This window comes from Archangium lansingense (assembly GCF_026626635.1).
GTDB lineage: Bacteria > Myxococcota > Myxococcia > Myxococcales > Myxococcaceae > Archangium > Archangium lansingense.
This window is the reverse complement of record NZ_JAPNKA010000001.1, coordinates 9,878,174-9,935,269: the sequence shown is the minus strand read 5'-3', so window position 1 is coordinate 9,935,269 and position 57,096 is coordinate 9,878,174. Positions and strand designations below refer to the sequence as shown.

Annotated in this window: 46 protein-coding genes (2 of these 46 only partly in view); 20 read left to right on the top strand and 26 right to left on the bottom strand. The window is 68.7% G+C overall.

The features are described 5' to 3' along the window. Window positions 1–1,561, top strand: the 3' end of a protein-coding gene (locus OV287_RS39460) for a serine/threonine-protein kinase (protein WP_267539202.1). It extends 2,165 nt beyond the left edge of the window; 1,561 of the gene's 3,726 nt are visible here — the last part of the coding sequence; its start codon lies off the left edge, out of view; it ends in the stop codon at window positions 1,559–1,561. Here OV287_RS39460 and OV287_RS39455 read toward each other — a convergent pair. From OV287_RS39455 to OV287_RS39435, 5 genes are all read right to left on the bottom strand, one after another. Beyond that, window positions 1,532–2,281, bottom strand: coding sequence for a 16S rRNA (uracil(1498)-N(3))-methyltransferase (locus OV287_RS39455; RefSeq protein ID WP_267539201.1), 750 nt, complete (start codon window positions 2,279–2,281; stop codon window positions 1,532–1,534). The genes OV287_RS39460 and OV287_RS39455 overlap by 30 nt on opposite strands. Window positions 2,282–2,290: 9 nt before the next feature. Continuing rightward, window positions 2,291–3,598: a hypothetical protein gene (locus tag OV287_RS39450; protein WP_267539200.1), complete on the bottom strand. Its 1,308-nt coding sequence runs from the start codon at window positions 3,596–3,598 to the stop codon at window positions 2,291–2,293. 117 nt (window positions 3,599–3,715) lie between these two features. Beyond that, a complete protein-coding gene (locus tag OV287_RS39445) occupies window positions 3,716–4,876 on the bottom strand; it encodes an alpha/beta fold hydrolase (RefSeq protein WP_267539199.1) in 1,161 nt (386 codons plus the stop codon). 75 nt (window positions 4,877–4,951) lie between these two features. Next, window positions 4,952–6,691, bottom strand: coding sequence for a GMC oxidoreductase (locus tag OV287_RS39440; RefSeq protein WP_267539198.1), 1,740 nt, complete (start codon window positions 6,689–6,691; stop codon window positions 4,952–4,954). Beyond that, window positions 6,688–7,260, bottom strand: a complete 573-nt coding sequence (locus tag OV287_RS39435) for a hypothetical protein (protein ID WP_267539197.1) — start codon at window positions 7,258–7,260, stop codon at window positions 6,688–6,690. The genes OV287_RS39440 and OV287_RS39435 overlap by 4 nt, the downstream gene beginning before the upstream one ends. 218 nt (window positions 7,261–7,478) lie before the next feature. Here OV287_RS39435 and OV287_RS39430 point away from each other — a divergent pair, with 218 nt between their 5' ends. Beyond that, window positions 7,479–8,465 carry an SDR family NAD(P)-dependent oxidoreductase gene (locus tag OV287_RS39430; RefSeq protein WP_267539196.1) on the top strand — a complete coding sequence of 329 codons (987 nt, stop codon included), beginning with the start codon at window positions 7,479–7,481 and terminating at the stop codon, window positions 8,463–8,465. Here the strand turns inward: OV287_RS39430 and OV287_RS39425 are convergent, their stop codons facing one another. From OV287_RS39425 to OV287_RS39415, 3 genes are all read right to left on the bottom strand, one after another. Next, complete coding sequence (locus tag OV287_RS39425) at window positions 8,466–9,401, bottom strand: DUF2381 family protein (RefSeq protein ID WP_267539195.1); 936 nt, start codon at window positions 9,399–9,401, stop codon at window positions 8,466–8,468. 104 nt (window positions 9,402–9,505) lie between these two features. Further along, entirely contained in the window at window positions 9,506–11,230 is a 1,725-nt protein-coding gene (locus tag OV287_RS39420; RefSeq protein ID WP_267539194.1) for a serine/threonine protein kinase, read from the bottom strand. A gap of 477 nt (window positions 11,231–11,707) precedes the next feature. Beyond that, window positions 11,708–13,168 (bottom strand): hypothetical protein, encoded by a 1,461-nt coding sequence (locus OV287_RS39415; RefSeq protein ID WP_267539193.1) that lies wholly within the window; start codon window positions 13,166–13,168, stop codon window positions 11,708–11,710. Between the two features lie 24 nt (window positions 13,169–13,192). Between OV287_RS39415 and OV287_RS39410 the strand changes: the two genes are divergently transcribed. From OV287_RS39410 to OV287_RS39400, 3 genes are all read left to right on the top strand, one after another. Beyond that, a complete protein-coding gene (locus OV287_RS39410) occupies window positions 13,193–14,008 on the top strand; it encodes a hypothetical protein (RefSeq protein WP_267539192.1) in 816 nt (271 codons plus the stop codon). A 74-nt stretch (window positions 14,009–14,082) separates the two neighbouring features. Then, a complete protein-coding gene (locus tag OV287_RS39405) occupies window positions 14,083–14,985 on the top strand; it encodes a type VI immunity family protein (RefSeq protein WP_308809770.1) in 903 nt (300 codons plus the stop codon). 115 nt (window positions 14,986–15,100) lie between these two features. Then, window positions 15,101–16,276 carry a tRNA-uridine aminocarboxypropyltransferase gene (locus tag OV287_RS39400; protein ID WP_267539190.1) on the top strand — a complete coding sequence of 392 codons (1,176 nt, stop codon included), beginning with the start codon at window positions 15,101–15,103 and terminating at the stop codon, window positions 16,274–16,276. Between the two features lie 66 nt (window positions 16,277–16,342). Here OV287_RS39400 and OV287_RS39395 read toward each other — a convergent pair whose 3' ends face one another. The 3 genes from OV287_RS39395 to OV287_RS39385 all read right to left on the bottom strand — a co-directional run bounded on the left by OV287_RS39395 (window position 16,343) and on the right by OV287_RS39385 (window position 19,157). After that, the gene (locus tag OV287_RS39395; RefSeq protein WP_267539189.1) at window positions 16,343–17,425 is read right to left on the bottom strand and encodes a cytochrome-c peroxidase; all 1,083 of its coding nucleotides are present in this window, start codon (window positions 17,423–17,425) and stop codon (window positions 16,343–16,345) included. Window positions 17,426–17,628: 203 nt separating this feature from the next. Beyond that, a complete protein-coding gene (locus OV287_RS39390) occupies window positions 17,629–18,009 on the bottom strand; it encodes a TRL-like family protein (protein WP_267539188.1) in 381 nt (126 codons plus the stop codon). Between the two features lie 32 nt (window positions 18,010–18,041). After that, entirely contained in the window at window positions 18,042–19,157 is a 1,116-nt protein-coding gene (locus tag OV287_RS39385) for an acyltransferase family protein (protein ID WP_267539187.1), read from the bottom strand. Window positions 19,158–19,249: 92 nt separating this feature from the next. On the opposite strand from OV287_RS39385, the gene OV287_RS39380 reads away from it, so the two are divergent. The 3 genes from OV287_RS39380 to OV287_RS39370 are packed head-to-tail and all read left to right on the top strand — an operon-like array spanning window position 19,250 to window position 21,371. Next, window positions 19,250–19,801: a YfiM family protein gene (locus OV287_RS39380; protein ID WP_267539186.1), complete on the top strand. Its 552-nt coding sequence runs from the start codon at window positions 19,250–19,252 to the stop codon at window positions 19,799–19,801. A 2-nt stretch (window positions 19,802–19,803) separates the two neighbouring features. After that, complete coding sequence (locus OV287_RS39375) at window positions 19,804–20,928, top strand: cytochrome-c peroxidase (protein WP_308809769.1); 1,125 nt, start codon at window positions 19,804–19,806, stop codon at window positions 20,926–20,928. A 41-nt stretch (window positions 20,929–20,969) separates the two neighbouring features. Then, a complete protein-coding gene (locus tag OV287_RS39370; protein ID WP_267539185.1) occupies window positions 20,970–21,371 on the top strand; it encodes a hypothetical protein in 402 nt (133 codons plus the stop codon). A gap of 3 nt (window positions 21,372–21,374) precedes the next feature. Here the strand turns inward: OV287_RS39370 and OV287_RS39365 are convergent, their stop codons facing one another. Together OV287_RS39365 and OV287_RS39360 are read right to left on the bottom strand one after the other, a co-directional pair. Continuing rightward, on the bottom strand, window positions 21,375–22,475 hold the full coding sequence (locus OV287_RS39365) for a sterol desaturase family protein (protein ID WP_267539184.1): 1,101 nt from the start codon (window positions 22,473–22,475) through the stop codon (window positions 21,375–21,377). Between the two features lie 58 nt (window positions 22,476–22,533). Continuing rightward, window positions 22,534–23,151 carry a TIGR02265 family protein gene (locus OV287_RS39360; protein ID WP_267539183.1) on the bottom strand — a complete coding sequence of 206 codons (618 nt, stop codon included), beginning with the start codon at window positions 23,149–23,151 and terminating at the stop codon, window positions 22,534–22,536. A gap of 378 nt (window positions 23,152–23,529) precedes the next feature. Between OV287_RS39360 and OV287_RS39355 the strand changes: the two genes are divergently transcribed. Then, window positions 23,530–26,751 (top strand): protein kinase domain-containing protein, encoded by a 3,222-nt coding sequence (locus OV287_RS39355; RefSeq protein ID WP_267539182.1) that lies wholly within the window; start codon window positions 23,530–23,532, stop codon window positions 26,749–26,751. Window positions 26,752–26,871: 120 nt separating this feature from the next. Here OV287_RS39355 and OV287_RS39350 read toward each other — a convergent pair whose 3' ends face one another. The 3 genes from OV287_RS39350 to OV287_RS39340 all read right to left on the bottom strand — a co-directional run bounded on the left by OV287_RS39350 (window position 26,872) and on the right by OV287_RS39340 (window position 29,764). After that, complete coding sequence (locus tag OV287_RS39350) at window positions 26,872–28,110, bottom strand: DUF4272 domain-containing protein (protein ID WP_267539181.1); 1,239 nt, start codon at window positions 28,108–28,110, stop codon at window positions 26,872–26,874. Beyond that, window positions 28,100–28,300, bottom strand: coding sequence for a hypothetical protein (locus OV287_RS39345; RefSeq protein WP_267539180.1), 201 nt, complete (start codon window positions 28,298–28,300; stop codon window positions 28,100–28,102). Before OV287_RS39345 ends, OV287_RS39350 begins: the two co-directional genes overlap by 11 nt. A gap of 294 nt (window positions 28,301–28,594) precedes the next feature. Next, window positions 28,595–29,764, bottom strand: coding sequence for a serine/threonine protein kinase (locus tag OV287_RS39340; RefSeq protein ID WP_267539179.1), 1,170 nt, complete (start codon window positions 29,762–29,764; stop codon window positions 28,595–28,597). 226 nt (window positions 29,765–29,990) lie between these two features. Here OV287_RS39340 and OV287_RS39335 point away from each other — a divergent pair, with 226 nt between their 5' ends. The 4 genes from OV287_RS39335 (at window position 29,991) to OV287_RS39320 (ending at window position 36,047) form a co-directional block, all read left to right on the top strand. Then, window positions 29,991–31,112: a winged helix DNA-binding domain-containing protein gene (locus OV287_RS39335; protein ID WP_267539178.1), complete on the top strand. Its 1,122-nt coding sequence runs from the start codon at window positions 29,991–29,993 to the stop codon at window positions 31,110–31,112. A 108-nt stretch (window positions 31,113–31,220) separates the two neighbouring features. After that, window positions 31,221–32,591: an oxygen-independent coproporphyrinogen III oxidase gene (gene hemN / locus OV287_RS39330; protein WP_267539177.1), complete on the top strand. Its 1,371-nt coding sequence runs from the start codon at window positions 31,221–31,223 to the stop codon at window positions 32,589–32,591. A 14-nt stretch (window positions 32,592–32,605) separates the two neighbouring features. Further along, a complete protein-coding gene (locus tag OV287_RS39325; protein ID WP_267539176.1) occupies window positions 32,606–32,968 on the top strand; it encodes a response regulator in 363 nt (120 codons plus the stop codon). Window positions 32,969–33,098: 130 nt separating this feature from the next. Beyond that, window positions 33,099–36,047 carry a DEAD/DEAH box helicase gene (locus OV287_RS39320; RefSeq protein WP_267539175.1) on the top strand — a complete coding sequence of 983 codons (2,949 nt, stop codon included), beginning with the start codon at window positions 33,099–33,101 and terminating at the stop codon, window positions 36,045–36,047. 74 nt (window positions 36,048–36,121) lie between these two features. Here OV287_RS39320 and OV287_RS39315 read toward each other — a convergent pair whose 3' ends face one another. Further along, window positions 36,122–38,407 (bottom strand): RCC1 domain-containing protein, encoded by a 2,286-nt coding sequence (locus tag OV287_RS39315; RefSeq protein WP_267539174.1) that lies wholly within the window; start codon window positions 38,405–38,407, stop codon window positions 36,122–36,124. A 360-nt stretch (window positions 38,408–38,767) separates the two neighbouring features. Between OV287_RS39315 and OV287_RS39310 the strand changes: the two genes are divergently transcribed. Continuing rightward, a complete protein-coding gene (locus tag OV287_RS39310; protein ID WP_267539173.1) occupies window positions 38,768–39,220 on the top strand; it encodes a class I SAM-dependent methyltransferase in 453 nt (150 codons plus the stop codon). Here the strand turns inward: OV287_RS39310 and OV287_RS39305 are convergent, their stop codons facing one another. Then, window positions 39,221–39,646 (bottom strand): DoxX family protein, encoded by a 426-nt coding sequence (locus OV287_RS39305; protein WP_267539172.1) that lies wholly within the window; start codon window positions 39,644–39,646, stop codon window positions 39,221–39,223. Window positions 39,647–39,777: 131 nt separating this feature from the next. On the opposite strand from OV287_RS39305, the gene OV287_RS39300 reads away from it, so the two are divergent. Beyond that, entirely contained in the window at window positions 39,778–40,461 is a 684-nt protein-coding gene (locus OV287_RS39300) for an RNA polymerase sigma factor (RefSeq protein ID WP_267539171.1), read from the top strand. 12 nt (window positions 40,462–40,473) lie between these two features. Here the strand turns inward: OV287_RS39300 and OV287_RS39295 are convergent, their stop codons facing one another. After that, window positions 40,474–45,501 (bottom strand): hypothetical protein, encoded by a 5,028-nt coding sequence (locus OV287_RS39295; RefSeq protein ID WP_267539170.1) that lies wholly within the window; start codon window positions 45,499–45,501, stop codon window positions 40,474–40,476. Window positions 45,502–45,619: 118 nt separating this feature from the next. Between OV287_RS39295 and OV287_RS39290 the strand changes: the two genes are divergently transcribed. After that, a complete protein-coding gene (locus OV287_RS39290) occupies window positions 45,620–47,455 on the top strand; it encodes a vWA domain-containing protein (RefSeq protein ID WP_267539169.1) in 1,836 nt (611 codons plus the stop codon). Window positions 47,456–47,523: 68 nt separating this feature from the next. Here the strand turns inward: OV287_RS39290 and OV287_RS39285 are convergent, their stop codons facing one another. From OV287_RS39285 to OV287_RS39270, 4 genes are all read right to left on the bottom strand, one after another. Then, entirely contained in the window at window positions 47,524–48,486 is a 963-nt protein-coding gene (locus tag OV287_RS39285) for a hypothetical protein (RefSeq protein ID WP_267539168.1), read from the bottom strand. 322 nt (window positions 48,487–48,808) lie between these two features. Then, entirely contained in the window at window positions 48,809–49,483 is a 675-nt protein-coding gene (locus OV287_RS39280) for a hypothetical protein (RefSeq protein ID WP_267539167.1), read from the bottom strand. Then, the gene (rdgC, locus tag OV287_RS39275; RefSeq protein WP_267542498.1) at window positions 49,470–50,129 is read right to left on the bottom strand and encodes a recombination-associated protein RdgC; all 660 of its coding nucleotides are present in this window, start codon (window positions 50,127–50,129) and stop codon (window positions 49,470–49,472) included. The genes OV287_RS39280 and rdgC overlap by 14 nt, the downstream gene beginning before the upstream one ends. Before the next feature lie 35 nt (window positions 50,130–50,164). After that, on the bottom strand, window positions 50,165–51,340 hold the full coding sequence (locus tag OV287_RS39270; RefSeq protein ID WP_267539166.1) for a hypothetical protein: 1,176 nt from the start codon (window positions 51,338–51,340) through the stop codon (window positions 50,165–50,167). 114 nt (window positions 51,341–51,454) lie between these two features. Here OV287_RS39270 and OV287_RS39265 point away from each other — a divergent pair, with 114 nt between their 5' ends. The 3 genes from OV287_RS39265 to OV287_RS39255 are packed head-to-tail and all read left to right on the top strand — an operon-like array spanning window position 51,455 to window position 53,818. Further along, window positions 51,455–51,922: an MAPEG family protein gene (locus tag OV287_RS39265; protein ID WP_267539165.1), complete on the top strand. Its 468-nt coding sequence runs from the start codon at window positions 51,455–51,457 to the stop codon at window positions 51,920–51,922. 31 nt (window positions 51,923–51,953) lie between these two features. Further along, complete coding sequence (locus OV287_RS39260; RefSeq protein WP_267539164.1) at window positions 51,954–53,045, top strand: hypothetical protein; 1,092 nt, start codon at window positions 51,954–51,956, stop codon at window positions 53,043–53,045. Between the two features lie 41 nt (window positions 53,046–53,086). After that, complete coding sequence (locus OV287_RS39255) at window positions 53,087–53,818, top strand: hypothetical protein (RefSeq protein WP_267539163.1); 732 nt, start codon at window positions 53,087–53,089, stop codon at window positions 53,816–53,818. 15 nt (window positions 53,819–53,833) lie between these two features. Here the strand turns inward: OV287_RS39255 and OV287_RS39250 are convergent, their stop codons facing one another. Further along, window positions 53,834–54,718: an ATP adenylyltransferase family protein gene (locus tag OV287_RS39250; protein WP_267539162.1), complete on the bottom strand. Its 885-nt coding sequence runs from the start codon at window positions 54,716–54,718 to the stop codon at window positions 53,834–53,836. Between the two features lie 56 nt (window positions 54,719–54,774). Here OV287_RS39250 and OV287_RS39245 point away from each other — a divergent pair, with 56 nt between their 5' ends. Then, window positions 54,775–55,980, top strand: a complete 1,206-nt coding sequence (locus OV287_RS39245) for a transglutaminase-like domain-containing protein (protein ID WP_267539161.1) — start codon at window positions 54,775–54,777, stop codon at window positions 55,978–55,980. Window positions 55,981–56,025: 45 nt separating this feature from the next. Here OV287_RS39245 and OV287_RS39240 read toward each other — a convergent pair whose 3' ends face one another. Both OV287_RS39240 and OV287_RS39235 read right to left on the bottom strand, forming a co-directional pair. Continuing rightward, on the bottom strand, window positions 56,026–56,283 hold the full coding sequence (locus tag OV287_RS39240; RefSeq protein ID WP_267539160.1) for an acyl-CoA-binding protein: 258 nt from the start codon (window positions 56,281–56,283) through the stop codon (window positions 56,026–56,028). A 13-nt stretch (window positions 56,284–56,296) separates the two neighbouring features. Further along, window positions 56,297–57,096: the 3' portion of a hypothetical protein gene (locus OV287_RS39235; protein WP_267542620.1), read on the bottom strand. It continues 184 nt past the right edge of the window; the window shows 800 of its 984 coding nt (coding positions 185–984); the start codon falls outside the window, past its right edge — the gene reads right to left on this strand; it ends in the stop codon at window positions 56,297–56,299.

Here is a 57,096-nt window from a genome sequence, read left to right as displayed (position 1 = left end):
GAACGAGCCGCAGCGCGCCGTCGTTCCGCTGCTGCGCGCTGGGCATGCTTCCATCGAGGCCAAGGCCCTGCTGGATGCCACGCTGGTGCTGAAGGAGGCCGCCGCGCTGCTGGAGGCCGGGCCCCGTACTCCCGAGCGGGTGGAGCAGCTCATCCGCACCTGGGTGACGCTCATCGAGATTGGCTACGTGAGCGATCCTCCCACCTCATTGCTCTATGCGGAGAAGCTCTTCGCGCATTGGGCGGCCACGGTGGACCTTGCCGCGGGCCGGCGGAAGGCGGTGGGGCTGTTGGCGGCGGCGATCGCAGCGCCGGAGACCGAGCGCTCCGAGGTGTTGCGGCGAGTCATCCGGGAGATTCCGCTCGAGGCGCGGATGGCGCCCGCGGAGGTCTTCTGGAAGCAGGCGGAGCTGCAGATCTTGCAGAGCATCGCGCAGGCCATCATGGGCCGCACGACGGAGTTCCACGCGCTGCTGGAGCGCGTGCAGGCCGAGCACCCGGTGGAGTCTCCCTACCGCTCTGGCGCCCTCATCGCGCGGGGAGCGCTCAGCGCGCATACCGGCCGTTTCGCGGGCGTGGTGGAGGCTCAGCGCACGGAGGTGGATCGGCTGCGAGCCTTCCGGGATGCGGTGGCGCAACCGCCCCGGCGCCTGGCCTGGGCGCTCGGCATGGGCTGCTACTTCCTGAACATGAACCTGGCGCTGCGCGGCGAGCCGCTCGACGCGATGGCGATGCAGGACGGGTTCGATGTGGCGGACACCTACGGCTTCACCGACATCCGCATCTACCACCTGCAGTCGCAGATCGTCCGCGCCTCCTTTATTGGCGATGCCTCGGCCTTCGTCCCCCCCTTCAGCGAGAAGCAGGAGCTCATCCGGCGCTTGGGACACCCGCGCCTGCCGGAGCGCAACCTCGCCATCTACACGCCGCCCTACTACCTGGAGCGCGGCGAGCACGAGCTGGTAGCCGCGGTGGTGGCCAGGGGCGAGCAGCTCGCCCAGGTGTTGCCTGGGGACCGCTGGTTGAAGTTGTACGTGCTGGTGTACTCGGCGTGCCGGGATGTCCTCTTCGAGGACGTGGCTGCCGCGCGCGAGTCGCTGCCGAAGGCGCTGGAGGCCTCTCGCGCGGGAGACTTCCGCATGGAGACGCTGGTGCGCGTCTACCAGTCCCGTTTCGAGCGAGCCCAGGGCCGTCTGGACGTCGCGAGGGAAGCCGCGGAGGCGGCGTTGAGGCGCGCGCTGGACCCGGTGCTCACCAATCCCTTCGATGAGATCCTCGCCCGCCGCGCGTTGGCGCCGCTGGTGCCGGTGGAGGAGGGGGATGCACACCTGACCCACGCGCTCGCGTTGGCGGAGGCCACGGGCAATGTGCTGCAGGCGGGCCTGGTGCACCTGGCGTTCGCGGAACGGTGGATGCAGCAGACGCCCGAGCGGGCCGGTGAAGCCCTCGACGCGGCGGAGAATGCCCTCTTCGCGGTGAGGGCCGGCGCGTTGCTGCCGCGAGTGGAGGGACTCCGCGCCACGCAGCGGTCCCTACGCCGTGTGTGCGGTGGCCTCCCGTAGCAGCGCGAGCTGCCCGAGGAGGACAGGAACGGCCGTCTCCACCCGGAGGATGCGCGGGCCGAGGGAGAAGGGGCGGAAGCCGTGCGCTTCTAGCAGCTCCGCCTCGAAGGGCACCCAACCTCCGTCCGGCCCTACAGCCATCACCACGCGCGGTGCCGCCTGGACGCCGACCCGGTGCAGGGGCTGTTGCGCGGGAGGGTGGGGGAGGAGCCGAAGGGCCTCGGTGCCGAAGACGGCGTCCAGCTCGTCCTCGACGAAGGGGCGGAAGCGCTCGCGGATGAGCACCTCCGGGAGGCGGGTGTCGCGAGCCTGCTCGAGTCCCTGGAGGAGAAGCTCCTCGACGAACTCGGGGGCCAGCACCTTGGAGTCGAAGTAGCTCTTCTCCACGCGCGCGGCGTTGACGAGCACCACGCGATCCACGCCGAGCTGGGCCGCCGCGGGCAGCACGCGCTTCAGTGCCTTGGGTCGAGGGATGGCGAGCAGCAGGTCCACACCGGCCCTGGGCGGCGGCGAGTCGGTGAGGGAGACGCGCAGGCGCAGCAGGCCCGGGGTGTTCTCCAGCACCTCGCCAGTGCCCACGAGCCCACCGAGCTTGCCCACGCGCAGAGTCTCTCCGGGCTCGGCGCGGAGCACCTCGCGGGCGTGCTGGGCCCTGCGGCCCGTCATCTGGACGGTGCCGTCGGGGAGGAAGTCAGAGTCCTGGAGGAGGAGGAGGTTCAAGGCAACGGCTCAGTGCTGGGTGTCCACCGGCTTCCCGTCCATCACCTTCTCGCGGGTGCTCTGGGACTCCTCGGCCTTCTTCACGACCTCGCGAGCCCGCTCGAGGAGCTCCGCGGGAGTGGGAATCTTGGCTTTCTCCAGGGGGCCCGTGGGACTGGGGTTCTTGTCGGCACTGGGCGGAGACGATGGGCCGGACGAGGACGGCGTTCCTCCAGGGCGGGGTGAAGACTCCGAGAGCTGGGACTCCGCCAACTGCTCCCGGAGGCGTTGGACCTCCTCGACCTTTTTCACCGTGTCGCGAGCCTTGTTGAGGAGCTCCGCGGGAGAGGCGATCTGGGGGTTCTCCAGCGGCTCCTTGGAGCTTGGGCCCTTGGCGGTATCGAGCGAGGGCTCGGGCTCAGGAGGCGGCTGTGCTCCGAGATTCAAGGACCCGCTCACCGTGAGGACCTGGGCCTCCACCGGCCTGGCCCGGGAGCGATACCGCTCGGGGACGTCGCTGAGCGAGCCCACGAAGTGGACCGTCTTCTTCTCGTCCTCGTACTGGTACATGTCCGCGGCTGCGGTGAAGGCCTGCTTCTCCTCAGGCGCAACCGGGAAGCCCTCACCGTCGAAACCCAGGCGGGGAGTGTGCCCGTCCACCGTCTCGAACTCGACGGCCTTCCCGTCGGAGGTGTAGCGCGGTGGTGCTCCCGGGAAGCCCCCATGGCCCGTCACCCAGATGATGCGAAGGGCGGGTTCCCGCACTTCGATGGGCGAATCGAGGAGCGCCCCGGCCTTCGCCCCCTTCACGCGCACGCCATGCTCATAGAGCGTGGCGACCTCCGCGTCTCGCCAGTCTCCCTTCGTCCGGAGGGACGCGGGGCTGGGGTCAATCACGAGCACCCGCTTTCCATCCGGGGAGACGAACTTGAGCTGCTCCCGCGTCGCGATGCAGGTGTCCCACTTCCACATCACCTTTCGCTCGTCCCTGGGCGACGACCACGTCGAGGTGCTCGTGCACCGGGTGCTCTTGCCGTTGCGGAGCGCGGTCTGCTGAACCTCAGCGTTCCCGTCGGCGGAGCGCGCCGTCCAGGTTTGTTCAGGAATCTCGTCCGCGGGAGAAGCCTGCGCTTCGGAAGGTTGAGCGTCGAAGGGCTGGGTCTCGGAAGGCTGAGCGTCGGAAGGCTGGGCCTCACCGGGAGCATTTGGAGAGGCAGGCTGCGCACCGAGCGCCTGCTCGGTGCTGGGCGGCCGTTCGGGCACGTTCGCTGGCTCGGGCGGGGTGGGCTGCTGACAGCCACTCACGAGCAACACCACCGCCAGACTCCTCAATCGCATGCAGCCCTCGGTGCTTTGTGTCGGGAGGGCGGAGCGTACACGACTCCCAGCAGCGCCCGGAAACCCCTTCTCCTCGTGGGTTCTCAGGGCCTGGGAGTTTGTCGCTGGGCTCCCGTCTTACGGGGCCGCGGGCGCGGTTGCCTCCTCGGCGTGCGGGTGCACCCAGCGAGGCCTTCGCTCGCCCCGGTGTGCGTTCAGGTAACGCACGAAGCGAGGGAAGACGTCGCGTGCGCAGTCCTTGCCCATGAAGACGTCCTGGTGCCCGTACCCGGGGATGACCTCGAGCGAGTGCCGCCCCGGCGCGAGCGACTCGAGCCGCTGGTAGCAGACAATGTTCGAGTCGGTGAAGACGTGGTTGTTCTCGCCGGTGACGAGCAGAACGGGCGTTTCAATCTCCTCGGCGAACTCGAAGTAGTCGTCGGGCAGGTAGTCGAGCCTCGGGTCGGAGGGGTCGTACTTCACGGCGCCACCGGCCCCCACCATCTTCCGCACGTGCCGGTAGTAGTGAACGCTGGTGGGGCCGTAGAGATCTCCGCCACGCGCGTGGGTGACGTCGTGCAGGTTCTCGTGGTGGTAGAGCGCGGGCCAGCCGGTGCCCCACATCATGCTGAGCATGTGGCAGGCCGGCACGTCGCACTCGTGGTGGAGCAGATCCACCGCCCGTCCGACGAGGCCGCTCCGAGAGAGGATGGGCTCGTGGCTGGCGTTCGGGTCGAGGTACGGCAGGTCCAGCACGCGCTCGACAAAGAAGGGCGCCACGGAGAGCTTCAGGCGAGACCACGAGGGGATGCGCGGAGTGAGCGCCACGCTGTTGGCGATGACGCTGGTGATGTCCTCCACCGCACCGCCGAACAGGCTCATCATGAAGGAGACCGAGCCCAGGCAGTGGCAGATGACATGCAACCTCTTGTCTCCCACTTCCTGGCGGATGCGGGCCACGGCCGCCGGCATGTCGAACGCGGCGACGTCATCCATCGTGTAGCGATGCCGCATGAGGTTGTACGGGTGCCGGTTGCTCATCCGGAAGTCGAGGGTCCATACATCGGTGAAGCCATGGTCCAGCAGGTACCGGACCAGGTTCTCGTGCTCCGGCATGATGAACATGTCGCTCGACGTGGTGAGGCCGTGAATGATGAGCACCACGTCATCGCACGGTGCACGCTGGAACCGCAGCATGCTCAGCCCGAGCTTGTCCTCGGTGGTGAAGTGATGGGTGTCGACATCGGTGTCCGGGACACCCTCCAGGGTGAACCGAGCCACGACGCGCTCGTGCTCCATGGAGCGCCTATCCTTTGTCCTTGGCGAAGAGTGCATACGTACCTTCCTCTGTGGGGGTGGTGAGCCAGGAGGGGCTCAGGCCGCCTCGGCCCCTGACTGCTCCTCGGCGCATAGGCGAGTGGGGCGTCTGGCGAGGATCCGCTCGGCGAAACGATTCGACAGAGCGGCAATGGTGAGCGCGGGGTTGGGACCGACGGGGCCGGGCATCACCGAGCCATCCGCCACATAGAGGCCGGGATAGCCGAAGACCTCGCCGTGGGCGTCGACGACTCCCTCGTGCTTGTTGCGTCCCATGGCGCAGCCGCCGAGCGGATGAACGGTGACAACCTGGCCCAGGTACCCGAGTGGGTTGTGCACCAGCTCTCCCTCGAGGGCCGCGGCGATCTCCTCCATGGCACCGCGAAGCCGCCGGAAGTATCTGGCCGAGCCACCTCGTGGGCTCCAGTCCAGGTCCAGCGTTCCGTGGCGCGTCAGCCGCAGCCTGCCATCGGGAATGTCCCGGCCCATGCCGAGCAGCGCCATGGACGTTGCCGAGTCCATGCAGGGCCCGAGTGCCTCGGCGAGCTCCGCGCCGATGTCGCTCCTGCGCTCCGTCCGCGCCCACTCCTTGGCCAGTCGCCCGACGAGCTTGAGCGAGCGCAGCATCATCGTCAGGGGGTTGCGCGACTCATACAGCCAGTTGAGGAACTCCGGCTGCCCGGCGTCCTGGATGTAGAAGCCGCGCCCGTCGCCGCCCTCGAGCGAGTCCCGGACGCGGATGGTGCTGGTGATGACGGGGCCGTTGCCGCCGTCGAGCACCCGTGGCTGGGCCGTGCCGGAGCCGCTGTCCTTGCTGCCCGTGAGGAAGGCCAGCAGGTCGCCGTTGCCCGAGAAGCGCATCCCGAGCTGCTTGCTGATACGGGGGAACGAGTGCCGGTTGCGCAGCAGGAGCTGGTTCGTTCCGAAGGTGCCCGCCGCGAGGATGAGCCGGTCCGCGGTGATGAGGTGTCGGCGAGGCTCACGGGGGAGAGGCAGTCCCTCGGTGACGCCGCTGTAGTCCACGTATTCGACGGCGTAGCCGCCCCCCACGTCCGGACGGAAGGCCTTCACCTCGCACCGGGCGCGGATCTCCGCGCAGTGGCGCTTCGCGGCGGACAGGTACGTGAAGTCGAGCGAGTTCTTGCTGCCGTAGTTGCAGCCGAGGTTGCACTCCCCGCACATGCGGCAGGTGAGGCGCGTGCGGCCATGCAGGTTGGGCGCGGACTCGAGGATGGGCTCGCCGGGGACGGGCCGCTGCCCCGGGTTGCCGAAGGTCACGCCCAACTTCGGGAGGAACCAATCGTGTCCCAGCCTCTCGGCGGCCTGCTTCATCGCCTGCGTCTTCGGGGTGGAGCGGTAGGGCTCGTGCTCGAAGGGGAAGCGCTGGGCCTTCATCATCGCCTCCACCTGGTCATAGTGAGCCTCCAGCTCCAGGCGGGTGACGGGCCAGTGCTCGTAGGCGCCGGAGGCCCGGTCCTCGCGGACGAAGGTGCGCTCGTCCTTGCGGATGAGCACGTTGGCGTAGATGAGCGAGCCGCCGCCCAGGCCGCTGGCCACCACGCCTCCCAGCCACCGGAAGGACCAGATGTTGAAGAGGCCATGGAGGCCGTGGCCCGGGTCCCAGAAGCCGTGGCGGATTTCGCGGGGGCTGCGCGGGAAGGAGCCCGGCGGGTACGCCTTGCCTCGCTCGAGCAGGCACACGCGGAGGCCCGCCTCGGCCAGCCGGTGGCACATCACCGAACCGCCAAAGCCGGAGCCTACGATGATGGCGTCGAAGTGCTCAGGTCGCGCGGTCATGCGTAGAGCTCCCAGAGATTGCTGAGGAAGAACTGGCCGAAGCGCGCCAGCGTCTGGGAGCCGCCCCGGGGCGAGCGCATGCTGGCCACCAGTGCGAGCAGCTCGCGGACGCCGACCGTGAGCACGCCCGCGCCCACCACCGGGCCCTGGGTGTCGTGGCCCTCGTGCAGGGTGGTGTGCAGTCGGGTCGTGTCTGTCCAGAGGTCCGGCCCCGGGTCATCGCGGAGGAACTTGGTGCCGGACAGGCAGTACGTGCGTTCCTCGTGCTCGAAGAGGGCGTCGTAGTGCATCAGCCGCATGAGCGGATCGTCCGAGGGCGAGAAGAGCTGGAAGCGGCCCTGTCGGATGGGGATGCACTTCGAGAAGGGAGGGAAGGAGAGGTGCCCGCCCAGCCAGGCCACGTGCTCGGGGTCCAGGAGGAAGTCCTCCATCGAGTCGATGCGGATGGTGGCGTGTAGCGACAGCCGCGTGGTGCGGCTGTGGCGCGCAGGGTGCTCCGGGTTCCTGCTGCCCAGTGCCATGGGGCCGGACATCGTCTCGTGGAAGAGCAGGTCGGGGGTGAAAGGCATGGGGGTTCCTCTTCGGGGGAGGGGGCGTGGGGCTCGGCCCTTGTTGTTCAGAGTCGAGAACTGGGGGCTGTGATGAGCGCGGGAATGGCCGAGGTAGACGCCCGCAGCGGGGCGCCGCATGCTCCCTGGGAGGGCAGGTAGGGGGGCGCGGGAAGTCACACCGGCGTACCCGGCGCCTCCTCGTCATAGGAGTTGGACCCGGAGAGGGCAGGAAGACGATGAACGTGCTGGTAACGGGGGCCACGGGCCTCATCGGAAACGCCATTGCCCTGCGGCTGCTGGCGCGGGGTCACCAGGTGCGCGCATTGGTTCGGGACCCGAAGCGGGCCGCACAGGTGCTACCGGCGGGAGTGGCGCTGGTGCGCGGCGACGTGACGGAGCCGGACTCGCTAGCGGCGGCCATGCGAGACGTGGAGTGGCTGTTTCACGCCGCGGGAATGCCCGAACAGTGGCAGCCGGATGAGACCATCTTCGATCGGGTGAACCGCCAGGGCACGGTGAACGTGCTGCGGGCCGCGCTCGCCGCGCGGGTGAAGCGGGTGGTGTACACCTCGACGATGGATGTCTTCGCCGCGCCCCGCGGGGGAAGGCTGGTGGAGACGAACCTGGACACCGCGGCGAAGCCCACCGCCTACGAGCGCTCGAAGCAGGCCGCGGAGCGGGAGGCCGAGGTCATCCGGCGCGAGGGGCTCGAGCTCGTGTATGTGAATCCAGGCGCGGTGTACGGGCCCTCGCCCGTGCATGTGGGGCTCAACTCGTTCTTCCTCCAGGTGCTCAATCGGAAGGCGCCGGCCCTGCCTCCTGGGGGGATGCCGGTGGCGTACGTGGACAGCGTGGCGGACGCGCACCTCGTGGCGGCCGAGCGCGGTATCCCAGGCGAGCGCTACCTGCTGGCGGACACGCACGTGACCAACGCGGAACTGGCGCGGGAGATCCTCCGCGTGGAGGGCGCGGGAGCACGGGTGCCGCCCACCACGCCCGCGTGGGTGATGAAGCTGCTCGCCACGGCGTCCGCGCCCCTGGCGAGGGTGTTTGGCTTTACACCCCTCATCGCACCGGGGCAGCTGTCCTTCCTGCTGTGGAACGTGAGCGTGGATGCGAGCAAGGCGCAGCGAGAGCTTGGCTTCACCCCAACGCCTCTTGCTGAGGGAGTGGAGAAGACGGTGGCTTTCCTGCGGGAGCAGGGGCTCGTGCGCGCCAGATGACTACGGGAACGTCACCCCGTCGAAGAACTCTGCGGTGCCAGCGTCCTGGCCCCACAGCTTCAGGGTGAAGGTGCCGCGCGCCTCCTCCTCCGTCATCTCCACCTCCACCCCGACGAGGCGCTTCTCCCCGGGGGGAATGGGCTCCCGCGGCCACACGCCGAGCGCCTTCCACTCCACTCCCTGGGCGCCCACCAACACCGCCCCCGCGGGCGTCCAGAGCCGCGTCCCTGTGTTCCGTAACTCCTGCTTCACGACCAGCCGCACCACCTTTCGCCCGTCCTCCAAGCGCCCGGTGTCCGAGCGGTAGCTGAGGGCCTTGATGGAGTGGAGCGTGTTGCCCGGGCGCGAGGTGACGCTCAGGGTGATGTTCTTGGCGGCGATGCCGTCCTCGCCCAGCAGTTCCTGGGCGAGCAGGCCCAGCAGACCCATCCGCCCGGCACATTCCGCCTCCAGATGCACCTTCTCCTTCTGGCATTGCCGCGCTTCCGCCCGCGCCTGCTGCTCGCCCTCCCGGTAGGAGGCCAGCGTGCGCGGCTTACGCGTCACCTCCACCTGCCGCTCGGCTTCGGAGGGGTGCACCACCAGGGTGAAGGTGACGCCCGCCGGGGCCGCGCCGTCCTGGAAGAAGACCTTCAGCGGTACACGCTCCCCGTCTCCCAGCGCTACCGTGGGCACGAGCGCGAGGCCCGTCTCATCCGCTATCACCCGGAACCACTCCCGCCTGGCCAACTCCACGTGGGCCAGCTTCGCGTCGAAGAAGAAGTTGGTGGAGAGCCCGGGATGGATGCACACCTCGTGCGCCTCGCCGGGCGAGTCCGCCGTCAGCTCGAGGTAGCGCGTGCCCTTCTCACAAGCAGGCAGCGCGGAGGGCACGGCGGCGGTGGGCTCGGCGAGCAGGCTCACTCCCACGAGGACGGCGAAGGGCAGGACGAACACGGGACACAAACCTCCAGGGGAAGCGGACGAGACCGGGGAAGTTGGCCTCTACCACACCTCCTCTCCGGTGGGGTCCGGTCCCGCCCGTCCTGGTCCGGGCCGCCCTATTTGAAACGGTCCACCACTCGTATCTCCACAACGGGGTCGACCATCATCTTTCCTGGCTCGCTGCCGGGGTGGAGCGTGAGGCCGACGTTGCCATCCGTATCCAGCACCTCCATGCACACCGGGTACGTCACCCCGTTGGGCGTACGCGCCTCGGTGAGGCGGCCGTACACCCGGCCCTCCTTGACGTAGAGCCGCCCGGAGACGCGGGTCTGGTCCGGCAGCGCGAACCGGCCGCCCGCTCCCGTGAAATCGGCCCCTGCATTCCAGTGGCCCGCCACGAGGACCGGAGTGTCCTCGTACACGCGCACGGCCCTGCCGCGCACGTCGCTCCAGTCGACGCTCGTCTTCTCCCCGATGCTCAGGCCGAGCGTGCGCGTCATCGTCTCCAGGGCCCCTGCAGGGCACTCCTGGGGGGGCGGAGCGGGGGGGGCGGGCGGCACCTGCTGCTGGCCAGCAATGCAGGCCTGGAGGGCGAAGCCGGTGAGGCCGGCACACGCGTTGCGCACGGCGGATCCCCAGCCCTTGGGGGCTGCTTCGGGCGGGGCGTTGGGCATCTGCTGCTGCTTCACGGGGGCACTGTCCTTTCGGGGCGTCACTGGCGGGGCGGCGGCCGCGGGAGGGGGCGCCTCGGGTGTGGCAGGCGCGGCCACGGCTCGCACAGGTTCCGGTACGGGCTCTGGGGGCGCCACTTCCTGGCCGGAGCCGAGCCACCACGCCCCCAGCGCCAGGGCCAACCCCACGCCCACCCCCGCAAGTACCCGGCCCCGCCGTGCCCACGGCTTCACGGCGGGCCGTCTCTCCGGGTGCAACGGCAGCGTCCAGGACGCGTCCGCCCCGGCCTTCACCGCCTCAAGCGCCTCGTACAGCGCCACTGCGCCCGGGTAGCGCTCCTCGGGCTTCTTCGCCAGCAGCCGCAGGCACACCGCCTCCACCTCTCGGGGCACGCGCGGGTTGACGAGGCGAGGCGACAGCGGCGCCTGGTTCAGCACCGCCTCCACGTCCACTCCGCCGTCGTCGGTGAAACGGAAGGGGAATCGACCCGTCAGCAGGCAGTAGAGCACCACGCCCACCGCGTAGAGGTCATCCCCCGGCCCGGCCCGGTAGTGCGCGCCCGCCACGCCCACGTGCGCGCGGGCATAGGCCCAGGCCTCCGGAGCGCGGTAGGGCAGCGTGCCCGGGGGAAACATCCCCTTGGTGAGGGTGGGGCTTCCCTTGCGGTAGCTCACTCCGAAGTCCACCAGCACCGCCTGCCCGTCGCTCTCGCGCACCAGCACGTTGGCTTCCTTCACGTCGCGGTGCACCACGCCCGCCTCGTGCATCACCGCCAGCGCGCGTGCCAGCTCCAACGTTCGTTCCACCACCTCGGCCACGGTACGCCCGGGCACCAGTCCCCACTCCTCCAGCGTGAGGCCCTCAATCAGCTCCAGCTTCAGCCAGAGGAAGCGGGGGTTGTCCTCGGGCCACTGGCCGCCGCCGAGCTGGCGCGCGAGGTTGGGGTGGCGCAGGCGCATGCCCAGCGACAGCTCGCGCCAGGCTCGCTCGGCCCGCTCCTCGCCCTGGTCCAGGGGCAACAGCTTGAGGGCGTAAAGACGGCCCTCGGGGCTGCGCACCAGGTACACGGTGGCGAAGCCGCCGGAGCCCAGCTCTCCTTCCACCACGTCCCCGCCAATGCGGGTGCCAGGTGGCAGCGGGGACGCGTCGGGCGGACGCAGGGCCCCCATTGCCGCGACAGGAGGCGGGGGGCTCGGGATTGGGGGCGAAGGATGTGCGGACACGCGGGGCCTACCTCTCAAGACCTCAACGTATCAGGTCGAGTGCCCCGGTCGGTGCTCCGCGGAACGTGCTCCATCCGCCCCCCCCTCGAGCGTCATCGACTCCGCGCGCTGTGCAATAGCTCCCCAAGCCAGAGTGGTCGATGACACGTCTGCCCGTGCTCACCACCCGATGGAGCCCATCGAGATACGTTCTTGGGGTGGACCTCACTTGTCATGATGACAAGTGAAGTTTGTTTTATCCTACATATTTGTCAATCCTCACTTGTCATGATGACAAGTGAGGGTGGGGGCGTCTGGTTTTGCTCTTCGTCTGTGTTTTTGAACGCCCTTCTTGTCCTTCAGTCGCACTTCCCTTCGGGGATGGGCCGCGCGCATTCGAGGCAACTGCTTGCATTGGGGTGAGGCCCTCGAGCTCATCGGGATTCAGGGCAGCTCGCCCTTGCCGGAGAAGGATTGCATCCACGCGAGCTCGTTGCGAGCGCGGTGCACGCAGGACTCCTCGCGCAGGGGGGCGAGGGGCCAGCGGTCATAGGCTGCCTTCTTCACGGCGTCCTCCCAGTTGCCCAGTTGACCCCAGGCGGAGATGCACTCCTCGCGGGTGGGGACGTGCTGCATCAGCTCGGAGCCGGACATCTGGAGCCGCAGCCCCATGTCCAACTCCAGACGGGATGGCTGCTCGCGCAGGCGCGCGCCCACCTCGTACAGCAACCGTCCCAGCCACCGCAGCTCGTTCTCGGACAGGTGCGCCTTGCTGGCCCTGGTGCGTTGCAGCAGCCGGGTGCCGTGTGAGGTGGCCTGGGCCATGGAGGCCATCGCCCATGCATGGTGGCCGGGCACGTACATCATGTCGATGAGACCTCTCATCTCCAGGAAGAACTGCTCGCTCGAGGGCTGCTTCCACTCGCGCAGCGCACTGATCTTCTCGAGCGCCTCCAACTCCCGCCGCTCGAAGGGAGCCGCGGGCGGACTGCCGGCCAGGAAGGGGACCAGAGCGAGCTGGAGGGTGCGTGGGGACGGCCCGGCGAGCTGTCCGAGCCGCTCCTCCACCGAGGACAGCAGGAACGAGCGCAACGGCGCTTGTTCTTCGAGGGAATGGAGTTGCTCACGCAGGGCCATGAGGAGTGGCACGGACTGACTGGCGCGAACCTGCTCGAGCAACCACTGTTGCTCCTTCTCCGCCAACTCCGGGTACAACACCATCAGCGGGAAGCGCCAGGTCTCGTCGCTTGGGGACCGGGTGAACCCGTCGGAGATGACGTGATTCCACTCCAGCGGCTCGGGGAGCAGGGTGCTCTTGCTGAAATCGGGCTGTCCGAGCGCCCGCCAGGAGTCGAAGAAGGCCTGGCTCCAGCTGGGAGCTCGGGGCCGGCGCTCGGTGAGCTCCAGCAGCAAGCGTGCCTCGGGAGTGTCCCGGACCGAGGGGTGTGAGAGAACCTTCGGTACCAGGTCCGGCCGATCTGTCTGCAGGTCCCAGCACGCGTTCAACACCCGGGCCGGTGCGTAGGAGGGAGCGAGCTCGAGGGCCTTGGACAGCCGGAGACTCGCTCTCTGGCTGCCCGCGAAGCAGGGGATGGTGGCCTGCTGGGTTATCAGCACGGCGAAGGCTTCATCGCCCATCCTTCCCTCGGGCGGCCCCCCCTTGGCCAGCCCCGCTTCGGCCTCATATCCGTCGATGCTCCCCACTTCCTCGTCCGTGACGCGCCTCTCGCGTTCTCCGAGCCACTTGAAGGCGGCCCCTCCACCTCCCGCCGCGGCGGATGCCAGACCCAGCAGGGACCAGCCCAACACCCGGCGGCGAGGCCAACGATGCGTCCGTCCTCCGGCCTCCTCCGGCGGCTGCTCGCCACCAGGGGTGGCCAATTCGTCCTCGGTCGATGTGCTCATGGTGTCCCGGCTCCCGATGCTAGCGTGAGCACCATGCTCCAGACCATCAAGAGCAGGCCCCTGTGGCTCCTGCTGCTTCTGGCCGTGCTCCAGGCGGGATGTCTGGCGGAGTCGGAGCCCGACGAAGTGGCGGGGAGGTGCGGTCCACGAGACCTGACGCCGGAATGCTGTCTCAAGCAGCTCCCCGGCCAGTGGGAGCGCTGCACCGGCTCCTCCGAGATGGCGGAGGCAGCGAAGCGCGCCCCGTCCCTGGCGGCGCAGGTGGTGGCCGCCGGCACGGCGGTGGCTGTTGCGGTGATGACACCCCAGATCGGCTCGGCCGAGCGCCGGGGCGTGGAGCTGGCCGCGGATCTGCGCTCGGAGATCGAGAAGGCCATCGCGCAGTGCGCCCGCAGGGCGAACCAGGAGGTCAGCGACTACCATTTCAAGGGCCGGAGCCCGAGCGCGGAGCTCTGCAAACAGGTCAAGGTGGGCGAACAGACGACATGGGCGGCGTACCTGGGGCTCTTCAAGCACGAGCAGGCCTGGCCGTGCCTGCGCGAGGCGCTGAACAAGTTGATTCCTTCGGAGCGCTACCGGCTCCGTCCTCGCTTCCAGTTCAGTAGAGAGAAAGGGACATGGGAGTTCATGGAGGAGGACTGGGTGAGCCAGATCGTAACGGAGCAGGGCTGGAAGGGACTGGCTGGCACCATCGAGCCGGACATCATCATCCTGGACGAGAAGGGCATCATCGTCCGCGTGTACGATCTCAAGTTCCCGTGCCCGGAGACCAAGCCGGCGCGTTGGACAACGTACACAGGACGGTCTCTGGCCCGATCAATCACAGGGTGGTGTCTATGAAGATATTCTCCATGTAACCCCTCAACTTGTCTCCCCACGGTGGGGAGTGGAACAGATTGATTAGGCGAAGTTCCATGCGATACCCGAGATTGCGGCACCACACCAAGGGCGGCCGGTTGGTCGCGAGCGATGCTCTGCTCATGACCTTCTACATGCAGCACCCCAACGAGCGAATCGCTCCCGCCGTCCTGCGGGCTCTACAGATCCTTCGTGACTGGATACACCCCCGCCAACTCGCTTGGCACGATGCGGGTGAGGGCCAGGCTGACCCCCTCGACGACTCCGAATGGGAAAGGCTCCGCATGCGAACATTGAAGCCGTTACCAGACAGGTCGGCATTTCTGATACTGGATGGCGAATCCATGGAAGTGGATGATCTCCGCGTGCACTACAGGGGGTTGCATGCCTTCCCCTCCCCCTGGCCAAAGCAGGAGAACGCCGTGAGCGTCCTGTATGTGCGACTCCCCACGGCGTTCCTGGTGGAACGGGGCGCGGATCGGGTCCATGCCCTGGCCCTCGAGCTGGCCGCGGAGCTCCCCTTCAACTCGGGGTATGTGGATTTCGCCCTCTGCTCGGACGGCTTTCGTCTGGGCGAGGCTCTCAATCTCATCCGGCCGCGCTACCCGGGGGTACACCTCGCCTTGGACAGGGCGAGACTTCATATGAACACCTGTGTGGAGGGAGTGCACTGGATGAACTTCCTCGGGGAGCCCGTGCTCGGGAAGCTGGGCGGAGTGCCCGGTCTGCGCGCACACCTGGCACTCCCGGGAATCACCCTCCAGGAGATGAGTGGAGAGCGGGTGCTCATCACGCTGGGAGATCAACCGGAGGCCGGAGACGTGGAAGCGGGCCAGACACTCCCCCTGCACCGCGCACTCGCCCGGCTCCTTGAGCCTCATCTGTATCGCAGTGACATGGATGACCTCTACCCGACCACCGAGGAGATACTCCGCTGGGAGCGCCGCTTCCTGGACTGACGAGCCCCGCTGCCCCCGTTTCCCCTACAGGCGGCCGGGCTCGCCAGACCTCCCCCACCCACCTTCCCACCGCCGGAGCTTGCCGGCCCCCCCAAGGTGCCGTTAAAGCGGCGAGGTGCGCTCCCTTTGTCTCCGCTGCCTGCGTCCCCAATCCACGTGCTACTGCGCGCGTGTGCCCCAGGTGGACTCGCGCACGCGGGTCGTCTTCCTGCAGCACCCCCGTGAGCGGCGGGTCGCCATCGGCACGGCCCGCATGGCGCACCTGTCGCTTCCCAACTCCGAGCTCTACGTGGGCGTGGACTTCTCCGGCCATGCCCGGCTCGAGGCGCTCGCCGCCCATCCCGAGCGCGTGGCTGTCCTCTTCCCGGGCGAGGAGGCCATCCCCTTGGATGAGGCGAGGCTGAACCCTCCCGAGACGCTCATCGTCGTGGATGGTACCTGGCCGCTCGCGCGCAAGGTGGTGAAGACGAACCCGCTGCTGGCCGCCCTGCCGCGCATCGGCTTCGTCCCGCGCCGTCCGAGCAACTACCGCATCCGCGCCGAGCCGGCTGAGCACTGTGTCTCCACCATCGAGGCGGTGGTGGAGGTGCTAGGGGCGCTCGAGGGAGACCAGGAGCGCTTCGACACCCTGTTACAGCCCTTCGAGTTCATGGTGGACACGCAGCTGGACTGTCAGGAGGGCCGGACGGAGCCTCCGCGTCGGCGCATCTACAAGTCCACGTGGCAGCCGCCGCTGGAGCTGCGCACCATCGCCGAGAACTTCGAGCACCTCGTGCTGCTCTACGCGGAGGCCAACGCCCACCCCGCGGAGCAGGCTCTTCCCTCCGAGCTGGTGCACTTGGTGGCGACGCGCCCGGCAACGGGCGAGCGCTTCGAGGCCGTGCTTGCCCCGCGCCAGCCGCTGGCGCGTAGCACGTCCCTGCACGTGGAGCTGCCGGAGGAGGCGCTATTGGCGGGCGAGCCGCTGGAGTCGGGCCTCGCGCGCTTCCAGGCCTTCCTGCGCCCGGACGACAAGCTCGCGGTGTGGACGACGTTCGCGTTGGATTTGCTGCGGCGCGACGGCTTCCCGGTGCCCGATGCGGTGAACGTGCGGCTCGCGTGTGCGAGGGCGCTCAAGCACAAGACGGGCGGGGTGGAGCAGGGGGCGGAGCTGCTGGGCTCGCGTCCTCCCGAGCAGTGGGCCGGGGGGCGAGCCGGCCGGCGCATCGTGGCCCTGGAGGCGGTGGTGCGTGCCCTCGACGAGCGGGGCCGAGCCACCGCGCCTCCGTCCAGGCAGCGGATGGCGTCGTAGCCCTCACGCCGCCGGACGGGCGGGCCCCCGTGTCACCTCCGGGTGCACGGGAGCCGGTGCTTCACATCACGTCGGATCCGGCTTCGGCGTCGTCGGGCCGCTGGCCGGCAGCTTCGGCTTGGCGATGTAGCTCTTGGGCAGGTCGCCCGTGAGCGCGCCGAGGAAGGTCACGATGTGCTTCGTGTCCTCGTCGCTGATCTGCTTGCCGAACTGGTGCTGGGCCATCAGCTTCACGGCCGTCTGCAGGTCCTTCACCGAGCCATCGTGGAAGTACGGCGCCGTCTTCGTCACGTTGCGCAGGGTGGGGACGCGGAAGATCATCCGGTCCGCCTCGTTCTTCGTGAGATCGAAGCGGCCCTGATCCTTGGACTGGTACGGCAGCACCAGGCCCAGCTTCTGCAGCGAGCCGCCGATGGCGGCGCCGTTGTGGCAGGTCTGGCAGCCCTGCTCGAGGAACTTCTTCAGGCCCATCTTCTCCGCGTCGTTGAGCGCGGTCTCCTCACCGCCCAGGTACTTGTCGAAGCGCGAGGGGGTGACGAGCTGGCGCTCGAAGGCGCCAATGGCCAGGCCCAGGTTGTTGTACGTCACCGCGTCCGCCTCGCCCGGGAAGGCCTTCTGGAAGGCCGTGACGTAGCCGGGGATGGACTTGAGCGTCTCGATGACGCGCGCCTCGTTGGGCATCGCCATCTCGACGGGGTTGAGGATGGGGCCCTTGGCCTGCTCCTCCAGGTTGGGCGCGCGGCCATCCCAGAACTGCAGGATGTGGCCACCGGCGTTGTACACGGTGGGCGAGTTGCGGCCGCCCAGCTGCTTCTTGTGGCCCGGCGAGAAGGGCTTGTTGTCCACGCCGTACTTGTTCAGGTCGTGGCAGCTGTTGCAGGAGACGTCGTGGTTCTTCGAGAGGCGGTTCTCGAAGTAGAGCATCCGCCCCAGCTCCACCTTCTCCGGGGTGATGGGATTCTTCGGATCCTCGAAGCGAGCCGGCAGCGCCTTGAAGACGGAGAGCAGCGCGCGATCGATGACTGCCTTCTGGGTGGCCGGAGCAGCGGGGGCGGCCGGAGCGGCCGGAGCGGCTGTCTGCGCGAAGGCAGCGGCTCCCGCGGTCGCGGCGACCAGGACGAGGGGTCGAACGAGGGTGTTGAGTTTCATGGAGTCTGCTCTTTCACTGAGCTCCACGGCCAGAGACCCTTTCGGGTCTCGGTAGGGGGGGAAGGCCGGAAGCCAAGGGAAATTAGCAGCCTCGGGGGCTGGGGGGAAACGCACTGCGGCATGGCGCCCCGGGGCAGAGCCCTCGGCCGGGCGGGAAGCCGCGTCCCTCGGCCTCGGGGGCGGGGACGCGGCACCGGAGGGCTCTACTCGCCGTAAACGATGGCGCAGTACTTGGCGTAGATGCCGAGGATGTTCTCGAACCGGTAGTCGATGTGGCTGACGCGGCTGATGTTGGCCTTGCGCGCCGTCTCGTGCACGCCCGCGTCACCGGTGGTGATGAGGCCGAGGATGGACGTCACACAGCCCTCGCTGGACTTCGAGCCCAGCTTGGTCTGCTCATTGATGAAGTTGTTGCCGTTGGTATTCGCGTACAGGCTGGAAAAGCCGATGGCGCCGGGGAAGGCGATACCCGCGCAGCCCGACAGGCCGGTGGCGGCGATGGAGAGGGTGGCAACGACGGACAGCTTGCGCAGCAGGTGCATGTTTCCTCGCTTGAACTGCCTGGGAGTGAAGCGGCAAGGCATCTACCCGTGCTCCGAGTGGATGTAAATGCCCTCTAGATGCGCTGGCCGGAGCGGGCAGCGGTGCCGGAGATGGGGACGGGGCGCGCGCGCCACGTCGTGGAATCGGGGGAAGGACGGCGGCTCCCCCGCACCAGCAGCCACAGGCGGGCGATGGCGAAGCACACCGCCAGCAGTCCGAGGCCCACGCCCAGCGCGGGCAGCAGCCCCAGCGTGGGGCCCAGACGTCCGGCGAGGCCCAGTGTCCCGGCCCAGCCGTACACCACCGGGAGGTGCAGGACGTAGATCCACAGGGACGAGCGGCCCATGGGGGCCAGCAGCCTGGAGAGCACCTGGGGCACCAGGTTGATGGCGCCCAGCACGAGGAAGCCCTGGCCCACGCGGAAGGCCACGAGCCACGCGCTGGTGGGGCTCCAATCCGAGGGCAGCCGCTGCGTGAGCACGAGCAGTCCCGCGCCGAGTGCCACCTGGGCCAGACCCTGAGGCCAGCCGGGTCGCAGCAGCCGCATCAGATGGGCCGCGAGCGCCCCGGCGAAGAAGAAGCCCGCCCAGGGGAAGAGGGGGAAGCGCGCGCCCGGCATGCCCACCGCCTGTCGCAGCTCCACGGGCCAGCCGGTAGCGGCACTCCACATCCAGGTGCTCGCCAGGGGGATGCCCACGGCGAGCACGGCGAGCGCCACGGCCCGCGTCCAGGTGCCACGCGCCAGCACCAGCACCGCCGCGCCCACCAGCAGGCTGACGGCGATGCTCTGCAGCGCGTCGAAGGCGAAGACGAGCGAGCGCAGCGGCTCGCCCCAGCCGAGCGCATGGGCGGTGTCCCAGCCCGGCCAGTGCACCAGGTAGCCGAGGAAGAGCAGCAGCAGCGCACGCCGCGCCCGGCGGACGAAGGACTGGCCCGCGCTCTCCTTCGAGGTGCCGAGCGCGGCCACGACCGCGAAGCCGGCCACCAGCAGGAAGAGGGGGGCGGTGATGCCGCGCAGCTCCCAGTAGTGCTGCACCCACGCATTGGCGCGCAGCTCCGGTGAGAGCAGCGCGTCCAGCGTGTGCCCCAGCACCATCGCCACCACGGCCAATCCTCGTGCCCCGTCGAGACCGGGGTGACGCGAGGAGGGCGTGCGCAGATCGAAGAGCGAGGTACCGGGACGGGTCACGGATCCCAAGCATACGTGCAAGTGGGCCCCGAGTCTCGAAAACGGATTCCGGGCGCTGACTCGGGCCCTGGGGGGTGGTGTCATGGCGCGCCATGACCCTCCGTGAAAACCTCTTGTTCGTATTGTGTCTGTCGTTGCTCGCGCCCCTCTCCGCCCGGGGCGAGGAGGTCGAGATTCCCTCTCGGGACGACTGGTTCGGGCAGGACAAGGCTCTGCACTTCAGCGTCAGCGCGGGCCTGGCCGGTGCGGGCTATGCCGGTGGGGCGCTGCTCTTCGACGCCCCCGAGGCGCGGTGGCTCTCCGGGGCGGGGGTGGCACTTGGCGCGGGGTTGGCCAAGGAGGTCTACGACGCCGGGCGCGGGAGCTTCTTCTCCTTCAAGGACCTGGCGTGGGACGTGCTGGGGACAGCCACCGGGCTCACCCTGTCCTGGGCCGTCGACCGGCTCTTCTTCCAGCGGGACGGCTCCGACCTGAAGGGTCATGCGCCTGCCCGGGTGTCTGCTTATCAGGGAGGCAGAGCAGGGCCCCCAGGCGGGATGCGCCCCACCCTGGCCTTGTCGCTGAGGGAGGGGGGTCATCCCCAAGCGGGGCTGGGTGATGGTAGGAACGCCTCGGTGGTGCTGCTCCTCTCGGGAGGTTGGTAGTGATGATGCGGAATCGGCTCTTGCTCGGCGTCGGACTGGTGTCCCTGGGCGCCTTCTCTTCCTCGTGCAGTAAGGAGAGCAAGGAGTCTCCTCCCGCAGCGCCCCCGCCAGCCGCCGCGGCTGCTCCGGCCCCCGCGCCGGCTCCCGAGGAGCCGCCGAAGCCGAGGATGAGCCACGAGAAGCTTGTCTCCTTCTTCCGCCCGTCCGCCGCCGTGAAGGCCGCGACGCCGGAGGACACCGCGGCGCAGATCGCCCTGGGGCGCATGCTCTTCTTCGAGAACCGTCTGTCGAAGAACCACGACATCTCCTGCAACAGCTGCCATGACCTGGCCACCTTCGGCGTGGATGGCAAGCCCACCTCCGAGGGGCACAAGGGCCAGAAGGGCACCCGCAACGCGCCCACCGTCTTCCACGCCGCGGGCCACATCGCACAGTTCTGGGATGGACGTGCCGCGACGCTCGAGGAGCAGGCCTCGGGCCCGATGATGAACCCGGTGGAGATGGCCATGCCGGGCGAGAAGCAGGTGCTGGCCACGCTCAACTCCATCCCGCAGTACGTGAAGTCCTTCAAGGCGTCCTTCCCCAGGGAGAAGAAGCCCGTCAGCGTGGCCAATGCCGCACGCGCCATCGCGGCCTTCGAGCGCAAGCTCATCACCACCTCGCGCTTCGACAAGTTCCTCGCAGGTGACGAGAGCGCTCTGACGGAGCAGGAGCGGCGCGGGCTGGAGCTCTTCGCTGCGTCGGGCTGCACCACGTGCCACAACGGGCCGGCGGTGGGTGGCACCTCCTTCCAGAAGCTGGGCCTCATCGAGGAGTACCCCACCGAGGACAAGGGCCGCTTCGAGGTGACGAAGAACGAGGAGGACCTCCACAAGTTCCGCGTGCCTACGCTGCGCAACGTGGAGAAGACGGGGCCCTGGTTCCACGACGGCTCCGTCAAGGAGTTGCCTCAGGCGGTGCGCCTCATGGCCAAGCACCAGCTCGGCATGGCCTTCGCGGACGCCGAGGTGGACGACATCGTGGCCTTCCTCAAGAGCCTCACGGGTGCGCTGCCCGGGCCCGAGGTGCTCGCGCCTCCCACGCTCCCGCCGAGCACGCGCACCACCCCGAAGCCGGACCCGACGTAAAGGCTCGCCTCCTGGCCCAGGGGGCGCTAGGAAGCGCGGCCATGAGAATGCTCTTCTTCGCCCACTCCGGGCTGCGCTACCTCGTGCTCCTGATGGGGCTGGTTGCCGTTGCGTACTTCGCCTACGGGCTCGCCACGAAGCGGCCCGTGGACAAGTCCGTGCGCATCCTCGGCTCCAGCTTCGTCGGTCTCCTCGACACGCAGATCCTCCTGGGGATCGGACTGGCCTTCGCGTGGCCCGTGCTCGATGGGCGCATCTGGACCCATATGGTGACGATGCTGCTGGCGGCGGGCGTGGCCCACGTGCTGCTGGTGGTGAACCGCCGCCGTCCCAACCCCAACTACGCGCTGCCGCTCGCCGCGGTGGCGGGGGCGCTGATCCTCGTCTTCATCGGGATCGTCATGGTGCTCGACCGGAGCCTGTTCGGCACCACGAAGCTGTGAGCGCTACAGCGCGGCCAACACGAGCGGTGCCGACGCGAGCCGCACCGCCTCGACCATGGGCCCCCAGCGCTTGCCTTCCAGCACTCCGCCCAACCCTCCCAGCGACGCGAGGAACCACCCCGCGAACACGAGCCGCATGGACAGGGGCAGCGAGGGGCTCCGGACGAGGAACAGCACCGTGAGGGCCAACGTCAGTACGCCCACCACGGCCACGTAGAGCGCTACCCGCGGGGAGGTGCTCACCTCGAACCTGGGCCGGCCAGGTGCGACCTCCGCGGCCACTGCGGAGACTCCCGGCGGGGTCCACTCGGGTGGCATGAGCCACACCTTGAGCTTGTCCAAGGCGCGGGGGGTCTTCCGGGTGAGGGCTACGAGCTCGCCGAAGGGAGCCAGGGCGGCCGCCAGCGGGTTGAACGTGCGGATCGGCTTCACCGTACCGTAGGTGATGCGCTCCTCCTCGGGCTCGAAGGTGCCGAACAGCCGGTCCCAGAGGATGAGGATGCCGCCATGGTTCTTGTCCAGGTAGCGGCCATTGCAGGCATGGTGCACCCGGTGGTGGGAGGGCGTGACGAGCACCCACTCGAGCGGCCCGAGCTTACCGATCAGCTCGGTGTGCACCCAGAACTGGTAGAGCGTGTTGAGCGCCGCCGCGGTGGCGAACATGATCGGGGGAAAGCCGATCCACGCGAGCGGTAGGTAGAAGACGCGCGAGACGAGGGGCTGGATGGGTCCCTGCCGCAGGGCCACGGCCAGGTTGTAGTCCTCGCTCTGGTGGTGCGGCGCATGTGTCGCCCAGACCAGGTTCATGCGGTGCGAGGTGCGGTGGAACCAGTAGTAGGCGAAGTCGACGCCGAGCATCAGGACCGTCCATGCCAGCGCCGAGGACGGAGAGATGTCGAGCAGCCGGTACTGGTAGACGGCCAGGTAGGCACCGGCCAGCAGGCCCACGGCCACCGTGGTGAAGACTGTCTGCGCCGCCCCCAGCGAGAGGTTCGCGAAGACATCCGGTCCCCGGAACACGCGCCGGCCCTGGAGGCGTCCGCACAACCACTCGACGCCCATCAACAGGAAGAAGAGGGGGATGGACAGCGTGATGAGACTCATGGCGTGCACTCCACCGGGCAAGTCTTGCACGACTCGCCCGGGAGCGCTTCCGCCAGGCTTACTCCCAGGTGAAGGCGATCTCGCTGTCGAGCCGCCCCGACTGCCAGCTCCTCACCCCCACCAGGGACGCGCCCCCGAGCTCGAGCAGCATCTCCACCACACCCGCGTGGTACGCGTGCGGCATGAGCTCGCGCTTGAGGATGACGCGGCCGTGCTTCGGCCCCATCCACTCGACCACCTGCGTCCCGAAGTTCACGGACACCTTGTGGGCGGAGGGAAGGCTGTCCACCAGGCGCTTCGGATCCTTCCGCGCCAGCGACATCAGCATCTTGCCCGCCGTGGTCCCCAGGAAGTCCATGACCGAGTTGCGGCCGAGCTGCCGCAGGGCCTGCTCGTAGCTGCCGCACCGGGCGATCAGCGCCGGCATCGCCACCAGGAGGAACTGCAGCTGCAGGGTGGCGGGGTAGCTGAAGAAGTCCACGAGCCGCTCATGCCCGCTGGTCTCGAGGCAGCGCTTCGCCACGTCCTCTCCGGCCAGCGTGCGAATCGACTCCAGCATGCCCTTCAGGAACATCCCGCGAGCCGTGTCCTGCGGGGTGCATTGGGCCATCCGCATTCCGCAGTCGTGCATCCAGTCGAACGTCGGCTGGTTCCACGAAGATTCCACGCTCTCCATCTGATCCTCCCTGAGGTCTGGATGACAGCGGCGCACACGCGGCTTTTCCGGTGTGTGCCCGGTCTCCAACCGTGTCCATCACTTCTCCACTTATAAAGTGCCGCACCGCGTGAGGCTGTGAATCGGCTCACACGTCCCGTGTGAAGTCTTCACACCGGTGGGGTTGCTCAGGCCCGGAGCGTCCAGGCTCGCGGTGATTTTGCTGACCGGACGGCAAGGTGTGGGTGGTGGGGGGCGGCAATGACTCACACAGCGCGAGGTCGGCCACGTGCTGTCGACCTCGGATGTCGGAACCACCGAGGGGGGTGACCGTCACGGCGCCTGGCATCACATGCTAGTGTGCGCGCCCGGCCGTTGTGACGGGAGAATTACCGAGCGATGGATCGGAAGCCGCCCAAGGCGTTGCAGAGCACAACCACCCTGATGCGTGGCGGTGCGGCGGCGGAGCCCACCATGTCAGGCCCGGTCCACGTTCCCTCTCCACGGCAGACGTTCGCGGAGGGAACGGAGGTTGCCGGGCGCTACCGGGTGGAGCGCTTCCTCTCCCGGGGAGGCATGGGCGAGGTGTACGCGGCGGAGGACCTCTCGCTGCACGAGCCCGTGGCGCTCAAGACGATTCGCCCGGAGTTGGCCGCTACGCCAGAGGCGCTCCTGCGCTTCAAGCGCGAGCTGCGGCTGGCGCGTCGGGTGACGCATCCCAACGTGTGCCGGGTCTTCGATATCGGAGAGCATGACGTCATTCCGGAGAAGGGAGGCACTCCCTATCGGATCGTCTTCCTCACCATGGAGCTGCTCGCGGGTCGGACGCTCCATGAGCAGCTCGTCCGCCACGGGAGGATGCCGCCGGAGCAGGTGTTGCGGCTGGCCGAGCAGATGGCGGGCGCGCTCGATGCCGCGCATGCCGCGCAGATCATCCACCGCGACTTCAAGCCCGGCAATGTGATGCTGGTGCCCGCTCCACCGGCGGCGGGCGGTCTGCGGGCGGTGGTGACCGATTTCGGTCTGGCTCGTGGCTCGCTCTTCGAGGGAGACGGCTCTACCTCTCGCGAGGGCCACGTCGTCGGCAGCCCCTCGTACATGTCTCCGGAGCAGGTGGAGGGCCTGCCACTATCGCCCGCCACGGACATCTACTCCTTCGGGCTGGTGCTGTTCGAGATGGTGACAGGACAGCGGCCCTTCGTGGCGGACACGCCGACGGCCACCTCCCTGCTGCGGCTGCGCCAGCCGGCTCCTTCTCCGCGCGAGTTCGCGCCGGAGCTGACTCCCGCCTGGGAGGACGTGCTCCTGCGTTGCCTGGAGCGTCAGCCGGGGGCTCGTTTCGCCACCGCGTCCGAAGTTGTTGCCGCGCTGCGGAGTGGAGAGCCCACCCCGGCCCTCGTGGTGCCGATTCCCGCCAGGAAGCGCACCCCTCCGAAGCCGCCCCCAGTGGCGTCCACCTCGGGGTCACAGCAGTTGGCTCGGCAGGTGGTGGCGGTGATCGCCCCGCGTAACCTGGTGGCCAAGGCCGAGGCTGCCTGGCTCTCCACTGCCTTGGCGGAGCTGCTCTCCGCGGAGCTGGCGATGGGGGAAAAACTCCGCCTGCTCCCCGGGGAAGGGGTGGTGCAGATGCGCCGGGATCTTCTTCTCCCGGAGGAGGACGGCTTCGCGGCGGCCACGCTTCACCGCATCCGCGCGCACTCCGGCGTGGATCTGGTGCTCACCGGGGCCTACCTCGTGCAGGGGCGCGAGGAGGACGCGCGGCTGCGGCTGGACCTGCGCCTGCAGGAAGCCACCACGGGCGAGACGCTGGCCCACCTGACGGAGGTGGGCGCGGAGCGGGAGTTGCTGGAGCTCGTCTCGCGCGTGGGCGCCACGTTGCGCAAGCGCATGGGACTGGCACCGCTGACCACCGAGCAGGCGCACGGGGTGCGAAGCGCGATGCCCGCGGAGCCCGAGGTGGCACGGTTCTACGCCGAGGGGCTTGCAGCGTTGCGTGGCCATGACGCGGCCACCGCCGTGGAGCGCTTCGAGCGCGTGGTGCAGCGGGAGCCGACCTTCGCCCTCGCCCACTCGGCGTTGGCCGCGGCCCTCCAGTACCTCTACCAGGAGGAGGCGGCGAAGGAGGCCGCGCGTCGAGCCTTCGAGCTGTCCTCGAGCCTCTCGCGCGAGGAGCGCCTCCTGGTCTCGGCCCGCCATCACGAGGCCCAGGCCGAGTGGCCGAAAGCCATCGAAGCCTACCGGACGCTCTTCGAGTTCTTCCCGGACAACGTGGAGTACGGCACGGCGCTGGTGTTCGCGCAGGTGTCCGCGGGGCAGAACCGGGAGGCCCAGTCCACCCTGGAGGCATTGCGCCGGCTCCCGCCTCCCCTGGGAGAGGACGCGCGGATAGAGCTGGCCGAGGCCGTGGCCACGAGTGCGATGGCCGATTTCATCTCTTCCCGGAAGCATGCCGAGGCGGCTGTGTCCCGCTCCCACCAGGCCGGCCAGGGACAGATCGCCGCCTCCGCGCTCATCATGGAGGCCTATGCGGCGCGCAACCTGGGGGAGCCCCTGCGTGCCGTCGAGCTGCTGGAGGAGTCGGAGCGGCTGTTCCTCGCAGGAGGGGACCGGGGAGGCGCGGCGCGCTCGATGCTCGTGCACGCCATGGCGCTCATCGACATGGGCCGGCTGCTCGAGGCCGAGCGCGTGTTCGTCTCCGCCATCGAGGCGGCCCGGGAGATCAAGGGGGCCTCGCTCGAGGCGGAGGCCCTGCTGTGCGCCAGTGGGTTGAGCTGCCGTCTGGGCCAGCTCTCCGAGGGATTGCGGCGTGCCACCAGGGCCGTGGAGCTCTTCCGGCAGCGGGGGCGGCTCTCGGACATGAACACCAGCACCATTCAGAAGGGCATGGTGCGGCGGCTCATGGGAGGGCTGGACGAGGGCAAGCGTCTGCTCGAGGAGGGGAGTCATGCGGCCCAGGTGCTCTTCGAGGATAGCTACGCCGAGGCCTGGGGCCGCTACGAGCTGGGCTGTCTGTTGATGGACCTGGGAGCGCTGGCGCAGTCTCGTCAGCAGCTGGAGCGCGCGCTGGCGCTGCGGCGGGCACGGGGCCTGGGCGCCTTCGCGGCCGAGACTGAGCTGGCCCTGGCGTCTCTGTCCCTGGTGGAGGGGCGGCCCCAGGAGGCGCTCACGGTGGTGGAATCCGCACTGGCGGCCTATTCGGGGCTAAAGAGCCTGGACGGGGAATGCCTCTCCCACACGGTGAAGGCACGGGCGCTGATGGCCCTCGGGAAGTTCGAGGCAGCGCGCGAGGCCCTGGAGCGCGCCCGGGCCCTCGTGGGTGGCAGCGAGGATGTCTTCATTGCGGCGGAGGTGCAGCTCACTGGTGCATCCCTGACGCAGCGGGAGGGCGGGCCCTCGGAGCGGGAAGAGGCGGCGCGGCAGCTCCAGACACTCGCGTCGCGGGCGGCTCGCCATGGCATGAAGCGGGTAGCGCTCGAAGCCCGACTCCTGCGAGTGGAACTCAACCCCGATGCGAAGGCCGCAACCGTGCGCAAGGAATTGCAGTCGGTCCGGCAGGAGTCGAACCGGCTGGGCTATCGAGGCCTGTTCCAGAGAGCCGTCGCCTTGCTCGGGGGAGAATGAAATGGGGGGATGAGGAAGTCATCGGGAGTGCTCCTGGCGCTGCTCGCCGTGTGGAGCCTGGGCTGCGGGGACTTCCTGTCCGGAGGAACAGGGGACGGGGGGACCGTGTGTGGGGGGGGGCTATGTCGAGGTATCCACGAGCGAGTAGACCCAGGTCTGCCCCATCAGCCAGTTGATGGCGTGGTGCCGCTCCATGGCGATGCTCTGACTCTCGCGCACCCGCTGCGGGTCCGCCTGGGCGATGGGCTTTCCTCCGATGGCCAGGTCGTTTCCGGCCAGCTGGATGCCCTCGAGCTCGAAGGGCCCCATCCAGGCGGTTCGTGAGAACTCGATGAAGTCCATGGCCTGCGGCCTCAGCGAGAAGTCGCGCAGCCGCCAGTGAAGGGCGAGCAACCGGCGCTCCATCCGCCTCAGCTCCTCAGGTGTGCGCAGCTTGGGGGCCGCGAGCACCGGCGAAGGTTGATCACCCATGAGCCCAAGCTTCTTCGTGATGAGCTCCGCTGAGTCCATCGTGTGGTCATGTGCGGGCAGCTCGGACACCCCGAGCGCCCAGGCCAGCACCGCCAGCCCTTCGCTCCGCCAGGACGAATCAATGGTCTGCCGCCGTGACAGCGTCCCGGCGGGAGCCTCCAGGATGCGCCGCTCGTCCCTCTCGAGCTCCGGCCACAGCCCGAGGTCCTCCACCCGGCGCATCAGCCACTGCCGCCGCTGCTCGCGATCCTCCCCCGGGTAATCCTCGAGCTGGGCCCGCGCGGTCAACGCTCCGAACACCAGCGTCCGCTGGGCCACACGCATGGCCGTGGGCGGCCCCTCCCGCCTGGCGCCTTCCGGTGGCGTGTCTCCATACTGAGCTTCGTACTCTTCCTCGTACTCCTCCTCGTCCTCGTCCTCGTCTTCGTCGAACTCTTCCGGAGGCGCGGCCAGGCAACTGCCATCCGCGGCGTACACGGCGCCACCTGCGAAGAAGACACCCTCCACCAGCTCCGTGAGCGCCAGGACGAGCGCCTCGCCTCGACCCTCTTCGTCGAAGTCCGGCTCGACGACCAGCCCGAGGCACTGCTTCATCCCACCGACGCGTTGGAGGAGCTCCGGGTCGACCAGCTCGCAGCGGGACTGGAGGTAGCCCTGGAAGCCTTGCAGGTGCCGCACGAGCTGCTCCGCGGGCATCTGGTTGACGGTGACCATCAGGTCCGGCCACGTGATGATGAACGGCGGGGCACCGCGAGAGCGCTCCTTCTCAGAGGCCGCGGTCACCTTCGCGCCCGGGGCGGCCGTGCGAAGTGCGTCGATGGAGGGGAGCTGGGACTTCGGAGAGTAGATGGCGGCGTTGCCGGGCATTGCCTTGACCTCATTCGACATGCGAGGACCCTCCTAACAGTCCGCTCTCGGAATAGACAGGCTTCAACTGGATGCCGTTGTCCTGGCTGGAAACGAGCTGGTTCTCCCAGGGCCTCCAGTCCGCATCGATATCGGGCATCCGCCCGACGACCATCCCCGCCAGGGCCTTGTCCTCCACCAGGAGGTCGTCCTTCAGCGAGCTGAACCTCATTGGCACCTGGGCGTGGTAGCCCCTCACCCAATACGAGCTACAGCCTCCAGGCTCGAGGAGCAGCGGCTCCGACCAATTCCTCTCATCGTCCAGGTATTGGTACAAAAACCGGGTGCCTGTCTTGTTGCACGTCCTGACGACTCGAGCGGCTTGCAAGTTGTTGTGGACGGCCGTGTCCAGCAGGGTCCTCTCCAGGAACTTCAGGGCCTGCTGCTGGAACTTCTGGAGCTCGTTCTTGAGCTGCTCGTTCTCCTGGAGCTGTTGCAGGGTTCCTTGATTTCTCGCGAGGAGATCCTACGCCTCCGCTTCGGACCTCCTGGCCTTGCTCCTCGCGGTGTCCAGGTCCTGGCTGAGGCGCTGGTTGTCCTGCTTCTCCGCCTGGTAGTCGGCCTGGAGGCTCTCGTTGTCCTCTCGCAGTTGATGGAGGTTCGAGAGGGTGGAAGCGAGACCCGCGAGCAGCAGCACGGCCAGGCCGCCCATCAGGAGGAGCCCCGCCACGAGCCCCCGGCTGCGAGGTGCTGGCACCGGGGCCGGAGCGGGGAGGGGGGCGGGGACGGGCGCCACCGGCACTTCCGGGGCTGGCTTTGGCAACCGCTCCTCCAGCGCCTGCTCCAGGGCCGCTCGAAAGGCCGCGCAGTCCTGGAATCTCCCGGCCGGGTCCACCGCCATGGCCTTGCGGATGCACTGACAGAGGCCCTCGGGCAACTCGGGCACCACCTGCTCGGGCGGGGTGAAGTTGCCCTCGGTGATGCGCTTCATCATCTCGAAGTCAGTGCCTGCGTCGAAGGCCACCCGTCCAGTGGCCGCCTCATAGAGGATGGCACCCAGGGCGAAGATGTCCGTGCGCGCATCCACCTCGGACGCACCGCCAATCTGCTCCGGGCTCATGTAGGGCCGTGTCCCCAGGAGCACTCCGGTCCGGGTGCGGTACTTCTGGTCTGGATCTTCTTGCGTCACCTTGGCGATGCCGAAGTCCGTCACCTTGGGATGCACCCGTCCCTGGTGGCCCTGCGCCAGCAGGATGTTGCTGGGCGTCAGGTCCCGGTGCACCACCCGATGGCCATGCGCCTCCTGCATCGCGTCCAGCACCGGCAGGAAGATCTGCCGGAGGGTGGGCAGGTCGAGTCTTCCTCCCGGGCTCTGGCTGAGCAGGTCCTCCAGCGTGCCGCCTTCCACGTACTCCATCACCAGGCCCGGCACCGGGCTGATGACGATGTCCGTCACCTGGGCGATGTGAGGATGGCGCAGGAGCGCCTGGATTCGGCCCTCGGTGGTGAAGCGGTGGCGTGCGTCGGCGCTGTGGAAGATGCGGGGATCTGGCACCTTGAGCGCATGCAGGCTGTGCAGCCCCAGGTGGCGCACCAGGTAGATGCTGGCCATACCGCCCTCGGCGAGCTTGCGCACCACCTCGTAACGGTTGTCCAGGAGCCCCCCGGGCTCGAGCAGGCTCTTGTCGTCGCCCATGTGCAGGACCCTCTGGGTCGCGGAGTCTACATGATGGGTTCGGTCCTGCACGGGCCGCGAGGGACATGCACTCCGTGCGGCTTCTTCACTTCCCGACCCCTGCTCGCGGAGCTGACCCGGGCACTCCTCGCGCATACAGGGGGGCGGGCCTGAAGGGACGGCGCCAGCTCGCCTGCTTGGGGCTCGGCTGGGCATGGGCACTTGCTCCCGATAAAAGAGAGCCGGTATGCCCAGACGAGCCTCCTCCAGCGTCCTCGGTGTTCGCGCTCTCAATCGTGCCATGCTGGAGCGGCAGTTGCTGCTGCGCCGCCGGAAGTCGTCCATTCCCAACGCGCTCGAGCAACTGGTCGGCCTGCAGGCCCAGGCTCCCAACCCGCCCTACATCGGCCTGTGGACGCGCTTGGAGGGCTTCGAGCTCGGCCAGCTGACCCGGTTGATCAACGGCCGGAAGGTGGTGCGCTCCGTACTGATGCGCGGGACGCTGCACCTCGTTACCGCCCGTGACTTCTTGAGATTGCGCCCCGTGTTACAGCCGGTCCTCGAACGGCAGATTCATGGCTCGTATGGACGGCTTCTCTCGGGGCTCGACATCCAGGCGCTCGCGGCCTCCGGCCGGGCACTGCTCTCCGCTCGCCCGCGCACCTCCAACGAGCTTGGCAAGCTGTTGTGTGAGCAGTGGCCTGGCCGTGATGCCAAGACGCTCGCGAATGCCATTCGCAACCTGGCTCCACTCATCCACGTTCCACCTGCCGGCACCTGGGACTCGCACAAGCCCGCAGCGCTCACCATGCCGGAGGACTGGCTCGACCGTCCGCTCGAGACCGCCACTTCTCCAGACGAGATGGTGTTGCGCTACCTGGCTGCGTTTGGTCCGGCCACCGTCAAGGACGTGGCGGTCTGGTCCGGGTTGACCGCGGTGCGTGAGGTCATCGAGCGGCTCCGGCCGCGTTTGCGCACCTTCCAGGACGAGCACGGTCAGGAACTGCTCGACGTTGCCGAGGCTCCGCTGCCCGACCCTGACACTCCGGCTCCCGTGCGCCTGTTGCCCGAGTACGACAATGTGCTGCTCTCCCATGCCGACCGCACCCGCATCATCGCCGACGAGCACCGCGCTGCGGTCTTCACGAAGAACGGCATCATCCGCGCCACCGTGCTCGTCGATGGTTTCGTCCGGGGAACCTGGACGCTAGAGCGCGAGGAGGACTCCTCCACCGTGCGCATCGAGCCTTTCGGACGGCTGGCCGCGAAGGACCGCACCGCCCTGGCCGAGGAGGGTGCCCGGTTGCTCGCCTGCGTTTCCCCTGATGCTGAGTCCCACGACGTCCGGTTCAGTGCTCCGGGCGTCTGACGCGCAACCCTTGCGCCTGGACGCAGCCCTTGCACCCGGAAGTACCGCCGGAACGGGGGGTTCCGAGGGCGCGACGCTGGCACGGTGCTTGGAATGGCAGGGGCTACGATGGTCGCCACCCCGCACATTCCCACTCCCTCCGAAGAGCTGATGCGGCGCTACGACGTCGCCGGACCTCGGTACACGAGCTACCCCACTGTCCCCGAATGGAAGCAGGACTTCGGTACGGAGCACTACGCCGAGCGGCTCGACGCGGCGGCGGGGGTGGGGGCAGAGGAGCCCCTCTCGCTGTACGTGCACCTGCCGTTCTGCCGCAGCCTCTGCTGGTACTGCGGGTGCAACGTCGTCATCTCCCAGGACCGGCGCGCGGCGGATGTCTACCTCGACCATGTTCTTCAGGAGCTGGACCAGGTGGTGGCCCGGCTGGGCCGCAGGCGCACGCTGTCGCAGGTGCACTGGGGTGGTGGCACGCCCACCTTCCTGAATGAGAGGCAGTTGGAGCGCCTGTGGAGCGGTATCACCCGGCGTCTCTCGCCGCTGCCGGACGCGGAGGTGGCCATCGAGGTGCACCCGGCCACCACCACGCCGGAGCAGCTCTCCCTGCTGCGGGAGCTCGGCTTCAACCGCGTCTCCATGGGGCTGCAGGATTTTGATCCAAAGGTGCAGGAGGTGACCAATCGTCACCAGCCTTTCGAGCAGACGCGGGCCCTGCTGGAGCACGCTCGGGGCCTGGGCTTCTCCGGGGTGAACTTCGATCTCATCTACGGGCTGCCGTACCAGAACCCAGAGAGCTGGGAGCGCACGCTGCGCCAGATATTGGAGCTGCGGCCGGACCGGCTCGCCGTGTACTCCTTCGCCTTCATCCCGGATGTGCTCAAGCACCAGAAGCGCATGCCGGCCGAGGCTCTGCCGGACGCGCGCACCAAGCAGGGGCTGTTTCGTGCTGCCTGGGCCGCCTTCGTGGACGCGGGCTACCTGCCCATTGGCATGGACCACTTCGCCGTCCCCGAGGACGAGCTGGCCCTCGCCCAGCAGCGGCGAGCGCTGGGGCGCAACTTTCAGGGCTACACGGTGAAGGCGGCGCAGGACGTGGTGGCGCTCGGCTCCACCGGTATCAGTGACGTGGGCGGGGCCTACGCGCAAAACGTCCGTGCCCTGCCGTACTACTACGAGCGCGTGCGCGAGGGCCGCTTCGCCACCGAGCGCGGCATTCAGCTCACCGAGGATGACCGGCGCCGCCGCGCCATCATCACCCAGCTCATGTGCAACTTCTTCGTGGACCTGGGCGAGGACGGTACGCGCGACTTCGCGTCGGAGTTGGAGCGGCTGCAACCGCTGGAAGACGATGGGCTGGTGCGGCGAGAGGGCAGCCAGCTCGAGGTCACTCCCCTGGGGCGGCTGTTCGTGCGCAACGTGGCGATGGTGTTCGACGCCTACCTGCGCAGGTCCGAGCGCTCCCGCTTCTCCCGGACGGTGTGAGCATGGAGACGGCCATGATGCGCATTCTGGTCGTGGATGGCGAGCCTGTTGCGACGGGCGCGCTGTGCTCCCTGTTGTCGATGGACGGCTATTCCGCGGTGGGCCTGTGCGGGACGGACGAGGCCATTCAGCGGCTGCGGAGAGAGCCCTTCGACGCGGTCATCACGGATGTGGAGCTGCCCGGGGGCCATGGGCTGGAGGTGGTGCGCGTGGCCCGCGAGCTCCGGCCGGACGCGCCGGTGCTGGTGGTGACGGGGCTGGTGAACTCGCTGGCGTCCAATGCTGCCCGGTCGATGGGCGTACGCAGCGTGCTCGGCAAGCCGCTGAGCTACGAGACGCTCATCTCCGAGCTGCGGATGTGCATCCACGACCGCTAACTGGAGATGCTTCCTCTCCCTTTGGGAGCGGGCTGGGGTGAGGGTCTTCTCCCAGACGTCCTCTTGTTTCCCAGGCGGGCACATCGGCGTTGCGCGGCGCTTCCCCCAGGCGTAGGGAGTCCCATCTCCCATGTCCGCGACCGCTCAACTGCTCGAAGCCGTTCGAAAGGAAGCCCGCCCCGGTATCTGGACCACCGGGGTGAACCTCTCCCGCTCTGGTGCCGTCTCGCTCCAGTCCCAGACTCCCAGTGAGCTGGAGCTGAGGGTCAAGGCGCCGGGGCGCCCGGTGGCGCTCACGGTCACCCTGTACCCGACCGACGCCGTCTGGGAGTGCGACTGCCCCGGCCGGGTGGACCCGTGCGAGCACGTGGTGGCGGCGGCCATCTTCGTTCAGCAGGCCGAGAAGCAGGACACCCCGCTGCAGACGGTCGCGAAGAAGTGGTCCCGCGTCGTCTACCACTTCACCCGTGTCTCGGGAGGGCTGGAGCTCCACCGTACGCTGGCGCACCCGGATGGGAAGGAGGAGCCCCTCGAGGACAGCCTCGCCTCCCTGGTCGCCAGGCCGGCCAAGGCCGCCACCCTCCAGGTCGAGCAGTCGGATCTCCTCTCGGATCGGCTCCTGGAGAAACGCACCCGGGGTGCTCTTCCCCCCGAGCGGCTGGATGCGTTGCTCCAGGTGCTCCAACAGGCGCGCAACGTCCTGCTCGACGGGCGGCCAGTCGCCGTCTCGGACGAGGTCGTCTTTCCCCGGGCTCTCGTCGAGGACCGGGGCGGGCAGATCGTGGTGACGGTGGCGAAGGATCCCCGCGTCGTCGATGTCGTGAGCCCCGGGGTCGCGTTGCTCGGGGACGCGCTGGCGCGCCTGGGCGAGACCTCGATGACCGGGCCGTGGCTCCAGAACCTTCCGGTCGTTCGCACGTACACGCCGGAGCAGATCGGCGAGCTCACCTCGAAGGTGCTCCCGGAGCTGGGCCGCCGCATGCCGGTCGAGGTCCGCAGCAAGCGTCTGCCCTCCATCGATCGCGACCTGAAGCCGCGCATCCTGCTGGAGCTCAATCAGCTCGAGTCGGGGCTGTCCGTCCTGCCTACGCTCGTCTATGGCGCGCCGCCGGCGGTGCGGATCGACAACGGCCGAATGGTGTACCTGCGCGGGTCTGTGCCGCTGCGCGACGAGGCGGCGGAACAGCGGCTCCTCCATTCGCTCCGCGATGAGCTGAACCTGGTGCCCGGTCGGCGGCTGACGGTGCAGGGCCAGGAGATGGTGCGCTTCGCGGACAAGATCCGCCGCTGGCGAGGCGACCTCTCCGGAGACGCCGCGGGCATCGTGAGCCCGAACGTCAAGCTTCGCCCGAAGCTCGAGGTGCAGTCCTCCGTCACCGGACCCGGCATCCCCGATGTGCGCTTCACGCTCGAGTTCCAGGTGGAAGGGGAGAAGGGCACGACGCACACCGTGGACGCCGCGGCCGTCATCCGGGCGTGGAACGAGGGGCTCGGGCTGGTACCCCTGGAGGGCGGTGGCTGGGCGCCTCTGCCCCGGGCCTGGTTGGACAAGAATGGGCAGCGCGTTGCGGACCTCCTGGCCGCGCGGCAGGCGGATGGCCGGGTCTCCAACCACGCCCTGCCGGAGTTGAGCGCGCTGTGTGAAACGCTCGAGCAGCCGCCTCCGCCGGGGCTGGACAAGCTGGCGCCGCTGGTCGAGGGCTTCGAGAAGCTCCCTCCGCCGACCTTGCCGGAGGACCTCACGGCCACGTTGCGCCACTACCAGCAGCAGGGCGTGAGCTGGCTCGGCTTCCTCAAGAGCGCGGGACTCGGAGGAATCCTCGCCGACGACATGGGTCTCGGAAAGACGCTCCAGACCATCTCCGTGCTGGGCCCGCGCACCCTCGTCGTCTGCCCCACCAGCGTGCTCCCGAACTGGGCCGCGGAGCTCGCGCGCTTCCGCCCGTCGCTCAAGGTGTGCGTGTACCACGGGCCCGGCCGAGCCCTGGACGAGGCCGCCGATGTGACGCTCACCACGTACGCCATTCTTCGGTTGGACGCGGCCGTGCTCGGGGGACGCACCTGGGACTCAGTCGTGTTGGACGAGGCCCAGGCCATCAAGAATCCGGAAAGCCAGGTGGCGCGCGCGGCCTTCGGGCTCCAGGCCCACTTCCGGCTGGCGTTGAGCGGTACGCCGCTGGAGAACCGGTTGGAGGAGCTCTGGAGCCTGATGCACTTCACCAACCCGGGTCTGCTCGGGGGCCGCAGGCAGTTCGAGGAGAAGGTGGCCCGGCCCATCGCCGATGGGAGCGCCGAGGCGGCGCAGCAGCTGCGCAAGCGCATTCGCCCCTTCATCCTGCGCAGGCTCAAGCGGGATGTGGCGCCCGAGCTGCCGCCGCGCACCGAGTCCGTGATGCACGTGTCCCTGGATGAGAAGGAGCGCTCGGTCTACGACGCGGTGATGGCGGCCACGCGCGCGGAGGTGGTCGCCCTGCTGAACGAAGGCGGCAGCGTGCTGAAGGCGCTGGAGGCCCTGCTTCGGCTGCGTCAGGCTGCCTGTCACCCGGCGCTCGTCCCGGGCCAGCAGGCCAACACGTCGTCGAAGGTGCAGACGCTCGTGGAGGCCCTCGGTACCGCCGTGTCGGAGGGCCACAAGGCGCTGGTGTTCTCGCAGTGGACCTCGCTGCTGGACCTGATTGAGCCGCACCTGAAGTCGTCCGGAATCGCCTTCGACCGCCTGGACGGAACGACGACGAATCGCGGGGAGATCACCTCGCGCTTCCAGACACCCGAGGGCGCGCCGGTGCTGCTGATGTCGCTCAAGGCCGGTGGTACCGGTCTGAACCTCACCGCGGCGGACCACGTGTTCCTGATGGACCCGTGGTGGAACCCGGCGGCAGAGGCGCAGGCGGCAGATCGCGCCCATCGCATCGGCCAGGAGCGTCCGGTGATGGTGTACCGCCTGGTGTCCCAGGGGACGGTGGAGGAGCGGATTCTGGGACTCCAGGAGAAGAAGCGCGCCCTCTTCGAGGCGGCCCTGAGCGAGGCGGCGGGCGCGACGGCCATCACCCGCGAGGACCTGCTCGAGCTCTTCTCCTGAGCTTCCAGAACACCGGCCTCGGGAAGGCCGGGCACACCTGTCTCCTCCGGTGTGCACGGGCTCCCGATGGGCGCTCAGGGCGTGGCCGGGCAGTGCCTTGCTTCCGAGGCGCGGTGGTCGCGGGAGGGCATTCCCGTGAAGCGGCAGGGCAGGCGCACGCGGGTTGGGGTGGCGTGGAAGCTCGACACTCCGTCGCCGATCTTGTCGTTCGCGTTGCTGCCCCAGGCCATGAGGGTGCCGTCCTCGCGCAGCGCCACGACGGTGCCCCCGCCCGACGCGAGTGCCGTTACCCCCGCGAGGTCCGGACGCTGTACGGGGGTGAGGTAGCTGGACTGCTCCGTGTTGGCCACTTGGAGGTAGTCATTGGTGCCGAATCCCCAGACCGTGCCGTCCTGGCGCACCACCAGGGAGTTGCCCGAGGCCGCGGTGATGTCCTTCACTTCCGTGAGACTTGGCACGGGGGCCGGGGTGTGCCGGGTCACCCTCGTGCCATCCCCGAGCTGACCCTGCCAGTTGGCGCCCCAGGCCCAGACGGTTCCGTCCTCGCGCAGCGCCAGGACATGCTCATACGCCGAGAGCGCCACCACGCCCGTGAGGCCCGGCACCTGCGCCGGGATGGGATTGGCGGCGTAGTTGGCTGGCCGTCCGAGTTGGCCCGTCGAGTTGGTGCCCCAACCCCAGACGGTGCCGTCCGCGCGCAGCGCCAGGACGTAGTAATCGCCACTCGCGAGGGCCACCACGTCCGTGAGGCCCGGCACCTGCGCCGGAGTGGGATTGGCGGCGTAGTTGGCGGGCCGCCCGAGTTGGCCATACGTGTTCGCTCCCCAGGCCCAGACGGTGCCGTCCGCGCGCAGCGCCAGGGAATGGGCGCCAGCGGCCCTGATGGCTACGACGTCCGTGAGACCCGGCACCCGCACCGGAGTGGTCTGGGACCCGGTGCCGTGTCCGCCGAGCTGGCCGCGGAAGTCATCGCCCCAGCCCCAGACGGTGCCGTCCGCGCGCAGCGCCAGGGAGTGAGAGGTGCCGGCCGAGATGGCCACCACTTCCGAGAGATTCTGTACCTGCACGGGACTGGCCCGCTGGGTCCGACTCCCATCCCCGAGCTGACCCTGCCAGTTGGCGCCCCAGCCCCAAACGGTGCCGTCCGTGCGCAGTGTCAGGAAATGCGACCTGCCGGCGGTGACGTTCATCGCGTTCGAGAGGCCCTGCACCTGCACGGGCGTGGGACGGAGATCCGTCCCGGTCCCCAGCTCGCCGGCACCGTTGCTACCCCAGGCCCAGACGATGCCGTTCTTGCTCATCACCAGGGGGTGAGCGCCCGCCACCAGGGCGATCACGTGTTTCACCCCCTCCACCTGCCGCGGCGTGAGCTGGCCGCTGGTGTTGCCACCCCAGGCCCAGACGGTCCCATTCTTGCGGAGCGCCAGGGAGAAGTGGCTGCCCGCGGCGAGCCCGGCCACGTGCGTGAGCCCTGGCACCTGCACCGGGGTGGAGTCATTGGCGAATTCGGTGGTTCGCCCGAGCTGGCCGTTGCTGTTATCACCCCAGGACCAGACGGTGCCGTCCGTGTGCAGCGCCAGGACATGGTATTCACCCGCCGAGAGGGCCACGACGCCCGTGAGGCCCGGTACCTGCTCCGGGGTGGGGTTGGGGTTGTAGCTCTCGGGCCGCCCGAGCTGGCCTGATTGGTTGCTACCCCAGGACCAGACAGTTCCATCCGTGCGCAGGGCCAGGGAGTATTCCCCACGAGCCGAGAGGGCCACGATGCCCGTGAGGCCCGGCACGGGGGCTGGGGTGTACCGGCCCACCCCCGTGCCATCCCCGAGCTGGCCCCGCTGGTTGTCACCCCAGGACCAGACGGTGCCGTCCTCGCGCAATGCCAGGGAGTGGGTGGTGCTCGTTGCGAGGGCCACGACGCCCGTGAGGCCCGGCACCTGCGCCGGGACGGGGTCGGGGTCGAAGCTGGAGGGCCGTCCGAGCTGGCCCCTCTGGTTCTCACCCCAGCCCCAGACGGTGCCGTCCTCGCGCAGGGCCAGCGTGTGCTGGGGGCCGGCCACGACGGACTTCATCTGCTCGAGGCCCGTCAACTTCACCGGCAGGGAGCGGTTGCGGAGCGTCCCATCTCCGAGCTGGCCGAAGTGGTTGTAGCCCCAGGCCCAGACGGCGCCATCCGCATCCAGCGCCAGGGAATGGCCTCTACCGGCCGCGAGCACGTCTCGGAGGGGCGCGTCCCATGCCCGTCCGGCAAGGCCCGGGTCCTCGAGGGCGGCGCGCGAGAGGGGTGGTGCCGCCGGGTGCCGCAACGGCTGTTCTTCCCCGGTACCACAGCCGGTCATCATGACGGCCGTGAGCAATGCCATCCATAGAGCTCTCATCTGGGTGTATTCCTTTTCGTTGGCATGGTGGTGCCCTACGAGCGCGTGCTCGTTCGCGGCCGTGTGGCTTTGGACCCAGGCTCATCGCTCATCGGGAGATGGCCGAGGCCTCGGGCTCCGGGCCAGTAGCAGTTGGCATGCCAATGTCTGGATTGGTGCAAACCCCTGGAATCACCGGCCGCCTGTCTGCCTGGCAGGGGAGCGATGACGAATTTTGTCCGGGCGTGTGACCGGATTTGTCGCCAGGGCCCGTGAGCCGGGTTGTCCGCTGGCTGAGCGGCCTCCACGGACTCCGCGCCGCTCATGAGGGAATCCGGGAGGCCGGACCTGGTGTAGAGAGGCGGCATGGCCGACAAGCGCCGCTTCGATCTCTTCGCCCAGTTCATCACCGAGCGCTTCCCCGCTCCGCGCATCTACGACATCGCGGGAGGGCAGGGCCGGTTGAACGAGGCCCTGTCCCGGCTGGGCCGCACGGTCACCACCTTCGATCTGCGCCACAAGCACCTGCCCGTCCGCTACGAGCAGCGCATGTTCACGCTGGAGGAGCCGTGCGAGTGCAACCTGCTCGTGGGCATGCACCCGGATGGGGCCACGCGGATCATCATCGAGTACGCGGCGAAGCACCGGCTGCCCTTCGCAGTGGTGCCGTGCTGCTCGGACAACAGCATGCCGTACAACCCGTGGCGGAGGTACCTGGCGGACCTGGCGCGCGAGCTCGGCTTTCCTCACGTGGCGGAGCATGAGCTCCCCATGGAGGGCCGGGCCCGCGTCGTCCTCGGGGACTTCCCGGTCCGGTAGCTACGCGTGGCTCCGGGCGGGTCTCAGTGTCTCGGCCCGGCGCCGCTGCTGCTCGGAGGCGGGCGCCCGTACCTCCGACAGGCGTGCCAGGGTGTAGGCCCCCACCGCCATCACCAGGTCCCTCGCTGCGATGTCGAAGTACTTCCCCGTGGTGAGCAGATTCAGGGCAATGCCCACCAGCCATGCCGAGACGATGTAGGCGCCCACGCGCGTCAGCTTCGACAGCACCAGGAGGCCCGCGGCGATCTCGATGATTCCCACCGCGTGCATGAAGGTGCTGGCGGGAACGACGCGGGAGACGATGGGACTGAGGTACTGCTCCCAGTCCGTCAACAGGTTGAAGAACTTGTCGATCCCCGCGACGATCGGCACCACGCCAAACGCGAGCTTCAGGGCCCACCAGGACTGGTTCAGACGGCTATCCATGTCGATGACCTCTCATCCTCGGGCAGCACCGTTGCTGCCTTGGAATGGGAGTCACGAGGGCGGCAAAAGGTGACACGCCGGGGGGGCTGTCACGTTCTGGCCGCTCGACGCATCTCATTCGTATGGAGACGATGACAGAACAGGCAACCAGACAGGCGGCCATGGGCTCGCCATCCGATGAGGAGCTCGTCCGCCGTGTGGCGGAGGGAGAGACGGCGCTGTTCGAGGTGCTGATGCGCCGGTACAACGCACGGGTATATCGGGCCGTGCGCGCGCTGCTGCGGGACGAGGACGAGGCCGAGGACGTGATGCAGCAGGCCTACGTGCTCGCGTTCACGCACCTGGACCAGTTCAAGGGCAGCGCGAAGTTCTCGACGTGGCTCATCCGCATCGCGGTGAACGAGGCGCTGCTGCATTTGCGGAAGAGGCGCCGGCTGGTCGCCATCGATGGAGGTTCGGACGATGAGCTGGAGGCAGGCATGAAGCTGGTGGAACGAAACACGCCCGACCCCGAGCGGCAGACCTCAGAGCGCGAGTTCGTCCGGCTCCTGGAGGCCACCATCGACACGCTGCCGGCCCCCTACCGGATGGTGCTCATGCTGCGGGAGGTGGACGGGTTGTCGACGGCGGAGACCGCCGAGGTGCTGTCGGTCAGCCAGGACGTGGTGAGGACCCGGCTCCACCGGGCCCGGGCGCTCCTCCGGGACGAGCTGGAGACCCGGCTCGGTGGTCAGCTCGAGGAGGTGTTCTCCTTCCAGGCTCCACGTTGCGACCGCGTGGTGGCCGCGGTGATGGCGCGGCTCGGGACGCACTGACGGCCCGGCGGCTCAATCCCAGCCCTTGAGCGCGACGCGCACGCCCCGGAGCCACCGGTCCAGCTCCTGGCGGCGCAGGGTGGCGAACACCCGGCCGCCCACGATGGACAGGCCGGTGAGCGTCATCACCACGAAGCCGATGCGGTGGTCCCTCAACCCGGCGTGCACGAGCGTAGCCGCCACGTCCAGCGTGAGGAACAGCGTCCCCAGGGCAAGGTAGGCCCGGATGTGCAGGACCATGCCGGCCGCCACACCCAGGAGGCACGCCGCGCCGAACACGAAGGCATAGGTGCCGTCCGCCGCCTGGCCAATCTGCAGCGTCAGCTTCGCCGCCGCGGGTACGTACAGCAGCAGGCCTCCCAGGATGCGTACCGCGTTCCTCGCCGCTCGCGGCAGGCTGCTCGTGAAGAGCTGGCCCAGCATCAACAGCAGCAGACCGAGCGGCGCCAGGTAGATTTCAAGGCCCTCCATGTCCTGGGAGAGCGCGCCGATGAGCAGCGCCGCATTGCAGGCCGTGGCCGCGAGTGAGCCGAACAGCCGGCTGCGCTCCACCGCGCCCAGGGCCGCGTACAGGAGGCCCGAGCCACCCGCCAGCAGCGCGGCCTCCTGCGTGGCCTCGCCGGGCAGCACCAGCGCCATGCCCACCGGCAGCAGCGCCGCGAACCGGCGGGTTGCCTGCTCCACCGGCGCAATCCCCGCCCGCCGTGCCAGCACCGTCACTCCCACCAGTGCGAAGCCGAGCACCAGGGCGAAGAGGGCATCGTGTTCGGGGCGCAGGTCCCTGGCATAGAGGGCCCTCACGAGCGCGTACACGCCCACCACCGCCACCTGCACGAAGTACACGTGCCGGCCCGTCAGCTCGCGCCACGCGCAATGCAGCGACACCGCCACCGCCAGGGCAATGGCCGAGCCCGCCAGCGGGAGTGCCCGCTCGTCCGGCGTGCTCATCCATGCAGCCGCCAGTGCGAGCAGCCCACCCGTCGAGATGAGCCATAGGTCCCTGCCCCAGGCGAGCCCCCGTGCAAGATCCTCGCGTCTTTGACGGAGTTGGCGATTGGCCGCGTGCGCAAGTGCCGCCACTCCCGCCGCGCAGAGCGCCAAGGCCGGACCGTGCAATGTGAGCAAGGCCTCGTACGTCGGCTTCTCCCAGGCCCCTGTCGCGCTCGCGACGAGCGCCACCAGCAGGCCGGTCAGCGCGGCGAGCCCCGCCAGCGTCGTGGCCCATCCCGCCCCAAGTCGCGACAGTGCCCCCTTCCACTGGGTCGCACCGATGAACAGCGTGGCGGCACCGAGTGCCGTGGTGAGGGGGAGGGCCACTGACTGCGTCCACGCTCCGCCGAGACCTTCCACGGCCGAGAGCAGGAGGTAGGGGACGGCCACCTCAGAGTGAGTGCGGCCACCGCTGGCCAGCGCGTACATCGCCGCGTTCAAGGCGTAGAATATCGCGCCCAACTGGGCACGAGCGCGAGCCTGGCCCTCATCGAGCCCCCGCCTGCGCGCCAACCACGGGCTCAGCGCCACCGCGCCCAGCCCCGCGAGGGCGAGCACGGGGCCAGGCCATGTGCCCACGGTGGGCTCGCGATGCGCCAGGGCGTGGATGACCAGGAGGAGGCCAAGGCCCGGCACCACTCGCCCCTGGGGCCGCGCCCGGACCGCGAGCAGCAGCAGCCCGGCGCCGAAGGTGAGCACGGCGGCTTCCAGCCCAGGCTGGAGGAATGCCGCCATGAAGACGAGCCATGCGGCGATGCCCGACCAGCGGTGCAGCGCCTGCAGGAGCCGGGGGCCGAAGGCGAGGATGTCGGACTCCGCGAACAGGAGTCTCTGCAGGACACTGGAGGCTTTTCCCACCGGGCCCAGCACCAGCCCCGCGCCGGCATACGCGAGGCCCGCGGCGGCGATGCCCATGAAGGCGCGGTACCACAGTTGGGAGACGGTCTCCCCAGCGGCCAGCCACGCCTCGGACGCGAGCCAGTAGCTGGCCTGGGCTGCCTGCTGGAACTCAGCGCGTACCCACTGCCCACCCGGAGGCTGCGTCGCCACCAGCGCATGTCCGAGCACGGTGCGATGGACCGCCCACAACACTGCCCCCGGGAGTCCCAGGAGAAATCCCAGGTTGGCGAGTGCCGGAGCCCGGAAGGAGAAAGCGAGCAGCAGCGCCATCAGCGCGGCGCCCAGCGGCATGAGCGGAGGAACCACCGTCAGCGCACGGGAGAAGTGGGGCCCGCCGGCATTCCATGCCCCTACCAGGAGCACCACGCCCAGGGCAGCCACCCCAGCGTGCGGAACGAAGTGGTAGAGCCGACCGTGGGGCTCGTTTTCCAATCTGCGCGCGAGCCATGGCCCGAAGCGCCGCGTGGCGAGCGCCAGCAGCCAGACTCCCACGCCGATGAGCGGGAGGCGCAGGGCGGTCACGTCAGGCGGGAGCGGGCGCCCAGCGCGGTTGAGCATCGCCGTGAAGGCGATGAAGAGGCCAGCAGCGGCGAGCACTCCCACCGAGCCGCGCAGGCGCCACGTGACGAAGCCACGCGAGAGGAAGGCGAGCATCGCCCCGCCCGTGAGCAAGGCACTCGCGAGCACAGCCCTGGAGCGCTCGGTCTCCGTCGGGGACTGCATCCAGTTCGAGAGGAGGATGACGGTGAGCGCGACTCCCACGACCGACACGGCGGCGAAGCCATCGGTGTAGAGCGTGCGTCCCGACTCGGCGAAGGGCAGTCGGATCCATCCGATCAGCCGCCGGCCTCGCGGGGCTGGCGTGGGCGCTTCGTGCCCGCGTCCACGCAGCGTCGCGATGGCGGAGAAGCCGAGCGCCAGGCTCGCGAGGAGCAGGGCGCGGCCGACGAAGTCTCCGTCATCCCGGTGCACGAAGAACTGCACGGCCGAGTGCGCGAGACCCCATGCGGCCAGGACGCTGACGAGCCGGCTGCGATCCCGTCTCACGCGCAACAGCAGGAGCACCGAGGCGAGGAGGGTCGGCGCGCAGCCGATCGCGAGCGGCAGGGGGAGGTCACCGGGGCGGATGAAGCGGAGCGGCAGGAAGGCTTCCCCGTCGAAGCCGGGTTGCACCCGGGGGAAGGCGAGGAGAACCGCCAGCACGGCCACGCCGAGCGAGAGGTCATCCAGGGGCAGGAGCTCGTCCGTCTTCCCATGCCGGCGCATCCACGCTTCCTGGAGGAGCCCCGCTACGCCGTAGAGTCCCGCCACCACGGTGAGCGCGGACAGCACCGCCCAGGCCTGTGCGTCCACCACGGTGGCGCCGACGAGGCCGAAGGTCCCGAAGACGACGACGAGGCCTCCCAGGTAGTGCAGGCCGCGCCAGCGATACCCGCCCGTGAGGTGTGCGGCTACGGCCACCAACGTGCTCGCGGCGACCTCGGGCCATCGGGTACCGGAGCCCCAGTCCGTGACGGCGTACGAGGTCAGCGGCAGCGAGAGCAGCGAGAGCAACGCGCCCCAGCCGAGCAGCCAGTCGCGGAGGGTGCGTTGTCCGAGCAGGCGGGCCACGCCCAGCAGACCCGCTCCCACTGCGGCGATGCCCACCATCCACCAGCGCGGCTCGAAGGGCATCATCAGCCGGCCCAGGAGGACGCTGGACAGGGACAGGGCCAGCACGGCCGGATGGACGAGGGCCCGGCGCCGGGGCTCGAGCAGGAAGAAGGTCAGCGCCGCCCCCATGGGCGTGAGGGCCGAGGCGAGGTCCACCCAGGGCTCCACCCCGGGCTGCACGGAGAAGGCCGCGAGCGCCGAGGCGAGGGCTCCACAGGTCACCAGCGCGTGCGCGACCGTCTCCACCACGGGCGCCACCTGAGGATGGGCCTCGCGCGCCGAGGACTGGCTCCCCACGCTCGCCATCACCGCGGCGAGCGCCATCGCCCAGAGGGTCATCCCCGCGAAGAGTGGGCTTCCTGGGTAGAGGGCCTCGAAGCCAGACGGCGCGCTCGCGACGGTGAAGACGGCCAGGGCGGCCGCTCCATAAAGGCTCGTGGTCAGGACGGAGAGCCCGGCCTGGGCCTTTTCCTGGCGGGCTCTCCACGCCGAGGCCCCGACGGCCGCTACGCCAGCAAAGGCACAGAGGGTGCGCGTCCAGGGCGCCTCCTCCATTCCCATCAAGGGCAGTCCGGCCAGCAGCGAGGGCAGCAGCGCCACCCCGAGGGACACCGTGGAGACACCGTACAGCAGACGTCCCGTGGGCCTCAGGGTGAGCAGGGTCAGTGCGGCGACTCCGGCCGAGGCAGGCCATCCCATGACTGGGGCCAGTCCCACCAGGGAGGAGAGCGCAACGAAGACGACGGGCAGCAGCGCGATGCCGATGCTCGCGAGCACACGTCCGGCCGAGGCCGAGCGCCGGGCGAGCAGCACCCCGAGTCCGATGAAGGCCGCGTGGTAGGCGAAGAGGGCGCCCGTGACGAGCAGCTGCCGCGGCACGCCGCCGAGCGCGCGCCAGGCCTCGCGCACGCCCATGAGGGAGCCGCCGAGCACCAGCACCGCGCCGAGGAACCACCACACGTACTCGTGCAGCTTGGGCGCCGCGCCGCTCGCGGACTCATCGAGCGCCACCATGGCATCCAGCCCGCCCCCGAGCGCGCCCGTGTCCGCACGCTGGAAGATCGCCTGCCCCGAGTCCGACGCGAGGCCGATTCCCTCCTCCTGGGTATGCGAGCGGGACTCGGCTTCACGCTCCTCGCGTGCCGCCCTCTCGAGCGCTTGGAAGAACGCCTGGCCCCAGGTGGGACGCCAGTCCTCTAGCTCCTCGAGCTTCCCGGCGAGCGCGTCGGCCTTCTGCTCCAGGGTGCTCGCATCCTCCAGCAGCGGCACCGCGACGGCGGCGCTCACGGCCGCGCCGTAGAGGGACTCGGAGAGGCGGGAGGCGGTGGATGGATCGAGCAACCGCGTGGCCTGCCAGTCGGCGATCCGCCGCTGTAGCTTCTCCCGGACGAGCCTGTCCACGTGGGCCCGAGTCGCGGGCTCGAGCACGGCACCGCAGTCCGGACACGTGTCCCTGGTCTCCTCCTCGCGGAGCTCGGCACAGACCAGGCAGATCATTGGGGTCCCCATGTTCCCTAGCGCATGCGTCCGACGTGGCAGGGCGGGTAGGCCCGGGGTGACGCATGACAGTGGGTAAGACTAGGCTGTTTCGCCTCTTTCTCGAAAGGGCCTGTCCATGAAGGCTTCCTACACGTTGAGCCGCCCGGTGCTTCCCGTCGGTACTTCCTCGAAGATCGACCTGCTGGTGTCGTTCAAGGCGGAGGCCCCGGCGGCGGCCTCGAAGCGCTCGCTCAACCTGAGCCTCGTTATCGATCGCTCCGGCTCCATGGCGGGAGCTCCGCTCAAGTACGCCCTCCAGGCCTCGCGGCAGCTCGTGGAGCGGATGGGGCCCGAGGACTGGCTCTCCATTGTCACGTATGACGACAAGGTGTCCTCCGTACTCGCGCCCGTGCGCGTCACCGACAAGGCGGCCATCGGCTCGGTACTCTCCAGTGTCCGGGCGGGCGGCTGCACCAACCTCTGTGGCGGCTGGCTCAAGGGCGTGGAGCACGTGAACGCCAACAAGGCCAGCGAGCGCATCAACCGCGTGCTGCTGCTGACGGACGGGCAGGCCAACGAGGGCATCACGAATCCCGAGACGCTCATCTCCACGGCCCGGGAGAAGTCCGCCGCCGGCGTCATCACCACCACGCTGGGCTTTGGCTCCAACTTCAACGAGGACCTGCTCATCGGCATGGCGAATGCCGGCGAAGGGCACTTCTATTACATCCAGTCGCCTACGGACGCCGAGGGCGTCTTTGGCATTGAGATGGACGGACTCGGCTCGATCCTCGCGCAGAACCTGGAGGTGACGATCAAGCCGGCCCCCACCGTGAAGGTGGCGAGCGTGCTCAACCGCTACCGCTTCGAGTCTCGCGGCCAGGAGGTCGCGGTGGGGCTGGGTGACGTGTACTCCACCGAGGAGCGGCAGCTCGCGGCGGAGCTATCGGTGGACGCGGGGGCAGCGGCCGGTCCGGTGACGCTGGCCACGCTGGTGTATCGAGCGCAGGCGGTGGTGGACGGCGCCATCCGGGAGATCTCCGGCGAGGTGCCCATCGTCGCCAATCTGGCCTCGGCCTCGGAGTCCGCGGCGGTGTCGGCGGACAAGAACGTGCTGGCCCAGACGAACCGCCTGCGCATCGCACGCGTCAAGGACCAGGCCGTCGAGCTCGCCGACAAGGGGGACCTCACCACGGCCTCGCAGCGGCTGCGGCAGACCATTGCCGAGCTGTCCGCGACGCTCGACAAGGCCTCCTATGACATCGCCGAGGAGGTGGAGCAGCTCGCGCACTACGCGCAGCGCTTGGAGTCGAGGAAGTACGACTCCGTCATCCGCAAGGAGCTGAGAGATCAGTCCTACCAGGCGGGCACGCGCAACCGCGGGGACCTGGCGCTGCGAGGCACTGCGGGTGGCTCGGCGGACAGCCTGGAGGCGGTGGCCGCCGCGGGTAACGGCATCGTCCTCAAGTGCGTGCACGAGGGCGGCAAGCTGCGCATCCACGCCGTCTCCGAGGGGTATGACTCGAGCTTCAACGTGCAGTTCCCCCGGAGCGCGCGCGAGGAGGGCGTCACGTACGTGGTGGATAAGCTGGAGCTGTCGGGGGACGGCACCTTCTACCGCGTCAATGGCCTCATCAAGCGGCTGGTGCTACCGGGGCAGGAGCGCGCGGCGCGTCCGGCGGGCACGACCGGGGCGAAGAAGGGCAAGCCCACCGCGTCGAAGGTGACGGGCTCGGCGGCGGACCTGCCCACCACGAACTCCGTGGGCACGGGCGTCATCGTCCAGTGCATCAAGGAGGGCAGCAAGCTGCGCGCCCGCGTGGTGTCGGACGGGTACGATCCCAACCTCAACATCCGCTTCCCGCGCGACATCCGCGAGGAGAACGTGCTGTACGTGGTGGAGGAGATCACCACCACCGCCAATGGCAGCTCCTACATCGCCTGCGGCGACATCCACCGGCTCGTCCAGTAGCGCGGGGACGGAGTGGACAGGCGGAGGGGCGGGCTCACGGGTTCGCTCCCCGTTCCGCAAGTGGCGGCTCAGTCGCAGCGGCCGCAATCCAGCCGGCAGCTGTCATAGTTCCTGCCTGTCCCGCACGACTCGGTGAACTGGCAGACGCCGTCACCGCAGCGGTAGATGTCCTCGCTGCGCATCCGCGTGGTGAGGGGCTGGTAGGTGGTGCCGTTGTACTCGCAGCTCTCGTACCAGGTGTTGGTGGGGTCCTTCTTGCACGAGCCCTGGCAGCTTCCGACATAGAGCAGCGGCGGGCATGCGTCGTGCGTGGCCTTGCCACCGACAGAGAGGGCACAGGCGCGTGCGGTGCTCTCCCGCTCGCTGAGCCGGCCGCGGTCGTTGCCCACGTAGAGGCCCTCGCCGGCGAAGAGGTTGCCGAAGAAGCAGGCCTCTCGCTCCGGGAAGTAGTCATTCTCCCAGGAGAAGGTGGGGATGGGCTGGCCTTGCGCGTTCCTGCCCAGAATGGAGATGAGCACGCGCTGGCCGTACTTGTTGCCGTGGGCCGCCAGGCACGCGGAGATGATCTGCTGCTCGGCCTCGGTCGCTTGCGCGCCGCTGGCCCAGTCCGGTGCCAGCCCCAGCCAACCGTGCCACGTATAGGTCGTACTGCCGTGCGTGTACGTGCGGATGAGCCCAGGCTGAAGGGCGCAGGCGATCGTGTACTTCATGAGCATGTCGGCCATCACGGGGTCCGTATCGAACCAGGCTGTGAAGGCCTCGTTGGACAAGCCGTTGAAGGCCAGGCCGTTGACGGCGAGCCCATTGAAGGCCAGGCCGTTGAAGGCGAGCCCATTGAAGGCCAGGCCGTTGAGGGTGACCATCTCCTGCGCCGTGGTGCCGAGGTCCGAGGAGCGGGTCTCCTCCTCTATCGGGCCGCAGCCTGCGCTAGCGCCCAGCAGCAGCACGGCCGTGGCGTACAGCGTCCTCGACAGCCGGGATGACGTCTTCCTGCTCTCGTGGTTGCTGCACTCCGAATGCGTCGCTCCCATGTGCTTCCCTCCCCAAGTCACGTGGCGGACATGGCGTACTGCCAGGCATGGGCTTGTCGGGCCCACGGGGTGGAGCCGCTCGCGTTCTCTCTCAGGAGAAATTGCCGCTGGCGGTGAACCCGAATCCAGGATGTCTGGTTTCTTTCCGGGAAGGTGTGTTGTTCGGGAGATGTGCCGTGAGGTGGTGGACAACCAGGCAGAGCGTGTCCGTTGCCTGACAGCGCAGCCCGGGAACGGCTGCCTGCAATCCGGCTGCGGCGCGATACGCGCATGGGCGCAAGCGGGGCCCGCCCGATGAGTGCGGATGGGCCCGGGTGTTGGCTCAGCCGCGGGCGGCGCGGGCGAGCTGCACCTTCGTGGCCTTGGGGGCCTCGTCCTCGCCCTTCATCCAGCTCTTCATGGCGGGGACAACCTTCTTGCTCCAGTTGCGGCTGGCGCGCACCTCGAGGAAGGCCTGCACCAGCGTGTCCACCATCCCGGAGAGCTGCTCGGTGAGGTAGAGCCGCTCCAGCAGCCGGTCATCCTCCTCCTCGGCCATCAGCTCCGGCAGCTTCGCCGCGCGGATGTCGAGGAACTCGGCGTCCAGCGTCACTTCGTACACCTTCTCGCCGTGGGTGAGGCGCCACCGGGCCTGGTGGACGAGCAGGCCGCGATCCATGGAGTGCTTCACCTGCTCCGAGTAGGGCGCGAGCGCGCCCCGGGCCATCAGCTCGGTGACGTCGCCGTTGACGCCGCGCAGGGTGCAGCGGCCCGTGTAGAGGACGACGACGCCCGTGCCCTCGAAGTCCACCAGCACGTTGCCCGACTCCGAGCGCCACAGCAGCCAGGTGAGGAACTCGCGGCCCAGGTAGGCCCGGCCCCGCAGCAGTTGCTCGCGTGCTTTGTCGCGTTCGATTTCGGCTTCGTCCCGCGTGTCCTCCTCGGTGGCACCACCGTCGACGCCGGTGTCACCCCGCATGAAGGCCGCTTCGATTCTCGCCTGCTCACGCTTCCCCATGGCTCACCTCGCTGCTGGGAATCTCGTTGTGGGAAATCTCCATGCCGATGAGCTCCGGCGTGGGGACGAGCTCCTCGTCCTTGATGCCGGCGCGCGCGGCCAGGGACGCGGGCACCAGCGGCTGGAGCTTCACCTCGAAGGCCGTCTCGAGGGCCAGGAGGATCTCATCCACCGCCTTGCGCGAGGCGGCCCAGATCTGCACCTGCTGCGTCTGCAGGTTCCAGCTCACGTCGTGCACCTTGGTGGAGGGCACGGCGCGCTGGCGCAGCATGTGGCGGATGGAGGCGCGGTTCTCGGCCTTCTCGCCACGGGTGGGGGCGCGGCCGTTCTGCTTCTCGAAGGCGGTGGCCCACTTGTCCAGCTCGGCCTTCAGCACCGGCGCGGGCACCTTGACGGTGTCAATGCGGAAGCCGAACAGCGCGAAGTCGCCGTACAGGATGGCGCCGGTGGAGAACTCCGTGGAGTCATGGTTCTCCAGCTCCACGAAGCCCGCGGCCCGCTCGTCCTCGGTCTTCTTGAGGTCGATGGGCTCGAAGAGCCCGGACTTCAAGCCCTTGGAGAGCCAGCGTTTCTTGTCGGAAGGAGCGTTTCCGGTTGGCTCGGACCGGAAGCGCGAGAAGGTCACTGCACCACTGAGGACTGGCATGAAGCCCGGCAACTTGGACAAGCCGGGCCCTGCCGTCAAGGTACTGCTGGTGCGGCCTGCATCCGGGCGTCGCGCTTCTTCTTCCAGGGCTTGTACTCGGGGGACTTGACGAAGCCCGCGTACTGCTCGAGGTCCGTCAGGTCGGCGAGCTCCACGCTGGTGTCCCGCTCGAGGGCGTCCAGGTAGCGGGCGGTGTCCTTGTACTGCTTGTCCTGGAGCGACAGGCCGATGAGCACCCAGTGGGCCATGGCGAGGGAGGGCTCGGCGGTCACCGCGGCCTTGAAGTAGCCCAGGGCCGTCTTGCGGTCGCCCTTGTCCAGCATCACGCTGCCCCGGAGGTACTGGAGGTAGGGGTCCTTCACCCGCTGATCCAGCCGGTCAATCATCTTCATGACCGTGGCGTAGTCCTTGCGCAGCATGTGGCCGTCAATGGAGATGAGGTCCAGGCAGGGATCGTTCGGGTAGGCCTTCTCGAAGTCCTGGATGGCCTTCTGGTACTCGGCCTCTTCCAGTTGCGAGGAGGCGGAGAAGCGCAGCAGCAGGAAGGGCTTGTTCTGGCGCAGGGACTGGGGCAACTCGTTGTAGAGCTTCACCACCTCGGCGAACTTCTTCTCCTGGGTGAGCTGCTGCATCTCCTGCAGCTTGGAGGCGTTCTTGAGGAACTCCTGCTCCTTGCCCATCAGCTTGTCCATGAGGTTGTAGCCGGCCTCCTTGGCAGCCTGGAGGAACATGCGGCGCATGGTCTCGCTGAAGACCTCGCCGGTGATGTAGGGGTAGAAGTCGACGATGACGACCTGGCCGTCCGCGTTCTTGGCCAGCTCCATGTCCAGGTAGTTGACGCCGCCCTGGCTGGAGACGACGCGGTAGAGGGCGTGCGGGGCGCCGCCATCCATGCGCAGCCGCAGCAGGCGGAAGCTGGACTCATCCTCGCGCGAGGCGACGAGCTGCTTGCCCAACTGCATGCCCGAGCGGCGCACGCCCGTGGCGAAGCCGTCCTTGAAGACCTGGGGGGCGGAGGTGTCGCGCGTGGCGCGCTCGAGGAGCTTCTCCACGTCGACGCGCGCGTCCAGGATGGAGGCATCCCCGGCGTTGATGCCTTGCTCCAGTTCCGAGGAATAGGCCACATACGCCGGGTCCATGGTGGGGGCCTTGGCGGTGGCGGGAGCAGCCGTGGGCTGCGCCGCGAGGACGAGGAGTAGGAGGGAGAGCATGTCCGACGCACCGTACACCGGCGGTGCGCTCCTTGTGCAGAGGGGGGAGGGCCGCCTGGAGACGCCGCCCCCCGGCTGTCCAAACGCCCACGCTGCTGGTAGATGGCCGGGTCCATGAACGAGTTCTTCACGAATGTGTCCTCCAACCTGCTGCTGGGGTTCCCGGGCTTCCGTCTCTACGCCCTGTGCGCCGTCCTCCTCGCCATCAAGATGTTCGCCGTTGGCTTCTACACGGCCAGGACGCGCCTCCGCCTCAAGGTGGCGATGAACCCCGAGGACGCGGCTCGCTTCGGCGCCGAGCTCTCGACCACCGAGCACCCCGAGGTGGAGCGCGTCCTGCGCGCTCACCGCAACGACCTGGAGAACATTCCGAGCTTCCTCATCGTCGGACTCATCGCCGTGCTGTTGGGCGTGCCGGTGCTCGGCCTGCAGATCTGCCTCATCGCCTTCACCGCCGCCCGGATGGTGTACAGCGTCGCCTACATCAAGGGCATGCAGCCGTGGCGCTCGCTGACCTTCGGCGTCGGCGCGCTCTCCATGTTCACGCTGAGCGTGATGATCATCATCCGCATCCTGGCCTGAGCCAGACGCCCCCTACGGAGGAGCCCCGCTCATGCCCCAGATGTTCGACAGCCTGCCGGTCCTCTACCGCGATCTCCTGCCCGGCTTCTTCCGCCAGGAGATTCCCAACGAGGAGAAGGCCACGTGCTCCTCCTGCGCCATGTGCCCGTCCTCCGCATCGGGGGCCGTCGAGGCAGTGGACGGAGTGAGCCGGCTCTTTCGGCCGGACACCAAGTGCTGCACCTACTACCCCAAGCTGCCCAACTACCTGGTGGGCGCGCTCCTCTCCGATACGCGCGACGAGCTGGGGGAGGGGCGGCGGCGCATCATGGAGAAGATCTCCAGCCACGTGGGCGTGACGCCCCAGTGGGTCCGCCCGTCGGCTCGCTACAACCTGCTCTACCGCAACTCGCGCCAGTTCTTCGGTCGGGCGGCCTCCATGCGCTGTCCCTATTTCGAGGAGCAGCAGGGCGGCTGCACCATCTGGCCCTACCGCGAGGCGGTGTGCTCCACGTTCTTCTGCAAGTACGTGGCGGGCGCAGACGGGCGGAAGCTCTGGATGACGTTCAAGACGTACCTGGCGCTCGCGGAGATTCAGCTCTCGCGCTACGCCGTGCTCCAGCACCTGCCCGAGTACATCCTCGCTGGCAGGGACAAGCCGGACCCGGCGGAGACGCCGACGCTCGAGGACCTCGACGACAAGCCGCTGCCCGAGAAGGAGTACGCCGCGCTGTGGCGTGGTTGGGCGGGCCGCGAGGACGCCTTCTACCGGGCCTGCTTCGAGACCATCCGCGCCCTGTCGCCGGAGCAGGTGGAGAAGATCATGGGCCTGGATGGGGTCATCGAGCTGAAGGTGCTGGAGAAGAGCCTCCGGGACGTGGTTGCACCCGATCTGCCTCGAGTGCTCAAGCTCAACCCCGAGGCCACGGTGAAGTGGCTCGCGGATGGGAGCGTCGCGCTGGGGGCCTACAGCGAGTACGACGCCGTCGCGCTGCCCGGGCTGGCCTACTCGCTCCTCGTGGAGTTCACCGGCCGCGAGCCGGTGCCGGCCGTGCGCGAGCGCCTGCGCAAGGAGAAGCAGGCGGACCTGCACGAAGACATCCTGCTGGAGCTCTACCGGCACCGTATCCTGACGGAGGCCTGAGCCGCCCGGCGGGGGGGCTTGGGCGTCCCGGAGGAGAACGGATGCGAGCAGGTGTCGAGGCTGTGGGGCGGCTGCGGCTGGTCTGGGTATTGGTGCTGGTGGGTACTGGGTGCGCGGAGTTGCGTGCCGCGATGATGCCGCCTCCGGCGCCCCAGACGCAGGTGGTGCAGGAGCAGGCGCGGGTGCCTTCGCCGAGGTGTCCTGAGCGCATCGCCCTGGACGAGCCGCTGGAGGCGGACCTTGTGCGCACGCTGGGTGCGCGCTCTTTCGTACCAGGTGTGTCGTTGTCACAGCTCGGCCTCGTGAGCTCTCCGGGGGCTCCCGAGGTGCGCAGCTCCTTCCAGTCCCAGCTCACGCTCGCCGACGGGCCTGTGGAGCTGGTGGGAGTGACGCTCCAGAGTGGTGCGGGCCTGCTGCTGTTGCGGCCGGAGGCGGACGGCTACTGCGTGGTGAACACCTGGTCCACGTGGCAGTCGTCGGAGACGCAGTACACGCTGGACTCCTCCTGGACGTCGCCCGATGGCCGCCTGGCCATCCTCCTGGTGAAGCTGGTGGTGGCTCCGGGCTCGGAAGGGGAGGAGACACGGTGGGTGGTGCTGGGCACCGACGGGTGGCGCACGTGGATTGCTCTGGGCACGCCGCCCCAGCACCAGCTCCTGGCGCCCTCGGTCAGCCTCAAGCCCAAGGGCAAGCAGCTCTACCTGGACGTGAAGCTGGAGCGCACCTCGCGCTTCGCGCTGGGCAAGGACGGACGCTTCATGACCGGGCAGTAGCGCGGCGCCTCTGAATCAGGGGGCGACCTGTCTCAGGAGCTCCAGGGGTCCCAGCTCCTGGAGCCGCTGGAGCTGCTCCTGGGTCTTGACGAGCAGCGAGCCGGCGAAGCCCATGGCGTTGACGTTGATGCCGTGGGACTCGGCCTTCGCGCGCGGCACCAGCATCATCCAGTCCCGCGTGGTGAGCAGGTTGTAGGGAGGCAGCTTGTGTCCGATTCCCAGTGCCGCCAGCAGGGACTGATAGGCCTCCAGCAGTCGGGCGCCGTCCTTGGTGGGGTTGGCCTCCCACGGCCCGAGGCCCGTCATCACATGGGCGAAGTCCAGGGCCGGGTGCCGGGTGACGGAGCCCCGGGCAGGAGGTGGAGACAGCACCTTCTCCATGGGAACCCGCAGACCCTCGGGGCCGAGCGGGGGGATGAGCTGGAGGTGCTTGTGTGGCTGGCTGGCTCCCGCCACCTCGCCGGAGTTGTAGAAGCCCAGCCCGTCCAGACCGTCCATGCAGAGCACGAGCGCCTCGAAGTCCGCGGCGGTGAGCAGGGACTCCTGCTCCTCGAAGGCGCGCGTCACGATGAGCAGGTGGTGCTCGACGACGTTGAACTTGTTGAGCAGGCACAGGTGCGTGGGGGAGAGCCCTCCCACCACGAGGTCTGGATCCGGGTTCTCGAAGGGATCGAAAGGCACCGCGCGGGGCTTCTCGCGCTTCGCTCGGTCGTCCTTGAGGTGTGCCCGGCCGAGCACGCGCACCTGGAAGGGGACTCCCCGCTGCTCGAGGGTCTGGCAGTCGGTGGCGATCGGCTGCAGGGCGCCCGTGGCCAGCGCGTGCCGGGCCGTGGCGATGATCCGTGGCCACAGGTCCTCGGGCCGCAGGGACGGCTCATGGGGGAGGGAAGGCGTGCTCATCGAGGTGCAGATTACCGCAGGCAATCGCCTCGCGTGGGGGTCGTAGAAAGGGGGACATGCGACAGTCCGCTTCCCTCACCGCCCTGCTGGCACTGCTGGGCACCGCGCCGGCCGCACTCGCTGGCGCCCCCGTCTCCTCGCCTGGCACGCTCGAGAAGATCTCCATCGTCGAGTCCTCCAACCTCAAGCTGGATGACCGCTACCGCACCCTGAAGCTGCCCGAGAGCCTTGACACCCCTGAGCTCCGCCAGCTCCGCGAGCACGTCCTGAAGCAGGTGGACCTCTCGCATCGCTCCGACCCGGAGGTCATCCTCGCGGCGCTCGAGTGGGTGAGCATCCAGTGGGACCATGACGGGATGAACGAGCCCTCGCCGGGCACGTCGTCGTATCAGATCCTCCAGAACGTGAAGCAGGGGCAGCGCTACCGGTGCGTGGAGTACGGAACGGTGGTGTCGGACCTGCTGCTGTCGCTGGGCTACCCGTCTCGGACCCTGGGCATCATGACGGCGAATGCCGCCTACGGGGGCTTCGGGCAGTCCCACGTGGCGTCCGAGGTCTGGTCCAACGCTCTGGACAAGTGGATCTTCATCGACCCGCAGTTCAGCATGTTCGCCACCCACGAGGGGCGGTACCTGAACTTCCACGAGATGTACCAGCTCAGGCGGGAGGGCCGGTTCGAGGAGATTCGCTTCACTCCCTCGCCGCGCTATCTCGAGCGCCACAAGAAGACGCCGGAGGAACTCGACAAGCAGTACCGGGAGTTCATCGGCCGCTACTTCGGTTACATGAACATCCCCTACCTGCGGGATGGGAAGAAGGCCACGCTGATGCTGCCGCTGGAGGGCAAGGGACAGTTCGCGACCTTCCAAGGGTTCCACGCCGACGGCATGCTCTTCACCGATGACCCGCGGGAGCTCTACTTCCCGCTCAATCACACCCAGGTGCTGTTCACGTACAACAACGCGCGCCGTCCCATTGAGCTCATCCAGGAGCACCGCATCACCACCGAGCAGGAGTTCCTGAGCAAGCGGCCCCTGTTTGCTGCCCGGCCGGACTACACGCTCACCCTCCAGCACGGCATGCCGTGGTTCAGCTACTACGAGCTGCGGGTCGACGGCGGCGAGTGGAAGCGGGTGCCCGGCGATACGGTGCCGCTGAAGCTGCACGCGGGGTTCAACACGCTCGAGGTCCGGGCGGTGAATCGGGCGGGGGCCGCCGGTCCCCTCAATCGGATGAAGATCCGGTACGCGGCGGAGCCGTGAGTTGCGCATGAGCCCTCTCCCACTGGAGAGGGCTCTCTGCGAGCCTCAGCCGCGCAACAACCGTTCCACGAGTGCCACGTACTGCTGCATGGCTGCCTCACGGTCCAGACCCTTGCGGCCGGCCCAGGCGTCGTACTTGGCGCGTCCCGTGAGGTCCAGCATCCCCGGGCGCTTGCCCTGGACGTCCCCCTCGGTGGCCTGCTTGAAGAGCGAATACAGCTCCAACAGCGTGTTGTTGGACGGGCGCGTCTTGAGCGTCTTCACGCGCTCCTGTGCGGAACGGAAGTCATCTGCGAGTGCCATGTTGGTGTCTCCTCTACTTCATCAACTCTGCCAGCCAGTTCGCGAAGGGCTCCGAGGCCACCACCGGCGCCAGCCGCCTCCGCAGTGACTCACGGCCCAGATCCCGGAAGGTGTCGAGCAGGCCGAGCTTCTCGAGCACTTCTCGCACCGGACGCTTGCCGCCCTGCTCCATCACGCGGGTGACCAGACTCTCCAACTCCGCGGTGGCGTCCCGAGAGGTGAGCCACTGGGAGAGCGCCTTGCGCACCACCGCTGCGCTGCCAGGGACGTCCGCGCGTGACAGCTCGCGTCCGAGCTTCGCCAGCGGCAGACCCAGCACCCCATCCAGGAGGGCCACGCGCATCTCCGCCTGCTCCGACGCCCGGCTCGGGTCGGTGAGCGCATCCGCGAGCTGCTGGAAGAGGCCAGAGAGCGCCGAGTCGGCGAAGTCGCGGGCACGCTTCTCCACCTGACGCTCGATCTCATCGGAGAGTGCGCCAGCGATGCCGCCCAGCGCCCCCCCCGAGCCCTTGGCCTGCTCGGCGGCGAACTTCGCCAGGCCGGAGAAGCCCTTGGCGATGCGGTTCTCCGTCACGGGGGCGCTCACCTTGCGGCTGAACTCGATGAGCACGTTGAGCAGCAGCGCGCGCGCCAGCGAGCGGACGGGCGGACGATCCAGCACGGCGAGCACCAGCGCCCGGTCCGGCGAGTAGCGGCGGTTGGCCAGCTCCGCCAGCATCTTGGGGAGCTCCGGTGGCACGGCCTCGCGGACGGTGCGCGGGTCCTGGGTGAGCTGGCGCTGGAGGTGGTCAATGGCGGCGGCGAGCTCGCGGT

Bases quoted from the DNA above. Each gene is read 5' to 3' on its own strand.
- OV287_RS39450 (WP_267539200.1), bottom strand. From the start codon at position 3,598: ATGCGATTGAGGAGTCTGGCGGTGGTGTTGCTCGTGAGTGGCTGTCAG.
- OV287_RS39445 (WP_267539199.1), bottom strand. From the start codon at position 4,876: ATGGAGCACGAGCGCGTCGTGGCTCGGTTCACCCTGGAGGGTGTCCCG.
- OV287_RS39440 (WP_267539198.1), bottom strand. From the start codon at position 6,691: ATGACCGCGCGACCTGAGCACTTCGACGCCATCATCGTAGGCTCCGGC.
- OV287_RS39435 (WP_267539197.1), bottom strand. From the start codon at position 7,260: ATGCCTTTCACCCCCGACCTGCTCTTCCACGAGACGATGTCCGGCCCC.
- OV287_RS39430 (WP_267539196.1), top strand. From the start codon at position 7,479: ATGAACGTGCTGGTAACGGGGGCCACGGGCCTCATCGGAAACGCCATT.
- OV287_RS39420 (WP_267539194.1), bottom strand. From the start codon at position 11,230: ATGGGGGCCCTGCGTCCGCCCGACGCGTCCCCGCTGCCACCTGGCACC.
- OV287_RS39415 (WP_267539193.1), bottom strand. From the start codon at position 13,168: ATGAGCACATCGACCGAGGACGAATTGGCCACCCCTGGTGGCGAGCAG.
- OV287_RS39405 (WP_308809770.1), top strand. From the start codon at position 14,083: ATGCGATACCCGAGATTGCGGCACCACACCAAGGGCGGCCGGTTGGTC.
- OV287_RS39395 (WP_267539189.1), bottom strand. From the start codon at position 17,425: ATGAAACTCAACACCCTCGTTCGACCCCTCGTCCTGGTCGCCGCGACC.
- OV287_RS39390 (WP_267539188.1), bottom strand. From the start codon at position 18,009: ATGCCTTGCCGCTTCACTCCCAGGCAGTTCAAGCGAGGAAACATGCAC.
- OV287_RS39380 (WP_267539186.1), top strand. From the start codon at position 19,250: ATGACCCTCCGTGAAAACCTCTTGTTCGTATTGTGTCTGTCGTTGCTC.
- OV287_RS39375 (WP_308809769.1), top strand. From the start codon at position 19,804: ATGATGCGGAATCGGCTCTTGCTCGGCGTCGGACTGGTGTCCCTGGGC.
- OV287_RS39370 (WP_267539185.1), top strand. From the start codon at position 20,970: ATGAGAATGCTCTTCTTCGCCCACTCCGGGCTGCGCTACCTCGTGCTC.
- OV287_RS39365 (WP_267539184.1), bottom strand. From the start codon at position 22,475: ATGAGTCTCATCACGCTGTCCATCCCCCTCTTCTTCCTGTTGATGGGC.
- OV287_RS39360 (WP_267539183.1), bottom strand. From the start codon at position 23,151: ATGGAGAGCGTGGAATCTTCGTGGAACCAGCCGACGTTCGACTGGATG.
- OV287_RS39355 (WP_267539182.1), top strand. From the start codon at position 23,530: ATGGATCGGAAGCCGCCCAAGGCGTTGCAGAGCACAACCACCCTGATG.
- OV287_RS39350 (WP_267539181.1), bottom strand. From the start codon at position 28,110: ATGTCGAATGAGGTCAAGGCAATGCCCGGCAACGCCGCCATCTACTCT.
- OV287_RS39345 (WP_267539180.1), bottom strand. From the start codon at position 28,300: ATGAGGTTCAGCTCGCTGAAGGACGACCTCCTGGTGGAGGACAAGGCC.
- OV287_RS39340 (WP_267539179.1), bottom strand. From the start codon at position 29,764: ATGGGCGACGACAAGAGCCTGCTCGAGCCCGGGGGGCTCCTGGACAAC.
- OV287_RS39335 (WP_267539178.1), top strand. From the start codon at position 29,991: ATGCCCAGACGAGCCTCCTCCAGCGTCCTCGGTGTTCGCGCTCTCAAT.
- hemN (WP_267539177.1), top strand. From the start codon at position 31,221: ATGGTCGCCACCCCGCACATTCCCACTCCCTCCGAAGAGCTGATGCGG.
- OV287_RS39325 (WP_267539176.1), top strand. From the start codon at position 32,606: ATGATGCGCATTCTGGTCGTGGATGGCGAGCCTGTTGCGACGGGCGCG.
- OV287_RS39320 (WP_267539175.1), top strand. From the start codon at position 33,099: ATGTCCGCGACCGCTCAACTGCTCGAAGCCGTTCGAAAGGAAGCCCGC.
- OV287_RS39315 (WP_267539174.1), bottom strand. From the start codon at position 38,407: ATGGCATTGCTCACGGCCGTCATGATGACCGGCTGTGGTACCGGGGAA.
- OV287_RS39310 (WP_267539173.1), top strand. From the start codon at position 38,768: ATGGCCGACAAGCGCCGCTTCGATCTCTTCGCCCAGTTCATCACCGAG.
- OV287_RS39305 (WP_267539172.1), bottom strand. From the start codon at position 39,646: ATGGATAGCCGTCTGAACCAGTCCTGGTGGGCCCTGAAGCTCGCGTTT.
- OV287_RS39300 (WP_267539171.1), top strand. From the start codon at position 39,778: ATGACAGAACAGGCAACCAGACAGGCGGCCATGGGCTCGCCATCCGAT.
- OV287_RS39295 (WP_267539170.1), bottom strand. From the start codon at position 45,501: ATGATCTGCCTGGTCTGTGCCGAGCTCCGCGAGGAGGAGACCAGGGAC.
- OV287_RS39290 (WP_267539169.1), top strand. From the start codon at position 45,620: ATGAAGGCTTCCTACACGTTGAGCCGCCCGGTGCTTCCCGTCGGTACT.
- OV287_RS39285 (WP_267539168.1), bottom strand. From the start codon at position 48,486: ATGGGAGCGACGCATTCGGAGTGCAGCAACCACGAGAGCAGGAAGACG.
- OV287_RS39280 (WP_267539167.1), bottom strand. From the start codon at position 49,483: ATGGGGAAGCGTGAGCAGGCGAGAATCGAAGCGGCCTTCATGCGGGGT.
- rdgC (WP_267542498.1), bottom strand. From the start codon at position 50,129: ATGCCAGTCCTCAGTGGTGCAGTGACCTTCTCGCGCTTCCGGTCCGAG.
- OV287_RS39270 (WP_267539166.1), bottom strand. From the start codon at position 51,340: ATGCTCTCCCTCCTACTCCTCGTCCTCGCGGCGCAGCCCACGGCTGCT.
- OV287_RS39265 (WP_267539165.1), top strand. From the start codon at position 51,455: ATGAACGAGTTCTTCACGAATGTGTCCTCCAACCTGCTGCTGGGGTTC.
- OV287_RS39260 (WP_267539164.1), top strand. From the start codon at position 51,954: ATGCCCCAGATGTTCGACAGCCTGCCGGTCCTCTACCGCGATCTCCTG.
- OV287_RS39255 (WP_267539163.1), top strand. From the start codon at position 53,087: ATGCGAGCAGGTGTCGAGGCTGTGGGGCGGCTGCGGCTGGTCTGGGTA.
- OV287_RS39250 (WP_267539162.1), bottom strand. From the start codon at position 54,718: ATGAGCACGCCTTCCCTCCCCCATGAGCCGTCCCTGCGGCCCGAGGAC.
- OV287_RS39245 (WP_267539161.1), top strand. From the start codon at position 54,775: ATGCGACAGTCCGCTTCCCTCACCGCCCTGCTGGCACTGCTGGGCACC.
- OV287_RS39240 (WP_267539160.1), bottom strand. From the start codon at position 56,283: ATGGCACTCGCAGATGACTTCCGTTCCGCACAGGAGCGCGTGAAGACG.